This is a genomic window from Bradyrhizobium manausense, assembly GCF_018129685.1.
GTDB lineage: Bacteria > Pseudomonadota > Alphaproteobacteria > Rhizobiales > Xanthobacteraceae > Bradyrhizobium > Bradyrhizobium manausense_D.
Genome location: NZ_JAFCLG010000004.1, coordinates 169,462 through 227,132, shown reverse-complemented (window position 1 = coordinate 227,132; position 57,671 = coordinate 169,462). Strand labels below are relative to the sequence as shown.

At 63.4% G+C, this 57,671-nt stretch carries 49 protein-coding genes (1 of these 49 running past the window's edge); 20 read left to right on the top strand and 29 right to left on the bottom strand.

Annotated features, from left to right (window positions below):
• Positions 1–243: 243 nt before the first annotated feature.
• Positions 244–516 (bottom strand): hypothetical protein, encoded by a 273-nt coding sequence (locus JQ621_RS13625; protein ID WP_212235219.1) that lies wholly within the window; start codon positions 514–516, stop codon positions 244–246.
• Between the two features lie 229 nt (positions 517–745).
• Here JQ621_RS13625 and JQ621_RS13620 point away from each other — a divergent pair, with 229 nt between their 5' ends.
• The 3 genes from JQ621_RS13620 to JQ621_RS13610 all read left to right on the top strand — a co-directional run bounded on the left by JQ621_RS13620 (position 746) and on the right by JQ621_RS13610 (position 4,454).
• Positions 746–1,018, top strand: a complete 273-nt coding sequence (locus tag JQ621_RS13620) for a hypothetical protein (RefSeq protein ID WP_212235218.1) — start codon at positions 746–748, stop codon at positions 1,016–1,018.
• 143 nt (positions 1,019–1,161) lie between these two features.
• Positions 1,162–2,160: a hypothetical protein gene (locus JQ621_RS13615; protein ID WP_312015418.1), complete on the top strand. Its 999-nt coding sequence runs from the start codon at positions 1,162–1,164 to the stop codon at positions 2,158–2,160.
• Between the two features lie 287 nt (positions 2,161–2,447).
• Complete coding sequence (locus tag JQ621_RS13610; protein WP_212235217.1) at positions 2,448–4,454, top strand: putative bifunctional diguanylate cyclase/phosphodiesterase; 2,007 nt, start codon at positions 2,448–2,450, stop codon at positions 4,452–4,454.
• Positions 4,455–4,462: 8 nt separating this feature from the next.
• On the opposite strand, the gene hutU is transcribed toward JQ621_RS13610, so the two are convergent.
• The 3 genes from hutU to hutI are packed head-to-tail and all read right to left on the bottom strand — an operon-like array spanning position 4,463 to position 8,917.
• A complete protein-coding gene (gene hutU, locus JQ621_RS13605; protein ID WP_212235216.1) occupies positions 4,463–6,133 on the bottom strand; it encodes a urocanate hydratase in 1,671 nt (556 codons plus the stop codon).
• Positions 6,134–6,146: 13 nt separating this feature from the next.
• Entirely contained in the window at positions 6,147–7,706 is a 1,560-nt protein-coding gene (hutH, locus tag JQ621_RS13600; protein ID WP_212235215.1) for a histidine ammonia-lyase, read from the bottom strand.
• Positions 7,703–8,917 carry an imidazolonepropionase gene (hutI, locus tag JQ621_RS13595; RefSeq protein ID WP_212235214.1) on the bottom strand — a complete coding sequence of 405 codons (1,215 nt, stop codon included), beginning with the start codon at positions 8,915–8,917 and terminating at the stop codon, positions 7,703–7,705. Before hutI ends, hutH begins: the two co-directional genes overlap by 4 nt.
• Positions 8,918–9,031: 114 nt before the next feature.
• Between hutI and JQ621_RS13590 the strand changes: the two genes are divergently transcribed.
• The 6 genes from JQ621_RS13590 to JQ621_RS13565 all read left to right on the top strand — a co-directional run bounded on the left by JQ621_RS13590 (position 9,032) and on the right by JQ621_RS13565 (position 15,017).
• Positions 9,032–10,390 (top strand): formimidoylglutamate deiminase, encoded by a 1,359-nt coding sequence (locus JQ621_RS13590; RefSeq protein ID WP_212235213.1) that lies wholly within the window; start codon positions 9,032–9,034, stop codon positions 10,388–10,390.
• Positions 10,387–11,115 (top strand): histidine utilization repressor, encoded by a 729-nt coding sequence (gene hutC, locus JQ621_RS13585; RefSeq protein WP_212235212.1) that lies wholly within the window; start codon positions 10,387–10,389, stop codon positions 11,113–11,115. The genes JQ621_RS13590 and hutC overlap by 4 nt, the downstream gene beginning before the upstream one ends.
• A gap of 105 nt (positions 11,116–11,220) precedes the next feature.
• A complete protein-coding gene (locus tag JQ621_RS13580) occupies positions 11,221–12,165 on the top strand; it encodes an ABC transporter substrate-binding protein (RefSeq protein WP_212235211.1) in 945 nt (314 codons plus the stop codon).
• Between the two features lie 71 nt (positions 12,166–12,236).
• The gene (locus JQ621_RS13575; RefSeq protein ID WP_212235210.1) at positions 12,237–13,010 is read left to right on the top strand and encodes an ABC transporter permease; all 774 of its coding nucleotides are present in this window, start codon (positions 12,237–12,239) and stop codon (positions 13,008–13,010) included.
• The gene (locus JQ621_RS13570) at positions 13,007–13,792 is read left to right on the top strand and encodes an ABC transporter ATP-binding protein (RefSeq protein ID WP_212235209.1); all 786 of its coding nucleotides are present in this window, start codon (positions 13,007–13,009) and stop codon (positions 13,790–13,792) included. The genes JQ621_RS13575 and JQ621_RS13570 overlap by 4 nt, the downstream gene beginning before the upstream one ends.
• The gene (locus JQ621_RS13565; protein WP_212235208.1) at positions 13,785–15,017 is read left to right on the top strand and encodes a Zn-dependent hydrolase; all 1,233 of its coding nucleotides are present in this window, start codon (positions 13,785–13,787) and stop codon (positions 15,015–15,017) included. The genes JQ621_RS13570 and JQ621_RS13565 overlap by 8 nt, the downstream gene beginning before the upstream one ends.
• On the opposite strand, the gene JQ621_RS13560 is transcribed toward JQ621_RS13565, so the two are convergent.
• From JQ621_RS13560 to JQ621_RS13545, 4 genes are all read right to left on the bottom strand, one after another.
• Positions 15,014–16,351 carry an MFS transporter gene (locus JQ621_RS13560; RefSeq protein ID WP_212235207.1) on the bottom strand — a complete coding sequence of 446 codons (1,338 nt, stop codon included), beginning with the start codon at positions 16,349–16,351 and terminating at the stop codon, positions 15,014–15,016. The two genes, JQ621_RS13565 and JQ621_RS13560, sit on opposite strands and share 4 nt — an antisense overlap.
• A gap of 125 nt (positions 16,352–16,476) precedes the next feature.
• Positions 16,477–17,181: a ribonuclease activity regulator RraA gene (locus JQ621_RS13555; protein ID WP_212235206.1), complete on the bottom strand. Its 705-nt coding sequence runs from the start codon at positions 17,179–17,181 to the stop codon at positions 16,477–16,479.
• Between the two features lie 37 nt (positions 17,182–17,218).
• A complete protein-coding gene (locus tag JQ621_RS13550) occupies positions 17,219–18,025 on the bottom strand; it encodes an SDR family oxidoreductase (protein WP_212235205.1) in 807 nt (268 codons plus the stop codon).
• 21 nt (positions 18,026–18,046) lie between these two features.
• Positions 18,047–19,168, bottom strand: coding sequence for a mandelate racemase/muconate lactonizing enzyme family protein (locus JQ621_RS13545; RefSeq protein ID WP_212235204.1), 1,122 nt, complete (start codon positions 19,166–19,168; stop codon positions 18,047–18,049).
• 107 nt (positions 19,169–19,275) lie between these two features.
• Here JQ621_RS13545 and JQ621_RS13540 point away from each other — a divergent pair, with 107 nt between their 5' ends.
• Positions 19,276–20,334 carry a LacI family DNA-binding transcriptional regulator gene (locus JQ621_RS13540; RefSeq protein WP_312015417.1) on the top strand — a complete coding sequence of 353 codons (1,059 nt, stop codon included), beginning with the start codon at positions 19,276–19,278 and terminating at the stop codon, positions 20,332–20,334.
• A gap of 14 nt (positions 20,335–20,348) precedes the next feature.
• Here the strand turns inward: JQ621_RS13540 and bamA are convergent, their stop codons facing one another.
• The 6 genes from bamA to JQ621_RS13510 form a co-directional block, all read right to left on the bottom strand.
• Positions 20,349–22,808, bottom strand: a complete 2,460-nt coding sequence (gene bamA / locus JQ621_RS13535; RefSeq protein WP_409334224.1) for an outer membrane protein assembly factor BamA — start codon at positions 22,806–22,808, stop codon at positions 20,349–20,351.
• A 395-nt stretch (positions 22,809–23,203) separates the two neighbouring features.
• The gene (locus JQ621_RS13530; protein ID WP_409334227.1) at positions 23,204–25,195 is read right to left on the bottom strand and encodes an alpha-glucosidase; all 1,992 of its coding nucleotides are present in this window, start codon (positions 25,193–25,195) and stop codon (positions 23,204–23,206) included.
• 21 nt (positions 25,196–25,216) lie between these two features.
• Positions 25,217–26,071, bottom strand: coding sequence for a carbohydrate ABC transporter permease (locus JQ621_RS13525; protein WP_212235200.1), 855 nt, complete (start codon positions 26,069–26,071; stop codon positions 25,217–25,219).
• Positions 26,068–27,015 (bottom strand): carbohydrate ABC transporter permease, encoded by a 948-nt coding sequence (locus JQ621_RS13520; protein WP_212235199.1) that lies wholly within the window; start codon positions 27,013–27,015, stop codon positions 26,068–26,070. Before JQ621_RS13520 ends, JQ621_RS13525 begins: the two co-directional genes overlap by 4 nt.
• Positions 27,016–27,044: 29 nt before the next feature.
• Entirely contained in the window at positions 27,045–28,262 is a 1,218-nt protein-coding gene (locus JQ621_RS13515; protein ID WP_409334226.1) for an ABC transporter substrate-binding protein, read from the bottom strand.
• A 98-nt stretch (positions 28,263–28,360) separates the two neighbouring features.
• Positions 28,361–29,434 carry an ABC transporter ATP-binding protein gene (locus JQ621_RS13510; RefSeq protein WP_212235197.1) on the bottom strand — a complete coding sequence of 358 codons (1,074 nt, stop codon included), beginning with the start codon at positions 29,432–29,434 and terminating at the stop codon, positions 28,361–28,363.
• Positions 29,435–29,662: 228 nt separating this feature from the next.
• On the opposite strand from JQ621_RS13510, the gene JQ621_RS13505 reads away from it, so the two are divergent.
• The 10 genes from JQ621_RS13505 (at position 29,663) to glgX (ending at position 42,458) form a co-directional block, all read left to right on the top strand.
• Entirely contained in the window at positions 29,663–30,703 is a 1,041-nt protein-coding gene (locus tag JQ621_RS13505; RefSeq protein ID WP_249125258.1) for a LacI family DNA-binding transcriptional regulator, read from the top strand.
• Positions 30,704–30,849: 146 nt separating this feature from the next.
• Positions 30,850–31,836, top strand: coding sequence for an ABC transporter substrate-binding protein (locus JQ621_RS13500; RefSeq protein WP_212235196.1), 987 nt, complete (start codon positions 30,850–30,852; stop codon positions 31,834–31,836).
• Between the two features lie 51 nt (positions 31,837–31,887).
• Positions 31,888–32,673 (top strand): ABC transporter ATP-binding protein, encoded by a 786-nt coding sequence (locus tag JQ621_RS13495; RefSeq protein WP_212235195.1) that lies wholly within the window; start codon positions 31,888–31,890, stop codon positions 32,671–32,673.
• 10 nt (positions 32,674–32,683) lie between these two features.
• A complete protein-coding gene (locus JQ621_RS13490) occupies positions 32,684–33,583 on the top strand; it encodes an ABC transporter permease (RefSeq protein WP_212235194.1) in 900 nt (299 codons plus the stop codon).
• Positions 33,584–33,711: 128 nt separating this feature from the next.
• On the top strand, positions 33,712–34,500 hold the full coding sequence (locus JQ621_RS13485) for an aspartate dehydrogenase domain-containing protein (RefSeq protein ID WP_212235193.1): 789 nt from the start codon (positions 33,712–33,714) through the stop codon (positions 34,498–34,500).
• 118 nt (positions 34,501–34,618) lie between these two features.
• Positions 34,619–35,050 (top strand): MarR family winged helix-turn-helix transcriptional regulator, encoded by a 432-nt coding sequence (locus JQ621_RS13480; protein ID WP_212235192.1) that lies wholly within the window; start codon positions 34,619–34,621, stop codon positions 35,048–35,050.
• A 678-nt stretch (positions 35,051–35,728) separates the two neighbouring features.
• On the top strand, positions 35,729–36,889 hold the full coding sequence (locus tag JQ621_RS13475) for an OpgC domain-containing protein (protein ID WP_212235191.1): 1,161 nt from the start codon (positions 35,729–35,731) through the stop codon (positions 36,887–36,889).
• Between the two features lie 34 nt (positions 36,890–36,923).
• Positions 36,924–38,117 carry an OpgC domain-containing protein gene (locus JQ621_RS13470; RefSeq protein WP_212235190.1) on the top strand — a complete coding sequence of 398 codons (1,194 nt, stop codon included), beginning with the start codon at positions 36,924–36,926 and terminating at the stop codon, positions 38,115–38,117.
• 17 nt (positions 38,118–38,134) lie between these two features.
• Positions 38,135–39,880, top strand: a complete 1,746-nt coding sequence (locus tag JQ621_RS13465) for a glycosyltransferase family 39 protein (RefSeq protein ID WP_212235189.1) — start codon at positions 38,135–38,137, stop codon at positions 39,878–39,880.
• Positions 39,881–40,220: 340 nt separating this feature from the next.
• Positions 40,221–42,458 (top strand): glycogen debranching protein GlgX, encoded by a 2,238-nt coding sequence (gene glgX / locus JQ621_RS13460; RefSeq protein ID WP_212235402.1) that lies wholly within the window; start codon positions 40,221–40,223, stop codon positions 42,456–42,458.
• A gap of 155 nt (positions 42,459–42,613) precedes the next feature.
• Here the strand turns inward: glgX and JQ621_RS13455 are convergent, their stop codons facing one another.
• From JQ621_RS13455 to JQ621_RS13385, 15 genes are all read right to left on the bottom strand, one after another.
• Positions 42,614–43,057, bottom strand: a complete 444-nt coding sequence (locus tag JQ621_RS13455) for a CBS domain-containing protein (protein ID WP_212235188.1) — start codon at positions 43,055–43,057, stop codon at positions 42,614–42,616.
• A gap of 73 nt (positions 43,058–43,130) precedes the next feature.
• Positions 43,131–43,610, bottom strand: coding sequence for a hypothetical protein (locus JQ621_RS13450; protein WP_212235187.1), 480 nt, complete (start codon positions 43,608–43,610; stop codon positions 43,131–43,133).
• A gap of 85 nt (positions 43,611–43,695) precedes the next feature.
• The gene (gene hemA, locus JQ621_RS13445) at positions 43,696–44,907 is read right to left on the bottom strand and encodes a 5-aminolevulinate synthase (RefSeq protein WP_212235186.1); all 1,212 of its coding nucleotides are present in this window, start codon (positions 44,905–44,907) and stop codon (positions 43,696–43,698) included.
• Positions 44,904–45,914: a putative photosynthetic complex assembly protein PuhE gene (puhE, locus tag JQ621_RS13440; RefSeq protein ID WP_212235401.1), complete on the bottom strand. Its 1,011-nt coding sequence runs from the start codon at positions 45,912–45,914 to the stop codon at positions 44,904–44,906. Before puhE ends, hemA begins: the two co-directional genes overlap by 4 nt.
• 13 nt (positions 45,915–45,927) lie before the next feature.
• Positions 45,928–47,025 carry a magnesium-protoporphyrin IX monomethyl ester (oxidative) cyclase gene (gene acsF, locus JQ621_RS13435; protein WP_212235185.1) on the bottom strand — a complete coding sequence of 366 codons (1,098 nt, stop codon included), beginning with the start codon at positions 47,023–47,025 and terminating at the stop codon, positions 45,928–45,930.
• Entirely contained in the window at positions 47,022–47,321 is a 300-nt protein-coding gene (locus JQ621_RS13430) for a hypothetical protein (RefSeq protein WP_409334225.1), read from the bottom strand. Before JQ621_RS13430 ends, acsF begins: the two co-directional genes overlap by 4 nt.
• A 2-nt stretch (positions 47,322–47,323) precedes the next feature.
• Positions 47,324–47,782, bottom strand: coding sequence for a photosynthetic complex assembly protein PuhC (puhC, locus tag JQ621_RS13425; RefSeq protein ID WP_212235183.1), 459 nt, complete (start codon positions 47,780–47,782; stop codon positions 47,324–47,326).
• Between the two features lie 13 nt (positions 47,783–47,795).
• Complete coding sequence (gene puhB / locus JQ621_RS13420; protein WP_212235182.1) at positions 47,796–48,473, bottom strand: photosynthetic complex putative assembly protein PuhB; 678 nt, start codon at positions 48,471–48,473, stop codon at positions 47,796–47,798.
• A complete protein-coding gene (puhA, locus tag JQ621_RS13415; RefSeq protein WP_212235181.1) occupies positions 48,470–49,237 on the bottom strand; it encodes a photosynthetic reaction center subunit H in 768 nt (255 codons plus the stop codon). The genes puhB and puhA overlap by 4 nt, the downstream gene beginning before the upstream one ends.
• Before the next feature lie 21 nt (positions 49,238–49,258).
• Positions 49,259–50,692, bottom strand: coding sequence for an MFS transporter (locus JQ621_RS13410; protein ID WP_212235180.1), 1,434 nt, complete (start codon positions 50,690–50,692; stop codon positions 49,259–49,261).
• A 7-nt stretch (positions 50,693–50,699) separates the two neighbouring features.
• Positions 50,700–51,404 (bottom strand): magnesium protoporphyrin IX methyltransferase, encoded by a 705-nt coding sequence (bchM, locus tag JQ621_RS13405; protein ID WP_212235179.1) that lies wholly within the window; start codon positions 51,402–51,404, stop codon positions 50,700–50,702.
• Positions 51,404–52,315: a ferredoxin:protochlorophyllide reductase (ATP-dependent) iron-sulfur ATP-binding protein gene (gene bchL, locus JQ621_RS13400; RefSeq protein ID WP_212235178.1), complete on the bottom strand. Its 912-nt coding sequence runs from the start codon at positions 52,313–52,315 to the stop codon at positions 51,404–51,406. The genes bchM and bchL overlap by 1 nt, the downstream gene beginning before the upstream one ends.
• Positions 52,312–56,040 (bottom strand): magnesium chelatase subunit H, encoded by a 3,729-nt coding sequence (locus JQ621_RS13395; RefSeq protein ID WP_212235177.1) that lies wholly within the window; start codon positions 56,038–56,040, stop codon positions 52,312–52,314. The genes bchL and JQ621_RS13395 overlap by 4 nt, the downstream gene beginning before the upstream one ends.
• Entirely contained in the window at positions 56,015–57,589 is a 1,575-nt protein-coding gene (bchB, locus tag JQ621_RS13390; RefSeq protein WP_212235176.1) for a ferredoxin:protochlorophyllide reductase (ATP-dependent) subunit B, read from the bottom strand. The genes JQ621_RS13395 and bchB overlap by 26 nt, the downstream gene beginning before the upstream one ends.
• A gap of 2 nt (positions 57,590–57,591) precedes the next feature.
• On the bottom strand, positions 57,592–57,671 hold the final stretch of the coding sequence (locus JQ621_RS13385; RefSeq protein ID WP_212235175.1) for a ferredoxin:protochlorophyllide reductase (ATP-dependent) subunit N. The gene runs 1,207 nt beyond the window's last position; the window shows 80 of its 1,287 coding nt (coding positions 1,208–1,287); the start codon falls outside the window, past its right edge; it ends in the stop codon at positions 57,592–57,594.

Here is a 57,671-nt window from a genome sequence, read left to right as displayed (position 1 = left end):
CCTGATCGGCCCGAGTTATGCGGCTCGTTCCGCCCCCTTGAATGCCGAGGGCGCCGGGAAGGCCGGGCGGCGGTTCGCTACGACCCTTCGAATTTCGGGAAAATGGAATATTTTGACGGACCGGGCCTGCCCCTCCGGGAGCGGCGCTGATAGCCAGGCGTTTTGCCCGGCGGAGCAGCCAGGATTGCGCCGGCGCGCCGGGCGAGCCAGCTGCGGGCGCTGAAGCTGACATTGCGAACTCGATCACGATCTCAGCTTCTCGATGATGGCCGACACCTCGTCGAGCGGGGCTCTGGCCGCCGCCAGGAGATCGAGCAGATCACGCGCCGATCGCGCTGATCCATCCGTGCCCGCCCCGTTGATGACCTCAAGGCCTTCAGTGAGACGGGAGATGATGCACACGATCTCGTCACGGCGCGCTTCGAGATCTGCAAGCGCCGCGTCAAAGCGCGCGTCGAGCTTTGCGCCTTGCAACGCGCGGATCGGGACGATCCTGTCTTCAGGAAGATCGGACATGCGGATGTTCGCCTTGCTGCCTCTGCATCCTAAGCACGAGCTCGCGCAACAACGCGGCGGTGCTTTGTCGCATGCGGGTTCCCGGAACAGTTGATCGCTTGTGACGAGACCGCCCTCACGCGTGCTTCACAACCATTGAAACCCGCGTGAGCTGCCGCGCAATCGCGAGCTGTCGCGGAATTTCGCGCCGCCGGTCCGATCTCGGGGATGGAACGGTTTGGAGCATCCCATGACGAAGACACTCATCTCCTCGGCCCTGCCACTCATCCTGTCGCTTGCCATCGCCGGCCCGGCGCAGGCATGGCCAGGACAATCGGCAAGCATCGGCTGCGCATGGGGCGGCGAACCAACCGAATGCCAAGCGCTCACCATGGTGCTGGTCCACAAGCATGCGCTCGCGCATCCGCATGGTCGCAAGACGGAGCATGCGGCCATCCCGCCTGCACCGTCGCACCTGGGCGATCGCGACGAAGATCCGCTCGCATCGATGCATTTCGAATGAATGCCGTGGCGCGCGAGGCTGTGCAGATGTTCTGCAATTGGTCCCGCATCAATTGACAGAGGTGTGACGGCCGGGGCAGTTTTTCACATTGCTGGCGAATCAGCTGATGCCTACGGCCCTGAGTACCTCTTGGACAACTCCCAGTGCTTTCGAGACTGATAACGTTGCTGAGCCGCATTCCTGCGGTGAAATGGGCGTTCAACCGGCTTCGGCCTCTGCCGCACAGCGGCAGCATCGACGCGGCACTGATCGCCGCGGATGAACGGCCCGCTGCCGTCGCGGAAGCCACTCTGGTTCTCGATACCGAGATCAGCGCAGAGCCATTGCAGCGCGGCGATGAGATCGAAGTCGCCGCTCCAATGGCCGAGGACGACAGCATAGCCTCGGTGGTCGCAGAGAGCCCGTCAACAACGCCAATCGATCTCGGCGTCAACGACGATTCGGCTCGGGAGATACCGGCGGAGATCGAGACTGTCATCGTGGACGAGGTTTCGGGTTCTGCTGGCGAGGTCGAGAGCGCACCGGTTGACGCATGCGAACTCGTCGGCGGCGATGCAAAGCCCTCGACGGATGTTGAACCCGAGGTCATGGAAGCGGCTCCCGTTTCGACCGCAGAGGACGAAGCGGTCATTGCTGCAGAGCCCGTCATCATTGGCGAGGTGTCCTCGGCCGGTGTTACGGAGATGACATCCGTCGTTGCACAGCAGGCCGTCGCGGTCGACACCGAGATCGCCGTGCCTGATGTCGCCGAGCATGTCGAGCCTGCTCCTGCAAGGCCTGCTCCGAAGAGCGCGCCGAAGCTACGATCGAGGCCAGTCGAGCCCGCCGATCGCGTAGCGTTGATACGGCAACGCTGGGCCGAGACGGGCATCAGGATGTGGAATCCGCGGCTGCACGGCACCGGCGACGCGACGCTGAACATTCAGGGGCGCATCGGGCTGCTGCCGCCCGAGCCCGGCGAGACGATGCCGCGCTACGACAAGCTCGAGTTCAAATGGCTTGGTGGCCAGATCGTCTGCGAAGGAGTCATCGTCGAAGCACCGATGCGTGCCGGCCAGCGCAGCTTTACGCGGCTCGCCGGGCCGCGTGGCACCGAGCGCCTCCGCGAGCCGGTTCGGGAACGCCAGGCCGCGCTCGCCTGATCCTTTTCCTCGACGGTTCGCGCGCCGCGACATCGTGCTGCACCGTGCCCTGATGACGCCTATGGTTAGCAGAATGTAGCTGCGGCTTTTGCGGACGATATGCCGCGCGACGCTGCTCGCTTCCCCCGCACATCGTTAACGCCGTATCACCATTGCACGCGGGTGAGAAACCCTGCGGTAGCGCGCAACCAGCAATGGCGCATCTCCGTCATATTCATCTAACTCGGTCTTTACCCCCGCCGTGCAAGATCGCCTTCGTTTTAAAGGGATTTGGGGCGCGTATTGCAATGCCTGCCGTCGATTTGAAGGCCTACCTCGCCGCCGCGATGCGGCTCTTTCGCGTGCCCGAAGACCCGGATCTGTCGCGCGCGCAATTCGACGCCTTTTCCAAGCAGATCCCGCTGCTCTACTTCATCCTGATGAGCAACACGATCGCGGTTGCCTATACCTATGTGAACGTCGCTCCGGACTGGTTGACGCTGACCGTCCCGGGCGTGCTAACGCTGCTCGCGGCGCTTCGCACGTACTGGTGGCTGCGCCAGCGTCATCTCGTCCGCAGCGACGCCGACATCCTGCGCAATCTGCGCGCCACCAACTGGTTGACGTTGCCGATCGGCGCCGGCTTCACCGCCTGGTCGTTCGCGCTCTACCCCTATGGTGATCCCTTCGCCAAGAGCCAGGTCGCGTTCTACATGGCCGTGACCGTGATCGGCTGCATCTTCTCGCTGATGCATCTGCGTTCGGCGGCGCTGATCGTGACGCTGATCGTCGACGTGCCCTACGTGCTGTTCTTCTGGGCCACGGGCGAACCGACGCTGAGGGCGATCGCGGTCAACGATCTGCTGGTCTCCGGCGCAATGGTTACGGTGCTCTTCATCTACTATCGGGACTTCGCCGATCTCATCGCCAGCCGCAAGTCGCTGCTGACCCAGCAGGCTGCGACGCAGGAGCTTTCGGACGAGAACTTCCGCCTCGCCAACCTCGATTCTCTCACCGAGCTGCCAAATCGCCGCCGCTTCTTCGCCGAGCTGACCAACGCCTTCGCCGACGCCGAGCGCAGGCACGTGCGCGTCGCAGTCGGCATCATCGACCTCGACGGCTTCAAGCCGATCAACGACAATTACGGCCATTCGGTCGGCGACCGCGTCCTGATCGAAGCCGGCCGCCGCATCCGCGAGGTCTGCGAAGGCTTTGGACCGCAGCGGGTGGAGTTCGCGCGCCTCGGCGGCGACGAATTCGGTCTCGTCGTGTGCGGCGATCCCGAGGAGACGGACCTGGCGCGGCTCGGCGAGCGCATCGGCGAGCAGGTCAAGCTGCCCTACCAGCTCGACACGGCCCACACCGCCCTGTCCTGCTCGATCGGCTTCGCGCTCTATCCGGACTCCGCAACGACTTCGGAAGCGCTCTACGAGTGCGCCGACTATTCGCTCTACCACGCCAAGCGCAACAAGCGCGGCCGCACGGTGATCTTCTCGAGCGAGCACGAAGCCGAGATCCGCAGCCGCGGTGTCATCGAGAACCTTTTGCGTACCTCCGATTTCGGCGCCGAGATGCAGCTGGTGTTCCAGCCGATCGTCGATGCCACGAGCGAGTACACCGCGGGCTTCGAGACGCTCGCGCGCTGGAACAGCCCTCGTCTCGGCTGGGTCTCGCCCGCCGACTTCATTCCAGCGGCCGAGCGCATCGGCCTGATCAGGCCGCTGACTCAGGTGCTGCTGGCGCGCGCTCTCGCCACCGCCAGGACCTGGCCCGACCACATCCGCCTGTCGTTCAATCTGTCCGCCCACGACGTCTGCGCCGCCGAGGGCTTGTTGCCGCTGATCACGATCATCGAGAAGAGCGGTCTGCCGCCACACCGGATCGATTTCGAGATCACCGAGACCGCGGTCACGTTCGATTTCGTGCGTGCGCAGCAGTCGATCGCGACATTGAAGGCGATCGGCTGCGGCATTTCGCTGGACGATTTCGGCACCGGATATTCCTCGCTGAGCCACGTGCACCGCCTGCCGCTCGACAAGATCAAGGTCGACCGCAGCTTCGTTGCCGACATCAACGAGAATCCCGTCAGCCACAAGATCATCAAATCGCTCGCAGGTCTCTGCGACGACATGGAGATCGCCTGCGTGGTCGAGGGCGTCGAGACGCGCGCCCAGCTCGACACCCTGCGGCGCCTCGGATGCGACTTCATCCAGGGCTATTATTTTGCAAAGCCGATGCCGGGCGCGGCGATTGACGAGTATCTCGCCGAGGAACGTGAACGCCTCGACCGCGGCAAAGCCAAGGTCGTGGCCTGAGGCACGAACTACTTCGACAGGCTCGGCAGATCGAGACCCTTGTCACGGGCGCAGTCGATCGCAATATCGTAACCCGCATCCGCATGGCGCATGACGCCGGAGGCCGGATCGTTCCAGAGCACGCGCGCGATGCGCCTGGCTGCTTCCGGCGTGCCGTCGGCGACGATCACCATCCCGGCGTGCTGGGAATAGCCGATGCCGACGCCACCACCATGATGCAGCGACACCCAGGTCGCGCCGCTGGCGCAATTGAGCAGCGCATTGAGCAGCGGCCAGTCGGACACCGCATCCGATCCGTCCTTCATCGCTTCGGTCTCGCGGTTGGGGCTTGCCACCGAGCCGCTGTCGAGATGATCGCGGCCTATCACGATCGGCGCCTTCAGTTCGCCGCGCGCAACCATCTCGTTGAAGGCAAGGCCGAGGCGATCGCGATCGCCAAGGCCAACCCAGCAGATCCGCGCCGGCAGGCCCTGGAACTTGATGCGCTCCCTGGCCATGTCGAGCCAGACGTGCAGATGCTTGTCGTCGGGCATCAGCTCCTTGACCTTGGCGTCGGTCTTGAAGATGTCCTCGGGGTCGCCCGAGAGCGCGGCCCAGCGGAACGGCCCGACGCCGCGGCAGAACAGCGGGCGGATATAGGCGGGCACGAAGCCGGGGAAATCGAAGGCATTCTTCAGGCCCATGTCCTGCGCCATCTGGCGGATGTTGTTGCCGTAGTCGAGCGTCGGGATGCCCTGCGCATGGAAGTCCAGCATGGCCTGGACGTGCTCGACCATCGAGGTCTTCGAGGCGCGCTCGACCGCCTTCGGATCGGAGGCGCGCCTGGTCTCCCATTCGGCGAGCGTCCAGCCCTTCGGCAGATAGCCGTTGATCGGATCATGCGCGCTGGTTTGGTCAGTCACGATATCAGGCTTGACGCCACGGCGTACCAGTTCGGGGAAGATTTCCGCGGCATTCCCGAGCAGGCCGACCGAAACCGCCTTCTTCGTCTTTGCCGACTCCGCCATGATGGCGAGCGCTTCCTCGAGCGTTGCGGCCTGGCGATCGAGATAGCCGGTGCGCAGCCGCATCTCGATACGGCTCGGCTGGCATTCGACCGCGAGCATCGAGGCACCGGCCATGGTCGCCGCCAGCGGCTGCGCGCCGCCCATCCCGCCGAGGCCGGCGGTGAGGATCCATTTGCCGGCGAGGCTGCCGCCATAGTGACGACGGCCGACCTCGACGAAGGTCTCGTAGGTGCCCTGCACGATGCCCTGGCTGCCGATATAGATCCACGAGCCCGCCGTCATCTGGCCGTACATCATCAGGCCCAGACGATCGAGCTCGTTGAAATGATCGAGCGTCGCCCAATGCGGCACGATGTTGGAGTTCGCGATCAGCACGCGCGGCGCATCCGCGTGAGTACGGAACACGCCAACCGGCTTGCCTGACTGCACCAGCAGCGTCTGGTCGTTCTCGAGCTTGCGCAACGCGTCGGTGATCCGGTCAAAGCTCTCCCAGTCGCGCGCGGCGCGGCCGATGCCGCCATAGACCACGAGCTCGCTCGGGCGCTCGGCCACGTCAGGATCGAGATTGTTCATGAGCATGCGGAGTGGCGCTTCCGTCAGCCAGCTCTTGGCGCTGATGTCGCTGCCGCGGGGAGCGCGGATGGTGCGGTCGTTGTCCAGTCGGCGGTTCATGCGGCAACCTCTTTCAGTCAAGTCGCGGAAACGGATCGGATGGAAGCGCGGCGAGCGCCGCGTCGGCCAGCGCATCGGCCTCGATCAGCGCCGCCGCCCTGGCGAGATCGCCGGCCATATAGCGATCGGCGCCGAGTGCGGGCACCTGCTCGCGAAGCTTCGCGATGACGGCAACGAGCGACGGGCTGGTCGTATGCGGCGCACGCAGCGCGATGCCTTGGGCGGCCACCAGAAGCTCGATGCCGAGGATCGCCGCGAGATTGTCGGCCATGTCGGACAGGCGTCGCGCCGCATGCGCGGCCATCGAGACGTGATCTTCCTGGTTGGCGCTGGTCGGCGTCGAATCGATCGAGCAGGCGGCCGCACGCTGCTTGTTCTCGGCATAGAGCGCCGCCGCCGTCACCTCGGCGATCATGAAGCCCGAATTGATGCCGGGATCCGGCGTGAGAAACGGCGGCAGACCGAAATTGAGCGCGGGGTCGACCAACGTCGCGATACGGCGTTCGCTGATCGCACCGATCTCCGACAGCGCCAGCGCGATCGTATCGGCGGCAAAGGCGACCGGTTCAGCGTGGAAATTGCCGCCGGAGACGATCTCGCCGGTCTCGACCAGCACCAGCGGATTGTCGGTGACCGCATTGGCCTCGATGATCAAGGTGCGCGCGGCCTGCGTGATCAGGTCGAGCGCGGCGCCCGCGACCTGCGGCTGGCAGCGCAGGCAATAGGGATCCTGCACGCGCTCATCGCCTTCGAGATGCGACAGGCGGATATCGCTGCCGTCGAGCAGCGCGGTCAAGGCGGCGGCCGCAGCGATCTGGCCCGGGTGGCCACGCAGCGCCTGGATCTCGGGTCGGAACGGCGCCGTCGAGGCCATGGCTGCATCGACCGACAACGCTCCGGTCACGAGCGCGGCGCGTGCGAGACGAAAGGCGCGCAGCACGCCGGAGATTGCGTAGGCGGTCGAGAACTGCGTGCCGTTGATCAGCGCGAGCCCCTCCTTGGGGCCGAGCGTCAGCGGCGTCAGGCCGGCTCTGGACAGCGCCTCGGTGCCAGAGACGGTCTTGCCGTCGACGATCGCCTGCCCCTCGCCGATCATCACCGCGGTCATATGTGCAAGCGGCGCGAGGTCGCCGGAGGCGCCGACCGAGCCCTGCTGCGGCACCAGCGGATAGACATTTCGCGCAAGCATGGCCTGCAGCTGCTCGATCACCTCGCGGCGGACGCCGGAGGCGCCGCGCCCGAGCGAGACGACCTTGAGCGCCATCATCAACCGCACGACCGGCTCGGGCGTGGCGGGGCCAACGCCGCAGCAATGCGAGACGATGAGGTTGCGCTGGAGCAGCGCAGTCTGATCCGGCGGGATCCGCTTCGAGGCCAGCTTTCCGAAGCCGGTGTTGATGCCATAGACCGGCGCTGCAGCCTGCGCGGCCCTCGCGACGATCTCCGCGGCAGCCTCGACGCGCGGCCAGAACGAGGCATCCAGCTCGACGCAAGCGCCGGCAAGAACGCGCGCGAGATCGTCGAGGCTGACCGTTCCCGGCCTCACAACGATTGTTGCGCCCGGCCCCGTCAATGGCCCCTCCAGACACGGCGATGCAGTGGGTTGAAGCCGATCCGGTAGACCAGCTCAGCGGGGCGCTCGATATCCCAGATCGCGAGATCACACCATTTGCCTGGTTCCAGCGTGCCGGTTTCGTCGAGCACGCCGAGCGCGCGGGCCCCTTCCCGGGTGATGCCGGCGAGGCACTCGGCGACATTCATCCGGAACAGCGTTGCGCCCATATTCATCGCAAGCAGCAGAGACGTCAGCGGCGAGCTGCCGGGATTGCAATCGGTCGCGAGCGCCATGGGCACGCCGTGGCTGCGAAAGGCCTCGACCGGTGGCTTTTGCGTCTCGCGGATGAAGTAGAAGGCGCCGGGCAGCAGCACGGCGACCGTCCCGGCCTTGGCCATCGCGGCAACGCCGGCCTCGTCCGTATGTTCGAGGTGGTCGGCCGAGAGCGCGGCGAATTTAGCAGCGAGCGCCGCGCCGCCGAGACTTGAGAGCTGATCGGCGTGCAGCTTCACCGGCAGACCGAGCGCCCTGGCCATCTCGAACACGCGTGCCGTCTGCTCGGCCGAGAACGCGATACCTTCCATGAAGGCATCGACGGCATCGGCAAGGCCTGCCTTTGCGACGGCGGGGAGCATCTCGTTGCAGACGAGATCGATGTAGCGATCCTTGTCCCCATCGGCTTCGGCCGGCAACGCATGCGCGCCGAGGAAGGAGGTGCGGATCGCGACCTTCCGCCGACGACCGAGACTGCGCGCGGCGGCGAGCTGCCGCATCTCGGTCTCGGTATCGAGGCCATAGCCGGACTTGATCTCGACCGTGGTCGCGCCCTCGCCGAGCAGCGCATCGAGCCGCGGCAATGCACTTGCGACAAGCTCAGCCTCGCTCGCCTGGCGTGTCGCGGCCACCGTCGAGACGATGCCCCCCCCGGCACGCGCGATCTCCTCGTAGCTCGCGCCCTTCAGGCGCAGCTCGAATTCATGCGCGCGGTTGCCGCCGTAGACGAGATGGGTGTGACAGTCGACGAGACCGGGCGTGATCCAGCGCCCCTCGCAGTCGATCCACTGGATGGAATCCGCATCCGCCGGGAAGTCCGACGCTGCACCCGCATAAACAATGCGGCCGTCGCGCGCGGCGATCACGCCGCGCTCGATCTCACCGAGATCGGGACGGTCGGCCCGCATCGTGGCGAGCCGGGCATTGTGCCAGATCCGGTCGAAGCGCTCTGCCATGCGATTGTCCCTGCCACAGTCCCTTGCCACTGGCCCTTGGGGGTGGGATGCTTGACTTATATGTCTAGACATATAATCGTAACAACGTTCTGTCCAGCCGGCGTGTCGTCAATCATGTCCCGACTGCATTTTGCCTCCGCGCTCCTGCCTTCGGGCTGGGCCAATGACGTGCAGGTGGTGATCACCGCCGGCGCGATCGCGGAAGTGACCGCCGATGTGGCGCCTGCCGCGGGCGACGAACGCCACGCCGTCGCGCTGCCGGGCCTTGCGAGCCTGCACAGCCACGCCTTCCAGCGCGGCATGGCGGGACTTGCCGAATTGCGCGGCGATTCCATCGACACGTTCTGGACCTGGCGCGAGACGATGTATCGCTTTGCGCTGGCGATGACGCCTGATGAAGTCGCCGCCGTCGCAACGCTGCTTTATGTCGAGATGCTGGAGCAGGGTTTTACCCGCGTCGGCGAGTTTCATTATCTCCATCATGACCGCGACGGCTCGCATTATGCCGATCCCGCAGAACTGGCCGGGCGTATCGCGCAGGCTGCCGGAGAGTCCGGCATCGCGCTGACACTGCTGCCGAGTTTCTATGCGCATGGCTCCTTCGGCGGCGCGGCGCCGCATGACGGCCAACGCCGCTTCATCAACTCTGTCGATCAGTTCGCCAGGCTGCTGACCGCGTCGCGCAAGGCGATCGCCAACTTGCCGGGCGCCAATATCGGCATCGCACCGCATAGCCTGCGTGCGGTGGCGCCGGAAGAACTTGTGGCGATCATTCCCCTTGCCGAGGGCGGACCGGTGCATATTCACGCCGCCGAACAGGTGAAGGAAGTCGAGGACTGTCTCGCCTGGTCGGGGCGGCGCCCGGTCCAATGGCTGCTGGAGCACGCGCCGGTCGATCAGCGCTGGTGTCTGATCCATGCGACGCACATGAGAGACGAGGAGGTCAGCGCATTCGCAAGGACGGGTGCGGTGGCGGGCCTCTGCCCCATCACGGAAGCAAGCCTCGGCGACGGCATCTTTCCGGCGCGCGAGTTTCTCGATGCCGGTGGCATGTTCGGCATCGGCACCGATTCCAACGTGCTGGTCGGCGTGGCCGATGAGCTGCGCCAGCTCGAATACGGCCAACGGCTGAAACATCGCGCCCGCAACGTGCTCTCCGGCGGCGCCGGCCGTTCGACGGGGCGCGCGTTGTTCGATGATGCGCTTGCGGGCGGCGCGCGGGCGCTGGCGCAGCCGACAGTCGGCCTCACGCCGGGCGCACGTGCCGATATCGTCACGCTGGACACCGCGCATCCGTCGCTGGCGGGACGCGCGCGCGACGCGGTGATCGACGGTTGGATCTTCGCGGCAGGCGGCAGCGCGATCGATTGCGTCTGGGCCGGCGGGGCCAAAGTCGTCGAAGGCGGCCGGCACAGATTGCGGCGGACCGCGCGCGAACGCTTCAACACGGCGGTACGGAGGCTCGTCGCATGAGCCTTGCTGCAGATAGCGCCGACAAGCCGACGCTCTACAAGCGCATTCGCGCCGACATCGAGAAACGCATCCTGACCGGCGAATGGCCGCCCGGGCACCGCATCCCCTTCGAGCACGAGCTGGTGGCGCGCTACGGCTGCTCGCGCATGACGGTGAACAAGGCATTGTCCGAGCTTGCCCAGGCCGACCTGATCGAGCGGCGGCGCCGCGCCGGGTCTTTCGTGCGACGGCCACAGCATCAGTCGGCGGTGCTCAAGATCGCCGACATCCGCGCCGAGATCACGGCCCTCGGCCGCGGCTATGGTTACGAGCTCATCAGCCGCAAGCTTCGCGCGGCCACCGCCGTCGATCGGGAGCGTCTCGGCGTCAGGAAGGCCGGCAAGGTGATCGCGATCTCTTGCCGCCACAGCGCCGACAACGTGCCGTTCGCGGTCGAAGACAGGCTGATCGATCTTTCATCCGTGCCATCTGCGGCAACCGCGGATTTCTCGCGCGAGCCGCCCGGATCGTGGCTGCTTCATCACGTCCCATGGACGGAGGCCGAGCATACGATCAGCGCCATCGTCGCGGACGATCGCACGGCGGAAGCGCTCGATATCGCAATCGGCGCGCCATGCCTGGTGATCGACCGCTATACCTGGCGTAGCGCACGCACGATCACCGCAGTGCGCCTGCTCTATCCCGGTGACTCTCACCGCCTTGTCGCGCGATTCAAGGGAGGATGAGAGAACGATGTCGGCACAAATCGTGCAACGCTTTCCACAAACGGTCCGCATGGACCGATAGAGATCAACAGGACGTCAAACCATCTGGGCAAGAGGACGACAATCATGCGTAGTTCGACAGTTTTTGCGACAATCATTGCTCTGGCGGCCGCCGCTCCAGCGCTCGCCGACGACGTCAAGGTCGGCGTCGGCATCTCCGGATGGACCGGCTTCGCGCCGCTGACGCTGGCGAAGGAAGCCGGCATCTTCAAGAAGAACGGCCTCGACGTCACCATCAAGAAGATCCCGCAAAAGGATCGCCACCTCGCCATCGCGTCCGGTGACGTGCAGTGCGCGGCGACAACGGTCGAGACCTGGATCTCCTGGAACGCGAACGGCGTCGCCACCAAGCAGATCTTCCAACTCGACAAGAGCTATGGCGCCGACGGCATGGCCGTGCGCAACGACGTCAATTCGATCAAGGAGCTGAAGGGCAAAACCGTTGCCGCCTCCGCCCCCGGCACCTCGCCCTATTTCGCGCTGGCCTGGATGCTGAAGAAGAACGGGCTCACGGTGAAGGACGTTACCGTCGTCAACCTCGAGCCGGCCGCCGCAGCACAGGCCTTCGTTTCCGGCCAGAACGATGCTGCGATGACCTATGAGCCGTACCTGTCGACCGTGCGCGCCGCACCCGACAAGGGCAAGATCATCGCGACCACGCTCGACTATCCGATCGTGATGGACACGTTCGGTTGCACCCCGAAATTCCTGAGCGAGAACCCGAAGGCGGCGCAGGCGCTGGCAAACAGCTATTTCGAGTCGCTCGAGATGATCGCCAAGGACCAGGCCAAGTCCTATGAGATCATGGGCGCCGACGTGAAGCAGACCGGCGAGCAGTTCGGCAACTCGGCAAAGTACCTGCGCTGGCAGGACAAGGCCGCGAATCAGAAGTTCTTCGCGGGCGACTTCCTCGCCTTCAACAAGGAAGCCGCCGATCTGCTGCTCGAAATCGGCATCATCAAATCAGCGCCGAAGGTCGAGGATCTCTTCGACGCGAGCTTCATCAAGTAAGCCCCGACATGCTGCTGGTCCCGCTTGCCGGCGGGATCAGCGCATGATCGACTGCACCGGATCAACTTGCGATGCGTCCCCTGGATTCCGTGACATCGAGGCAGCGCGTGGCCTATGGCCTTGCGTTCTTCGTACTGTTCGTCGCTCTCTGGTCCTGGGCGACCTTCGGCGGCCATGTGTCGAAAACCTTCCTCGCCAACCCGCTGACCATGGTGCAAGAGGGCTATGATCTCCTGGCCAAGCAAGGCTTCGTGTTCGACATCGGCATGACGATCTGGCGCGTCGTCGGCGGCTTTGCGCTCGCCGCAATCATCGCGGTGCCGCTCGGCGTGCTGATGGGGGCCTACAAACCGATCGAAGCCTTCCTCGAACCCTTCGTCTCCTTTGCGCGCTATCTGCCTGCCTCCGCCTTCATTCCACTGCTGATCCTGTGGGCCGGGATCGGCGAGTTGCAAAAGCTGCTGGTCATCTTCATCGGCTCGGTGTTCCAGGTCATCCTGATGGTCGCCGTCACCGTCGGCACGACGCGGCGTGATCTTGTGGAGGCCGCCTATACGCTCGGGGCCAGCGACCGCGGCATCATCCGCCGCGTTCTGCTGCCCTCCTCCGCACCGGAGATCGCGGAAATCCTGCGCCTGGTGCTGGGCTGGGCTTGGACCTACGTCATCGTCGCCGAGCTGATCGGCTCGTCCTCCGGTATCGGCCACATGATCACCGACAGCCAGGCGCTGCTCAACACCGGGCAGATCATCTTCGGTATCATCGTGATCGGATTGATCGGCCTGCTCTCGGACTTCATGTTCAAGGCATTCAACGCCTGGCTGTTTCCGTGGAGGCTCGCATGACGATCCTCAAGGTCGAACAGGTCTCGCGCACCTTCCCGGCGCGTCACGGCAACGCGCCGACACGGGCGCTGGAGCCGACCGACCTCGTCATCGGCAACAACGACTTCGTCACCATCCTCGGCCCCTCCGGCTGCGGCAAGTCCACACTGCTGCGCATCGTTGCCGGCCTCGATCGGCCGACCAGCGGGCGCGTCACGCTCGACGGGCGCGAAGTCACCGGCCCCGGCGCCGATCGCGGCATGGTGTTCCAATCCTACACGCTGTTTCCCTGGCTGACCGTGCGCGAGAACATCGCCTTTGGCCTGCGCGAACGCGGCGTGGGGGAAGGCGAGCGCAACAAGGTCGCCGATGCCTTCATCCGACGGGTCGGACTTGCCGGTTTCGAGAAACATTGGCCGAAGCAGCTCTCCGGCGGCATGCAGCAGCGCACGGCGATTGCGCGGGCGCTCGCCAATGATCCAAAGATCCTGCTGCTCGACGAGCCCTTCGGCGCGCTGGACAACCAGACTCGCGCCCTGATGCAGGAAATGCTGCTCGGCATCTGGGAGCGCGACCAGAAGACCGTGCTGTTCGTCACCCACGACATCGAGGAAGCGATCTTCCTCGGCGGCCGCGTCATCGTCATGAGCGCGCGCCCCGGCCGCATCAAGGCCGAGATTGCCGTGGACCTGCCGCATCCGCGCTCCTACAAGATCAAGACCACGCCGGAATTCGTCCAGCTCAAGGAAAGGCTGGTCGAAGAGATCCGCACCGAGGCGCTGAAGGTTGCCGAACATGCCTGACACCACGCCGCGCGCCGATGGCCAGCGCGTCCTCGCCGATCTCAACGCGCTCCGTGCGCTCGGCACCTACAGGACCGGCGTGCACAGGCCGACCTTCTCCGAGCCGCACAGGCAGTCGCTGGACTGGCTGGTGCAAAAGCTGCCGGACGCCGGCCTCACCGGCGCGATCGACGGCATCGGCAATATCGTCAGCACCAGCGCCAAGCCCGGGCCAAAGCTGCTCGCCGGATCGCATCTGGAAAGCCAGAACCATGCCGGCTGGCTCGATGGCCCGCTCGGCGTCGTCTATGCGCTCGAAGCCGCGCGCGTGCTCAACACCGATCCCACCGTGAAGGGCGCGGTCGAGGTCGCCGCGTGGGTTGACGAGGAAGGTCACTTCGGCAGCTTCCTCGGCTCGCGCTCCTATGTCGGCCAGGTGACCGAAGCCGAGATCGATGCCGCGCGCGACCGCACCGACGGCCGCCCCATGCGCGATGCGCTGGCCGGCTTGGGCCTCGCCGGGCGTGCGCGTGTTCGCGCCGAGCCGGGGCGGCACATCGGCTATCTCGAGGCGCATATCGAGCAGGGCGACACGCTCGAGAGCGGCAAGCTTGCGATCGGTGTCGTCACCTCCATCGTCGGCATCTGGCAGTACCGCATCACATTCACCGGCGCGCAAAATCACGCCGGCACCACGCGCATGGCGGTGCGCAAGGATGCGGGCTTGGCGTTGGCGCGCTTCTGCGTTGCCATCGACGCGCGTTTCCCGGCAGTCTGCGGGCCACGCACGGTCTGGACCACCGGCCGCATCACGCTCGATCCGGGCGCGCCCAGCATCATCCCCGGCGGCGCCGAGATGCTGTTCCAGATCCGCGACGACGACCCCGCCGTGATCGCGCGGTTGGAAGAGCTGCTCCGAACCATGGCGGCCGAGACCTCAGCGAAGGGTCCCTGCTCCGTCGCCGTGGAGAAGATCCGCACCGGCGCGCCCGCGATGATGGACACCGGCTTTCAGGACGCGATCGAGGCCGCGAGCAAGGCACTTGCCGACGGACGATCGCTGCGCATGCCGAGCGGCGCCGGCCACGACGCGCAGATGCTCGCGACCATCATGCCATCAGGCATGCTGTTCGTGCCCTCGATCGGCGGCATCAGCCACCACTGGACCGAGAACACCGCGGATGCGGACATCGTCACGGGCGCGCAGGTGTTCGTCGACGCCTGCCGGCGGATCCTCGGCGGCTAGGCAACTTCCCGACGCTTGTTTTCCCGCACTGGCGCCAGGACGGTTGCCCCGATTCCGGTCTGGGATTCTTGTTTCCGTTTGACGATGAAAAGCGACGCGAGCGCTGTCATCGCAGTAATTGCGGCTAGCGCATAAAGGCCCATCTCGAAACTTCCAGTCGTCTCCTTGACCCATCCCAAAATCGTCGGGCCGAAAAAGCCGCCGAGGTTACCGACGGAATTAATGAATGCGATGCCGGCAGCCGCGGCGCTGCCGCTGAGGAACATCGATGGCAGTGGCCAGAACGGAGCCTTGCTCCCGTAGATTCCGACTGCCGCAAGCGAAATCAAGGCGATCGCCATATTGCTCTTGCCGAGATGAGCCGCCCCGGCGAGCCCCACTGCAGTGACGGCCAGCGCCAGAAACAGAGTCCAGCGTCGCTCATTGTAGCGGTCGGAAACATAACCCCAGACCAGAATTCCGATCGTGCCGAAGACATAGGGTATCGACGTGACGAGGCCCGTCTGCAAATCGGAAAGACCAAGGCCCTTGATGATCTGCGGCAGAAAGAAAGCCAGTCCGAGATTGGCCGTGGTGTTGGCGACATAGATCAGCGAGAGGCCAAGGATGCGCGGATCGACAAACATCTTCCAGACCGAGGTCACCTGCCGGACCTGCGCAGCCTCACGCTCCCGATCAATCGTAGCTTGGAGACAGAACTGCTCCTCGCTGGTCAGCCATTTCGCATCACGCGGCCGATCCGGCAGATTTGAGAGTACGACGAATCCGACGATCACGGTCGGAAGCCCTTCGAGCAGGAAAAGCCATTGCCAGCCGTACAGGCCCGCGACACCGTCCAGCAGCATTATAGTCGTCGATAGAGGTGCGCCGATTCCGAGCGACATCGGGATCGCAACCGAGAAGACGGCGACCATGCGCGCACGATAGGCTTCCGGAAACCAATAGGTGAGATAGAGGATGATGCCCGGAAAGAAGCCTGCCTCGGCCGCACCGAGCACAAATCGTACGATGAGAAAGCTCGTTTCCCCCGTGACGAAGACCATGCCCGCCGATCCGAGCCCCCATGTCACCATGATGCGCGAGATCCAGCGGCGCGCGCCGAGCTTGTCCATGATCAGGTTGCTCGGCACCTCGAAGAAAAAATAGCCCCAGAAGAACAGGCCGGCGCCAAGCCCGTAGGTGTACGATGACAAGCCAATCTGCTTGTTCATCGTCAGGGACGCGAAGCCGATGTTGACGCGGTCGATATAGGCGAGGAAGTAGCATAACAACAGCAGCGGCATCAGCCGGATAAAGGCCTTTCGGATTACGATCTTCTCGATGCCCTCAGTCATGTTGTCCTCCCTGACCACTCAGACATTGGTGTTAGCGTTGACGACGGCTCTTTCGGCCGTCTTCGTCGCGCCGAGTGGGCGCGAACTTCAGATCTGTCGGGACTTTGCGCACCGTGACCGTTCGGTCAGCGCGTGCTGGATCGGCTTGCCTCGAAGCGCGCCTTGTTTTCCGCGCTCGGCGGATACAGACCGGGCAACACAGCGCCGCCGTTCACCTCGTCCATGATCCAGGCTTCCAGGGCTTCCTGGTCAGGCGCTTCCTGCGCGATCACTTCCACGAAGGCCTTGGGCACGACGACCGCGCCGTCGCCATCAACCACGATGAGATCGTCGGGAAAGACAGCGACGCCGCCACAACCGATAGGCTCCTGCCACCCGACAAAGGTCAGCCCAGCGACCGAGGGCGGCGCTGCCACTCCGCTTGCGAACACCGGAAGACCGGTATCGAGCACGCCGGCAAGGTCGCGCATGACGCCGTCGGTCACCAGGGCAGCGACGCCACGCTGCGCCATTCGTGCGCAGAGAATGTCGCCGAAGATTCCGGCGTCGCGCACGCCCATCGCGTCGACCACGGCGATCGTGCCTTTCGGCATATCTTCGATCGCGGCGCGCGTCGAACGCGGCGATGCCCAGGAAGCCGGCGTTGCGAGATCCTCACGCGCAGGCACGAACCGCAGAGTAAAGGCACGGCCAACGTACCGCTGCTTCATGGGCTGGAGCGGCTGCGGCCCGCGCATCCAGACGTTCCGCAGGCCCTTCTTGAGCAATACCGTGGTGATGGTCGCGGTCGAAAGCCCGCGGAAAATCTCGAACAATTCTTTCTCGGTCATGATGCTTTCCTCGCCCTTGGCGAAAATTTCGGTGAATTCAGATATTGGCGAGCAGGCCGCCATCGACGCGAATGACCGAGCCCGTGATATAGGAGGCCCGCTCGCTGGCAAGGAATGCGACGGCATCGGCGTATTCCTCCGGACGGCCGTAGCGCTTCAGCGGAATCGCGTTCGCGCTCTCCATTGCGATATCCTCGGCCGATCGGTTCTGGCGGCGCGCCTTCTGCTCATCGAGGAACTGCGTCCTGGCGGTGGCAATCCGGCCGGGGATCACGACGTTGGCCGTGACACCATCGGCGGCGACCTCGGTTGCGAGTGTCTTGGACCAGCCGAGCAACGCCGAACGAAGGGCATTCGAGAACGCAAGATTTGGAATCGGCGCAATCACGCCCGACGAAGTCGAGGTGATGACGCGCCCGAAGCGACGTGCGCGCATGCCGGGCAGGACTTGATCCGTCACGGCGATAACCGAAATCACCATCATCTCGAACGCGCGTTGCCAGGCCGCAACGTCCTGTCCGCTGGCCGTCGCCGGCGGCGGACCTCCGGTGTTGTTGACGAGAACGTCGATCGGCGCGAGCTCCCGCTCGATCCGTGCGAGTTGCGGGCCGATCGCCGCAGTCTCGGCGAGGTCGAATACGAGCGACAATGAGCGGGGACGCTGCCCGCTCGCCCGTGGCGGTAGCGCCTCGATCGCGGCGACCGTCTCCGTCACGGCGCCCGCACTGATATCGGCCAGCGCGACGCTCGCCCCTTCCCGGGCGAGCGCTACGGCGATCGCGCGACCGAGGCCGCCGCCGGCGCCGAGCACGAGCGCCACTCGGTTTTCCAATCCCAGATTCATGACCTCGGCTTCCGTCGTCGATCACGACCAGGCTTCGGCGTCGCAACGGGCGATCGCGGCCTCATCGAACCGGTAGCCGAGGCCGGGCGAGGTCGGAAGCTTCAGGCCCGCGCCCTCGATTTCAAGCTGTCGATCGACGATGCGGCGGAAGTTCAGCACCTTGTCGTCGCTGAAGAACTCCACGAAGCGCGCGTTCGGCGACGCCGCGACGAGGTGGACATGCACGTCGTGAAACCAGTGCGGACACATGGTCGCGCCATAGGCGTCGGCCATCGCTGCAATCTTGCGGAACTCGCTGACGCCGCCGCAGACCAGCGCGTCGGTTTGCAGAATGAGTGCGGCCTTCTTGTCGAGCAGCTCCTTGAAGCGCCAGCGTCCCGCCTCAATCTCGCCAGTCGCAACCGGTACGCGCGTGCGGGCAGCCAGATCCGCATGCGCATCGATCTGGTCCGGACTGAAGGGCTCTTCGATCCAGTAGGGATCGTAGTCCTCGTAGCGCCGCATGTAACGCAAGGCAGTCGGCACGTCCGACCAGGCATTGTTGGCATCCAGCATCAGAAGAACGTCGGCACCAATCGCTTTGCGGGCTGCCGCGATCCGCGCCTCTTCTTCGACCGGCGACAACCGTCCGACCTTCATTTTCACGGCCTTGAAGCCGAGTGCGACATAAGATGCCAGCTCCTCGCCGAGCTTCTCGGGCGTCTTGCCCTCGAGGTAGTAACCGCCACTCGCATATGCCGGAACGGTACCGCTCGCGGCAGCGCCGAGATATTTGTAGAGCGGCAACTTGGCGCGGCGCGCATTGCAGTCCCATAGCGCAGTATCGACGATACTAATCGCCCGCATGACCGATCCGACCCGGCCGTGTAGCAGCGCCTCCTGGTACATCTCCTGCCAAAGGATTTCGGTGTCGCAGGCATCCCGCCCGACAAGCAACGGCCGAAGTAAAAGGCGCACCGCCTCGCTGACGAGCGACGCGGCGGCGTGGCCGCCATAGCAATGCCCGATGCCCTCAATCCCGTCCTCGGTCCGGATCCGCACCAACGCATACTCACGCTGGGTCACCTGACGCCGGGCAAAAGCGGTGGCTCGGTCCAGCGGAATACGCACGGTACGGGCCTCAACGGATACAATCCTGGTCATATGAACGCTTTTCCTCTTTATGTAAGCGCTTACATTTTTAACCGATATTGCAGGAGCTGTAGGCTGTCAATAGAAAGATTCGAGCTTAAATCCTCGGCGATATCCACGTGACCAACCCAACCCCTTCGAGAAAGCGTTTGCGCAAGGCGCCTCTTCCCGGCCATGCGAGCCTGGCCGACGTGGCGGCGCGCGCTGGTGTCTCGACCGCGACCGTCTCCCGCGTCCTCAATGGCACGGCTGCGGTTGCGCAGGATGCCCTGCAGCGCGTGCAGCGCGCCTGCCGGGAGCTCAATTACGTTCCAAACGGCGCCGCTCGCGCGCTGTCGTCACGACGCACCCGCACGATCGGCGCGGTGGTGCCGTCGATCGAGAACGCGGGTTTCGCTGTGGCAATCGGCGCCCTCCAACGCTGGCTGGTGACCTCCGGCTACACGCTGATCGTGGCGAGCTCCGACTATGATCCCGCAGTCGAACTGCGCGAGGTGTCGCTGTTGATGTCGCGAGGCATCGACGGCCTTCTTCTGGTCGGCGGCGAACATCATCCCGATCTTGTTCCGATGCTGGAGCAACAGGAGCTACCCTTCATCGAAACCTGGACGCTGAGCGATGCGCACGCTTGTGTCGGCTTCGACAACGTGGCGGCCGCACGCCAACTCACCGACTATCTGCTCGACCTCGGACATGTCGATATCGGCGTAATCGCCGGGCGCATGTTGCATAACGATCGCGCGGCTAGCCGCGTTGCTGGCGTCCGCCAGGCGCTCGAGGCGCGCGGATTGAAGCTTCCCACCGAGTGGATGATCGAACGCCCCTATCGTATCCTCGAAGGACGGCTGGCGATGAAAGCCATGCTGGCCCGACGATTGCGGCCGACGGCGGTGATCTGCGGCAACGATCAGCTCGCCTTTGGTGCCCTGATCGAAGCCCAAGCAAGCGGATTGTCAGTGCCCGATGACATGTCCATCACCGGCTTCAACGATCTCGATTTCGCCGCCTACCTGGATCCGCCGCTCACCACCGTATCGGTGCCGGCAGACCAGATCGGTGTGATTGCCGGAGAGTATCTCCTTGGCCGGGCGGACGGCAAGCCGGTGCTACGCGTCAACGAGGTCCTGACCAAGCTGATCGTTCGTGCGAGCACGGCTCCACCTTGCTCGCAGCGCTGATGCCGGCACGCTGGCTAGAACGACGTCCCGCCGCCGAACCTGAACTGCTGGACGACGTCGTATTTGCCCTTTGTCAGCGGCACCGCGTAATCGAACCGCAGCGGTCCGAACGGCGAGGCCCAGATCAGGCCGACGCCGACTGACGAGCGCACCACGCTGCTGTCGTCATATTGCAGTCCGCAGGTCGGGCAGGCCTTGGTATTGACCTCGCCCGTCGCCGCCCACGAGGTCGGCCCCTGGTAATCCCAGAGCGAGCCGGCATCGGCGTAGACGGCGCCCTTCAGGCCGACCTCCTTGGGCAGGAACCAGAACGGCATCTGCAGCTCCATGGACGCGCCCCAATATTTCGTGCCACCCAGCGCATCGCCGGTCGCGCCGTAGCCTGCATAGGTGATGTCGCGCGGACCGATGCCGTTGGAGGCGAAGCCGCGCACGAGATTCGGGCCCATCTGGAAGTGATCCAGCATGCGCAGATCGTTGTTTCCGATCTTGTTGAGAACGCCGCCCTGCAGATGGATCACACTGATGATCTCGGACACCAGCGGCGTGTAGTATTTGGTGTCCAGCGCCGTCTTCAGATAGGTCACGTCGCCGCCGACCCCGGCGAAATCCTGCTTGAAGTCGACCAGCAGGCCGTCGGTCGGGTTTTTGGTATTGTCGAGCGTGTTGTAGGTCAGCGTGTAGCCCACCGCCGATGTCAAGGTCCGGCCGTTCGCCAATTCCTTGCGGACCGGCAAGCTCGATTCGCCGTCAGCGTAGCAGCCATAGCCGTAGTAACCTGAACTTGCCGAGTTGGTCGGATCGACCCCGCCCAGAACGCTCTGGATGTAGGCCGGTGTCGGGTTGAAGGCGAGCGACGTGTTGGATGCGTTGTTGTTGCAATTGTTGTAGGCGCTCGCGAGCGTGATGCTCTGCTGATAGAGCGAGTAGCGGAGCTGGAGCGACAAGTCCTCGCGCAACGCGAAGCCCAGGCGCGGCGAGAAGCCGAGCGTGGTCACGCCATAACTCGTATAGCTGTTCGACAATTGCTGGCGATAATAGGTGTCTAGTCCGAGCGCAATCCGGTAGTCGAGCAAATAGGGCTCGACAAAGGACAGCGAGACCCCGCGGGCATATTGGCCGTAGGTGACCGATGCCTTGGCAAAGAGCCCTTTGCCAAGCAGGTTGCGCTCGGAAACCGAGACTTCGGCCAGCGCGCCGTCCGTCGTGGAGTAACCGCCCGAGACCGAGAAATCGCCGGTCGACTTCTCCTCCATGTCGACGATCAGGATCACGCGGTCGCTGGAGGAGCCCGGCTCCGCGGAGATCTTCACGGTCTTGAAGTAGTCGAGGTTCTTCAACCGCCGCTCGGCGCGGTCGACCAGGGCACGGTTATAGGCATCGCCCTCGGCGATGTCGAATTCGCGCCGGATCACATAGTCGCGCGTGCGGGTATTGCCGCGCAGGGTGATGCGTTCGATATAGGTGCGCGGACCCTCGTCGACGTTGAATATGACCGAGACGGTGTGCGCTTCGAAATTGCGGTCACCGCTCGGCCGCACCACGGCGAAGGCATGGCCGCGGCGTGAGGCCTCGATCTGCATCTCCTCGACCGACTTCTCGACCAGTTCGACATTATAGACCGAGCCGATATTGACCCGAGAGAAGCCGCGCAGCGATCTTGCGTCGAAACTGGCGATACTGGAACGGAAATCGACGGTCCCGACCCGGTATTGCTGCCCTTCCTCGATCTTGAAGCTGACGAGAAAACCCTTCTTGTCCGGATCATATTCTGTCAGCGCCGCAACGACCTGCGCATCGGCAAAGCCGTTTTTCAGGTAGAAGCGGCGGATCAGGTCGCGATCGGCCTCGACCCGGTCAGGGTCGTAGACGTCACCGCTACCGAGGAAGCTCAGCAGGTTGGTTTCGCGCGTCTTGATGACATCGCGCAGGCGCGCCGCCGAGTAGGCGCTGTTGCCGATGAACTCGATCGACTTGACGCCGGTCTTGGCGCCCTCCTCGATCGTGAAGACGAGATCGACGCGGTTGCTCGGCTGCTCGATGATCTCCGGCGCGACGCGCACGTCGTAGCGGCCAGAGCGGCGGTAGATCTCCGCGATCCGCAGCGTGTCGGACTGCACCATCGCCCGCGAGAACGTTCCGCGCGGCTTCGACTGGATTTCAGCGGAAAGCTGCTCGTCCTTGATCTTCTTGTTGCCTTCGAAGGCGATGCGGCCGATGACGGCGTTTTCCACCACCGCCACGACGATGCGTCCGCCGGCCCTGCCGACTTTCACATCCTGAAACAGGCCGGTCTCGACCAGCGCCTTGAGGCCGTCGTCGATTGCCCCCTGGTCGAAATGGCCGCTCGCGTCGGCCTTGAAGTAGGAGCGGACCGTCTCGGCCTCGACGCGCCTGTTACCCTCGACCACGATCGCGTCCGTGCTCTGCGCCGCGGCCGGCTGCGGCAACAGCAACGGAACTGAACTTGCCATCGACACGCCGCAAACCATTACCGCGACAAACCAGGCCCGCAAAAACGACATTCCACACCTCGAGAGCACCTGATCTGCTCTGAAACGGGAAAGCTGTGGCCGCGGTGTGGCCTTGAGATTGCTGTACTGTTTCGGCGGATTGAGTTTGATTGGGCCGCCAGCCGATAACGCCGCGCCAGCGGCGTTTGCGCGAGAAGCCAGCAACATTGCGTAAAACAAGGCGTGTTTGCGGGCCGTGGGAGCACGCGCGGTTGGACCGCCCGATCGCCAATGAGCGGCTCGGCTGGTTCGGAAACGTGCCGAGGAAAGCGCCAGGCAAGGCGGCGTCCCTCGACGATGGGGTTGAAGCCTCCTTGCCGAACGTGTCGCGGCAGTCGCACGCGAACCAGCCGTCCCTACAGCTCGCGCAACCCGGCAAACAGCGCCTCGAATTCGCTATCCACCCGATAGAACAACGCGGGTCGCCCCAACGGCGCCGCGACCGATATCTCCTGTCCGCCTGTGAATGACTGACCGGTCCAGACATGAATCCAGTCCGTCCCCGCCGGAAGGTAGAGGCTGCGCTGATCCTGCGATGCCTGCCAGACCGGCGCGACAAGCAGATCGCGGCCGTAGAGATAGCAATCCTGAATGCCGAAGGTCCGCCGGTCGTCTTCGTGATGAAGAAACAGCGGACGCTGGACCGGAAGGCCCCGGCGCGCAGCTTCCAGCGACAACGTCCTGAGATAAGGCGAGAGGTGAACGTAGATCGCAGTCATTCTGGCAAAATGCGCGAGCACCGCGGGATCGCCGTCGAGCTGCAGATTGTCACGCGGCCTGTTGCCTTCGTGGCTGCGCATGACAGGCGTGAAGGCCGCCATCTCGCTCCAGCGCATCAAGAGCTCGGGCGTGCGAACGTTGCCATACAGGCTGGTATAGCCGCCGATGTCGGAGTGGTGAAACGCGTTGCCGAGCAATCCCGACGACAGGGCGGCGCAGATCACCGTGACTAACCCATCGTGCCTGGAAAAATCGACCGATTGATCGCCGGCCCAGAGCCACGGGCACCACTTCTGTACGCCCGTGAAGCCGGAGCGCATGAAGAACGCGGCCTCGCCGGTGCGGCCGCGGCTGGCCACCGCCTTCGCGTTCACTTCGGCCCACAGGGTCGGCCAAAGGTTGTGCGCAAGCCTTGCATCGATGCCGCTGGCAAGACGCACGTCGACCGGCAGGTACTCGCCGAAATCTGCCATCCAGCCGGACAGGCCATAATCGAGCATCTTCTTGCCGATGATCTCCTCGGAGAACCAGGCGGCTGCGTCCGGATTGGTGAAATCGACGGTGCCGCAATGAAACTCGCCAAAGTCGATCAGGGCCGTTCGTCCTGATTCATCCTTGACGAAGTAGCCGGCATTCTCGGCCTCCTCGAACAGGACGCCATCGTTGCAGAGATACGGGTTCACGTAACCGAGAAAGCGGATGCCCTGATCGTTCAATTCGGCAATGCGCTGCCGCAGGCCCGGATAGCGCGTCTCGTTTGCCTTCCAGTCCCAGAACAGCCGCGCGCCGAATGCCGTCGGACGGATCCCGACCCAATCTTCGCACCAGAGACCGGACACCTTGACGCCGGCCGCGCGCATCGTGGCGAGACGCGCGAACGAGTTCGCGCCATCCTTCAGGCCGATGATCGCGCCGTTGTAGATCCACTCCGGAAGCGGAGGTTGGCGGCCGAAACGGGCGGACAGCAGCTCGACGAGCGCGACGAAGGTCGGTGCGGCCAACAGCTCGATGCGTTCGGGAACGGACCAGACCTCGATTTCGTGAAACGAAGGCTCGCGAAAATCGAAGACGCTGTACGCAGACGTATCGACGTGAAGCGCATAGCGTTCGGACGACACATAGGTCGGTTGCGGATAGTTCGTGTGATAATAGTCGCCGCCGGCCTCGCCCGCGACGTCGGCCTTGAAGGTGATCTCGCTGGTCTTGTCGCGCCCGACGCCGGGCTCGGAGCTCCACAACGGAAACCGCCGACCGCGCAGGTCGAAATAGGAGAATTGCTCGCCGCAGCCCCAGACATGCTCGTCACGATCGGCCGCGACGCGCAGCCAGAATCGGTTCACGGACGGATCGAGCGAGCGCAATGCCAGTGCGTCGCCTTCAAGCGTCACGGCGAGGCGCGGAGGCTGGCCCTTGGCCGCCGACAGCATGATCGTGTCGCCGTCGATCTCGGCATACGCGAGCGGACAGCGTTCGGCCAGGCGATCCTCGATCGCGAAGCGACCGCGATGCATCTTGATGCTGTCGTTGCCGCGGCCGACGAAGAAACAGGGCGCTCCGGCGCCGTGCACGAGGATCCGGCGACCCGATATGGAAATTGCGAAGCCAGACGGGGTCGCCTCGAGTTTCAGGGTCATTCGTCTTGCCTCAAATCAGCCCTTGATGCCACCTGCGGTGAGCCCCGAGACGACGCGCTCCTGGAACATCACGATCAGGGCCGCGACGGGCACGATACCGACGACGAGCGCGGCCGAAATCACCGGCCAGGGAAACGCAAACTCGCCCTGGTAGAGCTGGATCCCGACCGGCAGCGTCCGCAATGCCGGATTGGAGTTGAACGACAGCGCCAGCAGGAACTCGTCCCAGGCGTTGACGAAAGCGAGGATGCCGGCAGTGAAGACACCCGGCGCCGACAGCGGCACCACCACCCTGAACAAGGCGCCAAACCGCGTGCAGCCGTCGATCATGGCGGCATTCTCCAGATCGCGCGGGATGCCTTCGAAGAACGACGTCAGCACCAGGGTGCACACCGGCAGGCTCAGCACGGTGTAAGGCAGGACCAGCGCCGTCCAGGAGTTGAGCAAATTGAGCGCTCGCATGGTCTCGAACAAGGGCACCAGCAGCGTCACCAGCGGAAAGGTCGAGACCGCGATGATGACGGACATGATCAGTCCCCTGAACCGCAGGTTCAGCCGCGCCAGCGCATAGGCCGCGAGCACTGAAACCATCAGCGTGAGCGCGGTCGAGAGCAGCGCGACCATGAAGCTGTTGAACAGGAAGGTGAGCAGCGGCTGGTCGGAGAATGCCTGGATGTAGTTCCGCAGGGTCGCTGCATGCGGCAGCCAGGTGATCGGCTTTTGCGTGAGCTCCGCCTCAGTCTTGAACGAGGTCAGCAGGATCCACAGCGCCGGGAACAATCCGTTCACGACGAGAATGAGCGCGGCGATGGCCCGCAATGGCTTGCCTGACAAGGCCGAGCCGAGCGCAGAGGCGACGGCCGCACTCATGATGCAGCCCCGCTGCCGCGAATCATGCGCAGGTAAAGTGCCGTGACCAGCATCGACAGGCCGAACATCACCACCGCGAGCGCCGATCCGTAGCCGAGGTCGAGGAACGACACGGTATTCTGGTGGATGTACATGGCAAGCGTCGCGGTTTCGGTGCCCGGCCCGCCGCCGGTCATCATGTAGGGAATGTCGAAGGTCTGCAGCGCGGTGATGGTGCGGAAGATCAGCGCGACCACGATGGTAGGCTTCAGCAACGGCAGCGTGATCTCGAAGAACTGGCGCACGCGCCCAGCACCGTCGACGTCGGCGGCCTCGTAAAGCGAACGCGGAATGGTCTGCAAACCCGCGAGAATGATCATCGCCATGAAGGATGACGCCTTCCAGATGATGGCAAGGCAGATCGCGGCGAAGGCAAGCCGCGGCGAGTTGAACCAGATCACGCCGGGCAGGCCGATCCGGTTGAGCACATCGTTCACGACGCCGTACTCGGAATGGAAAAACCATCCGAAGATCAGACCGGCAAAAGAGAGCGGAAGCGCCCATGGGATCAGCAGCGAGAGCCTCACGGGCCACTTCATGTGGAACGGCAGATTGGCGAGCAGCGCAAGCGCGAACCCGACGAGGAGCGAGCCGGGCACGGTGATGAGCGTGATCAGCACCGTGTTCCAGGTCGCCTGCCAGAACACGGGATCATCAGGCATCTGCCTGAAGTTCGCGAGCCCGGCGAACCGCGCCGGCAAGCCCGACGTCAGCGACAGGTCGAGAAAGCTCGTGTAGATCAGCCGGCTGACCGGATAGACGATCATCACGCCGAGCAGAATCGCCGCGGGTGTCAGCAGCATCACGGCAAGCGTGGTGTCGTCAGGATCGGACCAGCGCGACAGCCAACTACGCCTTGCAGCAGGGCGATCGGCCTCGCTCTTGAACGTCGATGTGGTCGTCATAGGGTCCGATCCGGATTGCCAGAGGCCTCTTAGCGGATGATCCGCTTCAGTCGCGCCTCGATCTGGGCGGCGCCATCCGCCGGCGTGGTCGCGCCCGCAAGCACCGCGTTGACCGTGGTCCGGATCGCTTCACTGACTTCGTTGTAGCGCGGGGTCACCGGCCGTGGTTTTGCCGTCTCGACGATGCTCTGTGCATCGGCGAACCACGGCACCGCCTTGGTCACATCGGCGTCCTTGTAGAGATTGCCGTAGGTCGGCAGCAACGAACCGTTGATGGCCATGTATTTGGAGACCTCGGGGCTCGAGAGATAAGCCACCAGCTTCTTCGCTTCGTCCTGGTTCCTGGAAAAGGCGGAAACGCCCCATTCCCAACCGCCAAGGCACGTCGCCTGTTCACCGCCCTTGATCGCCGGAAGCCGCGCGACGCCGACCTTGCCTGCGACCGGGGACTCGGCGCCCTGCGACATGGCCCATGCATAGCCCCAGTTCACCGCGAACAGGACGTTGCCGGCCTGGAACTCCTTGCGCGTATCGTCGGTCGCGACCTCGGCAATGTTCTTCTTGGCAATGCCGCTGTCGGCAAAACCCTTCCAGAGCGCGAGCGATTTGGTCGCCGCCTCGCGATCGAAATCGAGCTTGCCGTCCTTGGTCACCACCTTGCCCTGGCTCCAGTACGGGACGAGGAAGGTGCAGACCGCGCCTTCGATCGCCTTGCCCTGGAATGACAGACCCTGCAGGTTCGGATTCTTCTCGCCGTCCGCGACCTTCTTCGCGGCGTCCGCGAGCTCGTCCCAGGTTTTCGGCGGCTGAAGCCCGTATTTGTCCAGCAGATCCTTGCGATAATAGAGGAACATGGAATCGGCAAAGGCGGGTAGCGCCACCACCTTGCCGTCGACCGTGTTCGCCTCGGCATAGGCACGCAGATAGGACGACATGTCGCTTGCGATCGGGCTGGTCCAACCTGCCGCCGCAAACTGCGCCGGGCGGATCACGTCGAGCATCAGCACGTCGAGCGAGGAGTCCTTCGCCGTAAGCACCGTGTTGAGATATTGCGCTTGCATGTCCGAGGTCGTACCGCCGAGCTCGATGCTGACCTTGATGCCGGGATTGCGCGCTTCGTACTGATCGAGCAGCGTCCGCCAGATGGCGGGCTGCCCCTGACTCGTGACGAAGACCTTCAAATTGGTCTCGGCGGACGCGCCGGTTGCAAATACGAATGCTGCACACCCGAGCAGCAATCCCGCCATCCTCGAAATGCGTCCTGAAATCATGCGGTCCTCCCGGAAAAAATCGCCGCTTGCTTGCGGCTTGGTTGGCTTGCCGTTGTGGTCTGCTTGCGCACTCTTTACTGCAGGGCGCGCTCCGTCTCGGCATCGAACAGGTGAATCTTCGCAGGGTCCAGCCCCAGCTTGATCACCTCGCCGGCGCGCGGGCGCAGCTCGGGCGGCAGCCGCGCGGTCAATGTCGCGCCGCCCACCGCAAAATGCACCAGCGTATCGGAACCGAGCGGCTCGACGACCTGAACCTGGCTGTTCAGGCCGACATCAGACGTCAGGGGCGTGAAATGCTCGGGCCTGATGCCGACGATGAATTCGCGCCCGTCGGCCGCCGCGAGTTTCGTGCCGGCGCGGCCCGCAAGCGGCAGGCGATTGCCGTCGGCGAAATCGAGATAGCCCTGGGCGGCCCTGGCCTTCGCAAAATTCATCGAGGGAGCACCGACGAAGCCGCCGACGAAAACGCTCGCCGGATTGTTGTAGACCTGGTCGGGTGTGCCGATCTGTTCGATGTCGCCACCGCGCAGGATGACGATGCGATCGGCCAGGGTCATCGCCTCGACCTGATCGTGGGTCACATAGACGATGGTGGTCCCGATCGTCTGGTGCAGCCGCTTGATCTCCGTGCGCACCTGCCCGCGCAATTTTGCGTCGAGATTGGACAGCGGTTCGTCGAACAGGAAGACCTGCGGCCGCCGCACGATGGCGCGGCCCATCGCGACCCGCTGACGTTGACCGCCGGAGAGCTGTCCCGGCCGCCGATCGAGCAGATGGCTGATGCCGAGCATCTCCGCCGCATCCGCGATCTTGGCGTCGGCGTCCGCCGCATTCGCGCCGCGCACCTTCAGGCTGAAGCCCATGTTCTCGCGCACCGTCTTGTGCGGATAGAGAGCGTAGTCCTGAAACACCATGGCAATGTCGCGCTCGCGCGGCGGCAGATCGTTGACGATGCGATCGCCGATCCGGATCTCGCCGCCGGTGATGCGTTCGAGGCCGGCGATCATGCGCAGCGTGGTCGACTTGCCGCAGCCGGACGGACCAACCAGCACGACGAACTCGCCGTCCGTGATCTCGAGGTCGATCGCCTTGACGACACGAAACGTGCCGTAGCTCTTCTCAAGCTTGCGCAGGCTGACCGAAGCCATGAGCCCTCCCGTCCGGCGGTTCTTGAGCCGCGGTGATGGTTCATAGTAGCGCTGCGATTTCTAGAAATCAACGCCGTCGCGACGCCAGCGCAATCGAGCGGAATAGAAGGCAGACCATCGCCATATCTTGCTGATAATGATGGCTATATCTATCGCTGGGCGGAATGCGGTTGTGCCGTTCCAGACCTTCGGCTACATAATAGCGCTATTATCTTGAGCATGATCGCAATGGCGGCACCGAAGCCCATACGCACCCGGCGCAAGATGCAACGGGTCACGATCATGGATGTGGCGGCGCGCGCAGAGCTGTCGCCCTCCACGGTGTCTCTCTACTTCCGAAAGCCCGATGCGGTCTCGGCGGCGGCGAGCGAAGCGATCGCACGCGCCATCGACGCGCTCGACTACGTGCCGAACCTGATGGCCGGCGGCCTGGCGGCGGCCTCATCGCGCGTCGTCAGCATCATCGTGCCATCCGTCCGCAACGCGTTCTTCGCCGAGACCGTCGCAACCCTTCAGGACGAACTCGGCAAGCATCGACTCCAGGTGATGCTCAGCCACACCGAGTACCGGGAACACGACGAGGAGAGTCTGGTCCGCACGGCTCTGTCCTGGACGCCCGCCGCTGTCGTTTTGACCGGCCTCTCTCACAGCACGGCAACGCGCAGGCTGCTCCGCGACAGCAAGGTGCCGATCGTCGAAATCTGGGAGCTTGGTTCCCCGACCATGGACATGGCGGTCGGCTTTCACCACGACCAGGTCGGCCAGGCGGCTGCGTCGCATCTCGTCCAGCGAGGACGCAAGCGATTGCTGTTTCTGGGCGCCCGCCTGCACGAGGATCGCCGCGCGGCACGGCGTGCCCAGGGTTTCGTGGAGACAGCGCGCGATGCCCCTGATGTGACTGCGGACATTATTCAGCATCCCGCGCCGGCAAGCGCCGAGGTCGGGGCCATGCTGCTCGGCGAGGCCCTGCATCGCTTTCCGAACGTCGACGGCATCGCCTGCTCCAACGACCATATCGCCCTCGGTGTGATCTTCGAATGCCAGCGGCGCGGCATTAGCATCCCCGGGCGCCTGTCGGTGGTGGGCTTCGGCGATTTGAGCTTCAGCGCGGCCGCAAATCCGTCGCTGACGACGATCCGCCCGCCCGGCGACCTGATCGGGAAGGAAGCCGCCCGGCTGATCATCGCAAGGATCGCGCACCCCGACACCGAGCCGGAACGGACCGTCATCGACACGCGCTTCAACCTGCTCCACAGGCAGAGCAGTTGATCATCGAGCGGTCGATCGGGTTGTGCAGCCGGTCGCGCTCGTTGACAACACGGCCGCATTTCGGTACCAATCATAATAGTACGAATACGTATTAAATCGACTGACACTATTCGGGGCGATTTGGCTCGGTCCTGGACGGGGTATCCATGATGCGCTCTTCGTTGGGATGGCTTCTCGCGGCTGCAACGAGCCTGGCCTTGCTGGCCCCAGTGCCGCGCGCTCAGGCGCAACCAGCAGGGCAACCAACCCGAATTGCCATTGCCATGTTCGGGCCGCATCCCACGCTGCAGCAGGTTGTCGAAGGCTTCAAGCAAGAGATCGCCGCTCAGGGGATCAACGCGGTTTACGACGAAGGAAATGTCAATTTCGACCGTTCGCTGGCGCCGCAACTCCTGACCCGGTTAGCTGCCGCCAATCCGGCGCTCATGCTGACGGTCACGACTCCGATGACACAAGCCGCGCGCCAAGTCCTCGCCAGCCGTACCTTCCCGATCGTATTTGCCCCGGTCACGGACCCCGTGTCCGCCAAGCTCGTCCCGTCCTGGGAGCATGGCGACGCGCTGATGACCGGTGTGTCCAACATTCCCGATCTGGATGCGACCTGCGACTTCATCAAGGTGCTGCTTCCCTCGGCGACACGGCTCGGAATCGCCTACAATCCCGGCGACGACAGTGATGTGGCCTTCGTCAACAGGTTGGAAAAGATCGTTGGCTCCCACGGGCTGCAACTCGTCAAAGTTGGCATCGACAATGCCAACGACATCGCACCGCGCCTGCAATCGCTGCAGGGGCGGGCTGATGCGCTGTTTGTGCCTGCATCGAGCTTGCTCCAGCCGGCGGCGGCGACGATCGCGTCGGTGACCAATCGCATCAAGCTTCCCGTGTTCAACAGCAACACGACGCAAGTGGTCGACCACCAGTTTCTCGCGGCGCTGTCGGTGGACTGGAGCCGCATCGGCGTCAATGCCGGCCGCATGGCCGCAGACATTATCAAGGGCAGGAAGCCGGCCGACCTGCCTGTATCGCTGCCATCGCGTGCCGATCACGAGATGAAGATCAGCGCGCGTCGCCTGAGTGATCTCGGGCTCACGCTTCCGGATTCGTTGAAGAACTGCGACTGCGTGGTCAAGTAGTTCGATTCACGGCGCGGCCTGGTAAGCCCGGCTGAAGCGAGCGCGAAGCCAATGATTCAACTGCATGATGCAAGAGTCGTGTTCGGTCCAGGTACGCCCGACGAGAAGGTCGCGCTGGACGGCCTGAACCTGTGTTTGGGCGAAGGCAGCTTCACCGTCGTCGTAGGTGCGAACGGCGCCGGAAAGAGCACACTGCTAAACGTGTTTGCCGGCTCGATCGTCCCGCTTGGCGGACGCCTGCTCATTGACGGGACCGATGTAACGTCGTGGCCGGTCCATCGGCGCGCGGCGATGGTGTCCCGCGTGTTCCAAGATCCGATGTTGGGCACCGCCCCCAGCCTCACAGTCGAGCAGAACCTCGCGCTTGCCGACATGCGTGGCAAGACCCGTACGCTGTCGATGGCCCTTGACCGTAGACGTCGGCATCGTTTTGCCGAACAGCTTGCCGCTTTCGGCCTTGGTCTTGAATCGCGCATGACGGCTCTCGCCGGCACGCTTTCCGGCGGTCAGCGTCAGGTGCTGGCTCTGATCATGGCCACCCTCAATGCGCCACGCTTGTTGTTGCTCGACGAGCACACGGCCGCGCTCGACCCTCGCACGGCCGCGCTGGTGATGGACGCCACGCGGCGCGTAGTTGGTGCCCAACGACTTACGACATTGATGATTACCCACAACATGCAGCACGCTGTCGACTATGGGGATCGGTTGCTGATGATGGACGCGGGCAGAATCAAGCTTGACGTGGCAGGAGACGAAAAGGCCGAGCTTGGCGTCCCGGAGATCGTGCAACGCTTTGGCATGGCGAGCGATCATGTGCTTTTGCAAACCGTAGTTTGAGACGCATCCGATGGAATTTTTCTCGGTTTACTTCAATCTCATTCCGGTGACCCTGGTCCAGGGACTTGCCTATGCCTTCGTGGCGACGGGCATCATGATCCCTTTCCGTTTGATCAATCTGCCCGATCTGTCGAGCGAAGGTACCTTTCCGCTTGGCGGCTGCCTGGTTGCGACCCTGATCGCAGCTGGACTGCATCCCGTTCTGGCTACCCTGTTGGCCGCTTGCTGTGGCTTTGCAGCGGGCGCCGGCACCGCGCTGATCCACCTCAAGTTCAAAGTGCACTCTCTGTTGGCTGGTATCCTCACCGTCACCATGCTGTGGAGCTTGAATCTGCGAATTATGGGCAAGCCAAACTCTGCATTGTTCGGGCTGCCAAACGTCTTCGACTGGCTGCATCCGGCCATCGCCGGCAGCCTGCTTCTGCAGTGCCTGTTCTTTCTCGTCCTGCACATTTTGCTGATCGGCTTGTTGTGGTGGGGTCTGCAAACTCACGCGGGTCTGGCCTTGCGCGGCGTCGGTGCCAACAGCCAACTTGCTCCCTCTCTCGGCATCAATGCGGTGCGCTACACCGTATTCGGATTCGGGATGGCCAACGCCATCACCGCATTTGCCGGAGCTTTGATCGCGCAAAGCCAGGGGTACGCCGACGTGAGCATGGGTCTTGGCCTGCTGGTCAACGGCCTCGCGTCCGCCATCATCGGAGAGGCTATCACCGGACGACGGCACCTGCTGGCGCAACTCTGTGCGCCGGTGGTCGGTGCGGTCGCGTACTATCAACTCGGCTCGGTTGCCCTCTCCCTGGGTTTGGCGCCGTCAGATCTCAAATTCGCGACAGGACTTTTCGTCCTCATGACGATTGGATGGCCCGTTTTGACTGGAAAACGGCCGGGCGCAGCTCTCAACGCATGATATGCCCATGATGCTTCCAATTCCGGCGAGACATCGTTTCACCGTCCTTGAGGATCCCACCTGGCCCGGCACCTCGGTGCACGATTTGGCTTGCAGTCTGCTCGACTTCGATCGCTGAAGGATCTCAAATGCGCATTGGCATCATTGGCTATGGCTACATCGGCAGGCATGTGGCACATGCAATTCTCGAACAACCCCAACATGGACTGGAACTGGCGTTCGTCCACGCGCGCAAGCCCGAAAAGCTCGCCGGATTGCCAGATGACTGCCGCGCAGAGCGGCTCGACGATATTGACCGTTTCCATGCAGAATTGGTCGTTGAATGCGCGCATCCCGACGTGACGCATCGCTATGGCGCTCGCTTCCTGCAACAGGCAGACTACCTGCCGCTGTCCGTTAACGCATTGGGCGACGCGCGCACCGAGGCTGCGCTCCTCGAGTCGGCACATCGTCATGGTCATCGATTGCTGATACCGCATGGCGCCCTGATCGGCCTCGACAATCTTGTCGAAGTGCGAGGCAACTGGGCCGAGGCGACGATCACCTTCCGGAAGCACCCCAAGAATATCGATTTCACCGACGCGGGGATCGATCCGACGGACATTCGCGACATCAGCATACTCTATGACGGGCCGGTACGGGGCATTACCCGTCTGTTTCCGCGCAACGTCAACACCATGGCGACCTTTGCCCTGGCGACGGTCGGGATGGACCGCTGTCGCGCTGTTCTGGTGGCCGACCCGTCGCTCGATGTGGCGATCGCCGAAGTCCGCGCCGTCGGGATCGATGGATCGATCCACGAGTCCCGCAAGGTCGTCCCCGTCGTGGGGGTGTCGGGGACCGAGATGCTCGCCTCACAACTGGGCTCTGTTTTGCGCGCCGCAGGCACGCGGCTTCCAGGGCTCCAATTCGTGTGAAGTGGCCTTGTCCAGAACGCCAATCTTTCCTGTTTCGCCCAACCACGCCTCCATCAATCTCCCAAAAGTCGATGAGACCCGTCAACGCGCGAGGATGCACTCAAGTTGGACTACGGCTTTGACAAAGAAATCGACATTTAAGCTTCTTCACCATTTGCCACATTTGCTGCGCCGTGCTCACTTTGCGGCGGAAGCCGCGTTCGTACAGATGCATGGCAACGCGGTCACCTCGCCCCAGCTTGCGCTGCTGTCAGCCGTTTTGAGCCAACCCGGCTCTTCGCAAAGCCAGGCAGCGCAAGCGATTGGTCTCGACCTCAATACCTGCAGCGATCTTGTGACCCGAACGATCGCCAAGGGGCTGCTGGTCCGCGAGCGTTCCAGCGTCGACGCACGCAACTTTTGTCTTCAACTGACCGAAGAAGGCATGCGGGTCGCTCGCGATGGAGTTGCAGGTGCACCAGCCTATCAGGCGGCGGTCGCGCATCGCTTGACCACCGAGGAACTGAAACAATTGATAACGCTGTTGCGTAAGCTGTTGGGTTTTACGTAAGCGTCGATCACCCCGAAGGGTCTTCAGCCTCTCGCGCCCGCCGACGACAGGCGCAGCCGCTCACGCTCGATCGGCGGCCACGCGATTTGCCGTCGTAGTCGAGCGCCTATTGAGGGCGGAAGCTAAACGTTCGGTTTGCGCAAAAAAAGCTGCCGATGTCGTGTGACGGGACCTCGAAGCCTCTGTTGGCGGTCATGATGGATCCAGCGGGTTGACAAGGCTTGACCGGTATCATTCTACGCTGGCCCGCGGCCATTCGTTACCTTCGCAAATCACGAGGCCCAAGGCCAATGCCCCCCGGCTAGCGAGTCCATAGGAACAAGGTATTGGCGCGATCGCTCCGTCTAGCCGGTAATCGGGCCCTGACGCACGGCGTATAATGTGATCTTCGAAGCCCGACTGTAGTAAGGTCGCGTCGTCTCGACTTGCAGGTAGGAAGCATTGCATTTTTGATGGCTCGGTCCGGAGCGCAAGCTAGGCTCCTGGTCGAGACACGTGGGGGAGCCAATGAGGCACTTGCCAGTTCTTGGTCATCTTGGCGCGCGAGCCGATATCGCGGCGGTAAGCCGCCCTCAATACCGCCGTCTGGTCTGGCTCGCCTCCTGGTTCGCCAAAGGCTACCCCAGATCGACGGGGCATCGCGCTGCGACCGCTTTGTCGCCGCTGGTCCCCACGCCGATGTTCGCGCTCGCGAAAGGCCAGAGAGAACTACGGCTCGACCTCTTCCGCGGCCTGGCCCTCTGGCTCATTTACATCGATCATGTTTCTCCCGACCTTCTGACCTGGGCCACGATCCGCAATTACGGGTTTAGCGATGCCGCTGAGATTTTCATCTTCATCTCTGGTTTTACGGCGGCTCTGGTCTACGGCCGCGCGACCTTCGAGGCTGGTTTCGTGATCGGGACAGCGCGCGTGTTGCGACGAGTCTGGCAGATCTACACCACGCATCTTTTGCTCTTTCTCGTCCTGATGGCCGAGATCGCCTTCGTCATTACAGTCTCAGAGAGGCCCGCGTTCTACATCCAGGAGATGGAGGTCGGCGAATTCTTCAAACAACCCGGCTCCGAAATGATCCAGGCGCTGCTCCTGCGATTCCGCCCGCTGAACATGGATGTCCTGCCGCTCTATGTCGTCCTGATGGCTTTTCTGCCGCTGGTCCTGCTGCTCGCGCGCCTCCACAAGGATCTGCCGCTCGCAGCGTCGGTCGCACTCTACATCCTGACTCTCCGATACGATCTGCATTTGTCGACCCACCCGGACGGATTTTGGTCATTCAATCCCTATGCGTGGCAATTGCTGTTTGTATTCGGCGCATGGTGCGCGCTCGGCGGCGGGAAACGATTATCGCCGATCCTCAATTCCCGGGGAGTCCTCTGGGCTGCCGTCGCCTATCTTGGCGCTGCGTTCTTCGTGACCATGACGTGGTATTTTCCGTCCCTCGAAAGCCTGATCCCCGGCTGGCTGTTGCGGCTCATCTACCCCATCAACAAGGCCGATTTCGACGTCCTGCGGTTTGCGCATTTCCTCGCATTGGCATTCGTCGCGCTACGCTTCGTGCCGGCCGGCTGGACGGGGCTGCAATCGAGCTGGGCAAAACCTCTGATCGTATGCGGGCAGTATTCGCTCCAGATCTTCGCCCTCGGGGTTGCCCTGTCCTTCGCGGGCTACGCGCTGTTGACCGAACTCGATGCCGGCGTCCTGCTGCACGCTGTGGTCGGCGTCGGCGGGATTGCCATCCTTTACGCCGTCGCGACGGTGTTCACCTGGTACAAATGGGCGATGTCCGGGCGGGAACGCGCCGAGACGCCTACGTCCAAGCTGACCACGCAAAGCGCCTGATGATGATCCAATCCAAACCACGGGACTGAATGCCATGGGAAAAGAGAGCGCGGACCTTTTTGTCGTCGAACGGGATTTGAGGCTCGACCTTTTGCGGGGGCTCGGTCTCTGGATGATTTTTCTCGATCACATCCCAGATGACGTCGTCGCCTGGCTTACGCTTCGCAATTATGGATTTAGCGACGCGGCCGAGTTCTTCGTCTTCATTTCGGGTTACCTGCTCGGGTTCATCTACGCTCCGATCGTGGCCGGAGGCCAGTTCCTTCCAGCATTGAAGCGACTGTGGCTGCGGGCCTGGCAAATGTATGTCGCTCACATCCTGCTGTTCCTCGCGTTCACTGCGCAGATCGCTCGCGCAGCCCGGAAGTGGGACAATCCGATGTACAAGGACGAGTTCAATGTTGCCAACTTCCTGGCACATCCTGACGAATTGATCGGCAAGGCTCTCACGCTGCAATACAAGCCCGTCGATCTGGATGTCCTGCCGCTCTATATTTCCCTCGTTCTGGTCGCGCCGTTCGTGCTGTGGTGCCTGGTGCGCCGCCCCAATCTGACTCTGGCCGGTTCGATCCTGCTCTACTTGCTGGCGCGTTACTTCGACTGGAACTTGCCGTCCTATCCAAAGGGAGCAACCTGGTATTTCAATCCCTTCGCCTGGCAGCTGATGTTCTTCTTCGGTGCCTGGTGCGGCTGCGGCGCCGTCGCACAGATCAAGCGATTGATTGAATCCCGCATCGTGCTTGCTATCGCGGTCACATGGATTCTTTTTGCCCTTCTCATCGTGATGACCTGGCACAGCGCGTTCCTAGAGTCGCTGATTCCGAAATGGATGATCAAGCTGATCTATCCGATCGACAAGACCGACCTGGACATGCTGCGGTTTACGCACTTCCTCGCTCTCGCCGTGATCGTATCGCGCTATCTCAACCGCGACTGGGCCGGGCTGAAGTCGATATGGCTCCGTCCACTGGTGCTGTGTGGCCAGCATTCGTTGCCGCTGTTCTGTCTGGGCGTATTCCTGTCCTTCGGAGTGCACTGGGTCCTGGTTCAGTGGAAGCATCAGGTGATCGAGCAGATCCTGCTCAGCGTCGGCGGCATGGCCATCATGACGGTTGTCGCCTGGCTTTTAGATCGCGCGCAAACGGTGCCGAACCTGTTCGTGGACGCCGGAGTGAAAAGAGAACAAGGCCAAAACACCCAATTGGCACCAGCGGCTGTGGTCGAATGAGAATCGAGAGCGCGCGAGTGAAGATTGGAGAAAGGCCCGGCAACGATCGGACATCGCGTGGCATCTCGCTGGAGCCGCTCGCCAGGAGCGCACGACGCGCCATCGCTCCCTCGAACATCGACGATGTCCTGCACTTGGCGTTTCTCGTGGCGTTGGTTTTCATCGCCTTCCACACGGTGACGGATTACGCGATTTCCAACGACGAGTCCGTGCAGCATCGCTACGGCGAACTGATCATCGCATATTACCAGAGCGGGTTCAGGCTGCGCGATGTGTTCACGTTCGAAAACCTCTATCTTTACGGCGGCCTGTTCGACGTTCTTGCAATTTCGCTGGGACACATCGTCCCCATCGATGTCTTTGAATTGCGTCATATCCTTTGCGCCATGATGGGGATCGCCGGCATTGCCGCCGCCGGCGCCACGGCGCGATTGATCGGCGGGCCGCGCGCGGGTCTTGTTGCGGTGGCGGCCCTCACATGTTGCGGTGCATGGTACGGGACCATGTTCAACCACACCAAGGACATTCCGTTTGCTGCGGCGATGGCGGGGGCAACGCTACTTCTAGTCAGGCTCGCACGCCAGCTGCCGTCGCCGCGCCCGTTCGACGTTGCGGCGTTCGGTTGCCTCGCCGGGGCGGCCCTCGGGGTGCGAAGCTACGGCTTGCTGCTCTTTGTCTATCTCGGGCTTGCGATCGCGATCAATTCGCCCTGGAGCGAAAGCTGGAGGGAGCGCCTGCGCTTTGCGGCAGCTTCCGTTTGGAGGACATGTCCAGCTCTGGCGATTGCCTATCTCCTGATGGTGCTGGCCTGGCCCTGGGCTGCGCTCTCGCCGCTCAATCCGATCCGAGGGTTGTTTGCGTTCTCCGAATTCCACTATGCGATCCGTACTTTGTTTGCCGGGCGCGTCTACGAGATGGCCGATGTGCCCCGGATTTATGTTCCTGGTTATCTCTTCTTTCGTGTGCCGCTCGTGACCCAGATCGGTGCCGGGCTGGCGCTGATGTCGCTGGGATGGCGCCCCGCCGGACCTGGCTCACAACGGCGCCGCGATCTCGCACTGCTATCGATCACCCTTCTGTTTCCGATCCTGTGCCAGGTGCTCGTTCACGGCCCAGCCTTCAGCGGCATGCGTCATTTTCTGTTTGTGCTTCCTCCGCTTGCGGCGCTCGCCGGTGTGGGCTTGAGCGATTTGCTCGACGCGATTGCTTTGCGAAGCCGCCATCTGACATCGGCAGCTGTTACGATCCTCTGTGTTTCCTTTCTGTGGGACGGCAGCATGTTGGCGAGGCTGCACCCTTACGAGAGCCTGTCCTACAATGCGCTGGTCGGGGGTCTTCCCGGAGCTTTCCGTCGGTACGATCTCGACTACTGGTTCAACAGCATGCCCGAGGCGATTCACAAGCTTGAGGCGTTGTTGCGCGAGGAGACAGCCGCTGACGCCGTGAAATCTACGAACATCTATTCTGTCGCCGTGTGTGGAGAACGTCTGCCATTCGATCGGAGTGTCACCCTTCCTCAATTGCGCTGGGATTTCAGGTCCGAATGGGACGAATCGGAATTCTTCATTGCTCCCACGCAGATGAACTGCGACCACGACCTCGATGGGAAGGTCGTCGCCAGCGTTGAACGATTCGGGGTCCCCATCGCTTATGTGAAGGATCGGCGTGCCATTGTGAAACGGCCGGTCTCCGATTCTGCGTCGCCCCTCGCCGGGCTCGAGCCCACCGGAAAGAATATCGCGCAAGCTGTTCCGTTTGATTGACGCTGATCGTGGTCTTGCCGGAAGCGTTTCTGTCGGCCGCCCGACGAGTCCGCTGGCAGCGACGTTCGCCGTGTGCACTCTTACGGCGTGGAAAAGGTAGCCTGTCTGCGGTGCGATTGGGAACCTTTGCCGCGACGCAGAATTCTCAAGACGCGGTTCACTCGGAGGCGCGTCGGACCGCGATCGTCGGTCGTATCGAAAGTTTCTGCGATTACGCCTCGGCCGGCCGAAAGGGCCTCCCGCGGTGATAATCGCCGCGACGGGCGTGGGCGAACCAACGACAATCGAGCCGAAGCACGCGCGCCCGCTTCCGAGCGGGCCTTCATTTTTTGGGGGGCCAATGGATCGACCGACACATCCAGACGACGCTCTGACGCGAGCGGCTGCGAGCCTGCGCCGCTCCCGCATAACCGAGGGCAAACCTTTTCCGCTGGGCGCGACATGGGACGGGCTTGGCGTCAACTTCGCGCTGTTCTCGGCCCACGCCACCAAAGTCGAACTATGCCTGTTCGACGACACCGGCACAACCGAACTCGAGCGGATCGAGCTCCCCGAATATACCGACGAAGTCTGGCATGGCTACCTGCCCGCGGCCCGCCCCGGCACCGTCTATGGCTATCGTGTTTACGGTCCTTATGAGCCGGACGCAGGACACCGGTTCAACCCAAACAAGCTGGTGCTCGACCCCTACGCCAAACAACTGGTTGGGCAATTGCGTTGGGGACCTGAATTGTTCGGCTATCAACTCGACCATGCCGACAAGGATCTGTCCTACGACGAGCGCGACAGCGCGCCGCTGATGCAGAAGTGCCGTGTCATCGACCCGGCCTTCACCTGGGGTCTCGCGCGCAAGCCCGAAACGACGTGGGAACGGACCATCGTCTACGAGATGCACGTCAAGGGTTTCACCCAGCAGCACCCGCTCGTTCCCGAGGCAGATCGCGGCACATTCTCCGGGCTCGCGCATTCGGAGGTGCCGTCCTATTTGCGCTCGCTCGGCGTCACCAGCGCGGAGCTGTTACCAATTCATGCGTTCGTGGACGACAGCTACCTCGTCGAGAAAGGCCTGCGAAACTACTGGGGCTACAACTCCATCGCCTTCTTTGCGCCGGAACCGCGTTACCTGAAGACGCCGTTCGCAAATGAATTCAAGGCCATGGTCAACCAGTTTCATGCTCACGGTATCGAGGTCATTCTCGACGTCGTTTACAATCACACGGCGGAAGGAAACGAGCTCGGCCCCACCTTGTCCTTCAAGGGCATTGACAATGTCAGCTATTACCGTCTGCTGCCGGACCAGAAGCGTTACTACATCAACGACACCGGGACCGGCAATACCGTCAATCTCTCGCACCCGCGCGTGCTGCAGCTGGTCGCGGATTCCCTGCGCTATTGGGCAACCGACATGCGGGTCGATGGCTTTCGCTTCGACCTTGCGACCATTTTGGCACGAGAACCATACGGTTTCGACGAAGGCGGCGGGTTTCTTGATGCATGCCGGCAGGATCCGGTGCTTTCCAGCGTCAAGCTGATCGCCGAGCCTTGGGACATCGGCCCGGGCGGTTATCAAGTCGGGCAGTTCCCCCCCGGATGGGCCGAGTGGAACGATAAGTTCAGGGACACCGCACGCGCCTTCTGGAAAGGCGATTCAGGCGCCCTTGCCGACTTCGCCAAGCGCATTTCCGGATCAGGCGATCTCTTCAACAAGCGCGGCCGCCGGCCCTGGGCGAGTGTCAATTTCGTCACCGCTCACGACGGGTTCAATCTCAACGATCTTGTCTCGTACAATGACAAGCACAACGAGGCGAATGGCGAGGGCAACCGCGACGGCCACAGCAATAACCATTCCTGGAACTGCGGCGCTGAAGGGCCGACTGATGATCCCGAGATCACCGCATTGCGGGAACGTCAGAAGCGCAATCTGATGGCCACGATGCTTCTCTCCCACGGCACTCCGATGCTGCTCGCGGGTGACGAATTCGGACACACCCAGAACGGCAACAACAACGCTTATGCGCAGGATAACGAGACCACCTGGCTCGACTGGATGGGCATCACCGCAAATGGCCGCAGCCTGCGCGAATTCACACGGAAGCTGATAGCCACGCGCAAGGCATTTCCAATTCTCTACCGCAGCCGCTTTCTGGTCGGCTCGTACAACGAGGAGCTGGACGTCAAGGACGTTACTTGGCTCTCGCCGTCGGGGGAGGAGATGACCAGCGAACAATGGCAGGACGGTAACGCCAGATGCTTTGGGATGTTGCTCGACGGCCGCGCGCAGGAGACAGGCATCAAGCGGCGCGGCTCCGATGCGACCATGCTGCTGATCTACAATGCCCATCATGACGTCGTGAACTTCACCTTGCCGCCCGTGGCTGACGGGCGGAACTGGCTAGGTCTGATCGATACCAATCAGCCCGAAACGCAGATGCCGTCCTTTGAGCTAGGGCACACCTACGCCGCGACTGGGCGGTCACTTGTGGTGTTTGGCCTTGCGACCGAGAACATTGCGACTCGTCGTCTGCGGCAAGGCCTCGGGGCACTGCTGGACGTCGCAGAGGCGCCCCTGCCCGACTAGCGACACATGATGAGCCCAGTCGACGCTGCGCCTTGACCGGTGACCCAGCCGCCGGTCGTCAGACAATGCATGAGAGAGGCCGCAGCGGTTGATCGCTGCGGTGCGCGGAAATGTCCTTTAAAGGAGCAGGCTTCAGCGACACCGCGGTTCGTCCGTCAGCCTCCGGGCCCGTCCTTCATGATGTAGCCCATCAGGTCGTCCACGTTGTGCTCCAGATCCCGGATGATGTTCTTGACGACGTCTCCGATCGAGATCACGCCGACGACCTTGCCCGCGTCCAGCACTGGCAGATGGCGAAAACCGCGCGCAGCCATCATTGCCATGCAGCTGTCCAGCCGATCGTCCGGCTTGATCGTGACCGGGTTGCCGGTCATCACCTCGCTCACCGGGGTCTGCTTCGCATCGAGCCCCGGCAGCAGCACCTTGATGGCGCAGTCACCCTGGGTCACGATGCCGACCAGCACTCCGTCGTCGATGACCAGCACCGACCTGACCCGATTGTCGCGCATTTGCCGCAAGGCTTCGACGACCATGTCTCCGGAACGGACATGGATCAGGGGGCCACTCTTCTGGGCCAGAGCGTTTTTTACCGTGCTCATCGATCTCCTATCGTGGGCCGTTTCGTGCCCGCCTTGAAGATTAGTCGAAATCTTCGTTGAGCATGCAACAAATCTAGTCCGGCAGCCGCGTGAGCCGCGGCCGCCACACGCCGAGAACAATGTTGGCCATCGCAATGGCCAAGAAAACCCAAAGCGTAGCGCTGCGGGTCCCCAATTCGCCGGCGAGCGTGGCGGGATCGCTGCCGCCGGCCAACGCTCGCGCGCTTTGCTCCGCCTCCTGTTGGAGCGGCCCAACCACGGACACGAATCCCCATTCGAAAACGAGGACGCCCATCGCGAGTTTTGCCCATGCCCAGCCGGCGTTGTGAAACGCTCTGTTCACGGCCATGGCCAGCAGACCGGCGACCAGCGTAAGACCGAGAGACGGCATGAAGATCCATGTCGCCACGGCTCCCGTGGCGATGCTGAGCGGCGCGTATTGCGTGATCGCGCTCGGCGCGGGCGCGTAGCCGGCCATGACGAGGAAGCAGGCGACCGCGCCGACAAGGCCGATCGCTCCCAGCGTATGAAGAAACTTCATCAACTTCCGCATGATTGACCGCGGTTCGCGAAAACCGGCCTATCGGGCCATCGACCAACTCCGAGCACCCATATCAGCCGCCCGGGGGATCTGCCGATCAAGCTGCCCTGGCGAGCCCGACCTCCGCCCAGATCTGTGCCAGCGCAGTTACCAGATGCTCGATATCGGCATCGGTGTGATGCGGCGACGGCGTGATGCGCAGCCGCTCGGTGCCGCGCGGCACCGTCGGGTAGTTGATCGGCTGTACATAGATGCCGTAGCGGTCGATCAGAACGTCGCTGATCTGCTTGCACAAGACGGGGTCGCAGACCATGACCGGCACGATGTGGCTGGGATTGTCCAGATGGGCGACGCCGGCTTCGTCGAGCCGCCGGCGCAGCCGCGCGACGCGATCCTGATGCCGCTCGCGCTCCGCCGCGCTCGATTTCAGATGACGAATGCTGGCCAGAGCCCCGGCCGCGACCGCGGGCGGCAGCGACGTGGTGAAGATGAAGCCGGAGGCAAAGCTGCGGATGAAATCGCAGATCGTCGCCGATGCCGCGACATAGCCGCCGATGACACCGAATGCCTTTGCCAGGGTGCCTTCGATCACGGTCAAGCGATGGCTGACGCCCTCCCGGTCGGCGATGCCGCCGCCCTTGGGTCCATAAAGGCCGACGCCGTGGACCTCGTCGAGATAGGTCATGGCATTGTGGGCGTCCGCGACGTCGCAGAGCTCGGCGATCGGGGCAATGTCGCCATCCATCGAATAGACCGACTCGAAGGCGACCAGCTTCGGTGCGTGCGGGTCGAGATCGCCGAGCTTGCGTTCGAGATCGCGCGGGTCGTTATGCGCAAAGATCCGCGTCTCGGCGCGGCTGTGCCTGATACCCTCGATCATCGAGGCGTGATTGAGCTCGTCCGACAGGATCGTGCAACCGGGCATCCGCGACGCAAGCGTGCTCAGCGACGCCATGTTGGAGACATAGCCCGACGTGAACAGGAGTGCGGCTTCCTTGCCGTGCAGATCGGCCAGCTCCTTTTCCAGCAGCACATGGTAATGGTTGGTCCCGGCGATGTTGCGCGTGCCGCCGGCCCCGGCGCCGCAACTGTCGAGCGCGTCATGCATCGCCTCCAGCACGGCGGGGTGCTGGCCCATGCCGAGGTAGTCGTTGGAGCACCAGACGGTGACTTCACCCGCGCCACTCGGATGGTGATGTTTCGCGCGGGGGAACGCGCCCGCCTTGCGTTCGAGATCAGCAAACACGCGATAGCGGCCTTCGCGATGAAGACCCTCGAGCTGCCGGCGAAAATAGGCTTCGTAGTTCATGACGTCCTCCCCTTGATCGTTGCCGCCGGCTCGGGACAGATCGTATGAGCCGCCGTCAGGCCTTCTCTTGCCTGCTGCTCGCGATAGTTCTGGCGAAACTGGTCTTCGAGACGCTGCCGCGCGGAGGCTCCCTGCGACAGCTTCGGAGGCGCCGCATCGGAGCGCACATCCGCGAGCACGACGAGGTTGGGCGGCGCCGCGGTGGCCTTGGTGTCTCGTTCCTGTTCCATGGTGGTATCCTCCGGCGGGAAACCCGAGCGCATGCCCCAGCCCCACAGCGTCATCGCCGGCAACGGAAGCAGCATGAACCAATGCTCGACGACGCCGAGCGCAAACAGCGTCGACACCAGCGTCAGTCCGACGATGTCGAAAGGAGACACCGCGACTTCGACGATACGCTGGATCATGATGACGAGGGCCGCTGTCGCGAGCGTGACCGAGAGCGGAAAGAAGCCGCTGACCGGCCCATGCGTGAAGAACGTCTTCAGGAACCGCACCGCATCCGGCATCAGCTCGTCGTTGGTGACGGGAACGCCGAGGAAGAGGTTGATCTTGGCGCTTTGCCTGAGCACCCAGAGGGCCGCAAACGTCCACAGACCGACCTGGTTGGCGCCGGTCCAGGTCAAGGCGGCGATGGCCGCGCCGCAGGAGAGCAGCGCGAACTCGTGATAGAGGATGGCCTGCAGCGCAAGGCCGAGGCGCACCCGGCCGGCGGCATGCGCCGGACAAGGCTCCGGCCGGGGCCCCGTCAACCAGCCGGCGAGAAAGGCGATCTCCTGCGCGCCCCACAGCAGGATGGTGCAGGTGAAGGCCGTATATGCTCCGCCGACGCTGGTATCACCGGCGGTGAGCGCAAGGCCGCCGAGCGCCCCGGCAAGCAACCCAAGTGCGAGGAACGCTCGCGACAGTCCGAACCGTCCCGAACGTCCCACCAGCAACAGCACGGCCCCAGTGCTGAACCACCACACAAACGCAGCGTAGATGGGGGGGACCGTGTATGCGGCTATCAACGCCCTCTCCTCACCAAGCCGGCTGCAGGCAGATTTCGCGCGGCAGCGTGTTCGGCTTCACCGGCAGCAGGAACAACCGTGCGAACGCCAGGGCAGCCTGAGCCGCAAGGCCTGCGCGCCTAACTCTCGACAGCAAGCCGCCCTGCTCGCGCGCATCCGCGATCGCTTCCGAGATCAGCCGCAGGCGCTCCATGCCGGCGAGAAAGCGCGGATTCTCGATATCGATCGTGACCGGAAACACCTGCTTGGAAATCTCCGAGGTGATGCGAAACACCCGCATGTCGTAGTCGGTCGGATCCATGCCAAGCGCCTCGTGGAAAGCGGGTCGCATGTGATCGCGCACGTACATGGTGGCGAACACGGCCAGCAGGAAGAACCTGATCCAGAGCTTGTTGAGGCCGCGCAGCAGCGAAGGATCCGCGCGCATCAACAGCGCGAACGCTTCGCCGTGGCGGAACTCGTCGTTGCACCACAACTCGAACCAGCGGAAGATCGGATGGAATTGCCGCTCGGGATGACGCTCCATCTGACGATAGATCGTGATGTAGCGGGCGTAGCCGATCTTCTCTGACAGGTAGGTCGCGTAGAAGATGAACTTGGGACGAAAGTACGTGTACTTCTTCACCTTGGTGAGGAAGCTCAGGTCGACCCCGATGCCGTGATCCTTCAGAATCTCGTTGATGAAGCCGGCATGGCGGGCCTCGTCGCGGCTCATGAAGCTGAACAGCTCCTGGATATCCCTGTTCTTGATCCGCTTCTTGATCTCCGCGTAGAGCACGCAGCCCGAGAATTCCGCGGTGAGCGACGAGACCAGGAAATCCTTGAACTCCTTGCGGAGATCCGGCGGCAGCGACTCAAGGTCGTTCTTGAACTCGTCGGTCTTGACGAAATGCGCCTTGTTGTGATCGGCGCGCAGCTCCTTGATGACTGCGTTCCATTCGGAGCGCACCAGACTGACGTCGAGGCGATCCATCGCCTCGTAGTCGGTGGTGTAGAAACGCGGGCTGAGGATGGTGTCCTCGCGCGCCTTGTCGAGGCTTTCGCTGCTTCCCCTGATCGCGGGGCGCGTTTGCAGACTGCCGTGGGTGCCGCCTTCGATGTTGATCATGATGCCCTCCCGTCCGAGAAACTGACTTCATAAAGCTCGGTCAATTCCAGATAGCCCTCGATTCGCGCCAGCAGGCGTCCGAGCGGACCGGCGCGCACCACGGTCGCGGTTCTCCGCACGACGAGGCGTTCGCCGAAGGCGACTCCGGTCGGCGCGTCATGCACCCTGACCTCGTCGCCGGGCCGGATCGCGATGTCGCCATCGAGCACGACATGGGCGTGAAGCGTCTCCGAGGTCTGCTCGATCTCGACGGTGCAGGGTACGTCGAAGGATTTACGCGAACCGCTCCAGGGCATGGTCATGACGCGCTCCCCTTCAATGTCATCAGTCGCGCAAAGGCCTCGGTGTTGGCCGATCCGAACGCCGCAAGATCAATCTGCTTGCCCGTCGAGGTGTCGGTCAGCGTGATCTGGCCGTTGACGAAACGGGTGAGGCGAAACGGCGGCTGCCGGCCGATATCGCCGAGCTTGCGTTCCCGCGCGAGCCCGCGCAGAACGACGCGGATGAAGCCGTTGCTGCCCGGCGCCAGCGTGTCCACGAGTTGATGATCGTGGGCGTCGTACACCAGCACCGCACCGTTATTGCCGTCCTCGAACTGGAAATCGCGGCTTTCGACCGCGGCCGGCAGCGTCATGTGGACGCCGCCCGTCCCCGTCAGTCGCGCCGTCGTGACGGTCGCGAGCGAAAACAGGACGAGGGCCGCGGCTGCGATGATGCCGCCTTTGGGAACGACGGGCTCCTGGATGGCCTGGCTCATGTCTGTCCTCCGTTCAGGCCGCCGCGGTCGACGGCGAATTGGCCGTGACGTCCGCGACCAGATTGCGGTTGGCGGACGCCGACAGCGCAACAGCCGTCGGGGCGGGCTGCCCGCCCAGTGCGTCCGAAAGTCTCGCGGCGACGATCGCGGCGTCCGGCAATGCGCACAGCATCGGCTCTGGCGCGCGCAGCCGCCACGGACGGATGTGCGGCCACAGCAGCAAATACGAGACGCGTTTGCTGTCGGATACGCCGAGAGGAATGTCGCCCGACCCGTCGTGATGGATCTTCAGGGCTGCGTTGGTGATCTTGCTCAGCGGAATGTTCATGGTCATCGGCAGCGCGACGCCAAACTGGAACAACACCCGCTTGCTGGTGAGCGTGTAGCAGGCGGCGCGCCGAAACAGCCAGGCGAGGCCGGCCAGCACGGCGATGGCGCTGATCGCCGGAGCGATCAGCCACAGCGCCGAAATGACGGCATCGCGTCCCGGCATGCCGTGCGACCAGTTCGACCACAGCCGCCACGCCAGCAGGACGCCGAAATAGATCGCGACATCGCGGATGTGGAACGACCGCAGCGCCAGCCCCCTGAAGCTGGGCTTGCCCTGCCAGATCACGCGCTCACCGACCGGCAGCGGCGCCGGCAGCTCCTTGAACTGCCGAGTCTCGAATTGCTGATGATCCTGTTTCACAGCAGCGGCTCCTGTCGTGCCGGCGTCGCGTAGAGCGTACCCGCGCCGTAATATCCGACGATCTTGTCTTCCTCGAGCTTGGTCACCTGATCCGGGCTCTTCGTGGCAGGCACGTTGGCGAACTGGCTGCCGAGGATGGCGTCGACCCAGACCCGGCTGCGGCGGCCGTCGATCTTGGCGAACGGCAACGGCAACAGCACGCGCTTCGGGCCGCCAGCGGTCGTGACCTCCACTTCGAGATAGCGGATCAGCGCCTCGGCACGATCGACCCAGACGTCGGTGACGATGCCGCCTTGCTCGCTGTCCGCGCCGTTCACCCGCATGCCGCGCGGATCGGGGTCGCGTGGTTCGAGATAGGTGCCTTCGGCAAGACGCAGCGGAACGATGCAGGGGATGTTCTCCATCGTCAGTTCGGGAACGTCCTCGCGATTGGCGTAGGACCCGGGCCCGACACCATCGAGCATCGGGTCGCCGGTGGGCACGGCCGGGGCGCCCGGCCACACCGCGATCGGCGCCACCGCGACGTCGGGGCGATCGTTCTTGTGGTTCGGAAGCGTCGCGACGTGCCCGTCGCGCAAGAGATAGGTCTTGGGATCGGGCATGCGCGGAAAGCCGTAAGAAACCCCGCCGTTGATCCCTGTCGATTCGAGCGGATAACCCTCGCGCTTGTCTTCGCGGCGAAGATAGAAGATCAGACCGGCGAAGAAGATCCAGAAGACGTAAAGCGTGACCTGCGCGAGGTCCATATACGAGTCGGGCTGCATGGGCGACCTCCCCTTGGTTGACTAGCCTGGAAACTCGGCCAGGCCGAACTTTGTTGATGGCTGCGAGAAGTCCGTCCGTGCCGTGCGCACGAGCGGACCGATCGCAACCAGAGTGGCGAACAACAACGCAATCTCGATGTGATAGACGACGCTGTAACCCGTCGACGGATCCGTCAGCGCGCGGCCGAGCGTGCCGCCCGACGCGAGCGTCGTCACCGCATCGCGGATGCCACCGCCGAGCGCGATGCCGCTGCCGGCCGCCGTGGCCTGCACGGCGCCCCAGGTCCCCAGCGCCAATCCGCTCTCGCCATCTGCTGCAATGGCCATTGCGGCGGTCAGCGTTCCCGCCGCAAACAGCCCGCCGCCGAAACCGATCAGTGCGGTACCGATCCGAAACAGCAGAACCGAACCCAAAGGCGCTGCAAAGATTACCGCGGCGAACGCGAACACCCCCGCAACCGCGCCGAAGCCCGCGATGCGATAGGGATCGGCGTTACGTCCCAGGGTCCTGGCGGCAAGGCCAAATCCGGCCAACGTGCCGAGCGCGAAGAACGCCGTGAGCGCCGTGGTCTGGCCCACGGTCAGCTTGAGAATTTCTGCGCCATAGGGCTCGAGCAGGATATCCTGCATCGAGAACGCCGAAGTGCCGAGTGCCACCGCGACAAGGACGCGGACCGAGCCGCCGGCATTGCGGAACCTGGCCCAGGAGTGCTGGAATTCGGGCCGTTCCCGCGCTGCCGACGTCAGCGCCGGATTGCGCGCTTCCTGCTTCCAGAGTGCAGCGATGTTGAGCAGCAATTGCGCGACGGCAACGCCCTGGATCACCTGGATCAGGCGGATCTCGTTGAAGTTGCGCAACAGCTCGCTGAAGATCAGCGCACTGCCGGCCATCCCGAACAGCAGCATCACATAGAGGAAGGCCACCACGCGCGGGCGCGCATCAGCCGGCGCCAGATCGGTGGCGAGCGCGAGACCCGCGGTCTGGGCCGTGTGCATGCCGGCGCCGACAAGCAGGAAAGCGAGCGCTGCACCGAATTGTCCGTAAACCGCAGGATACTCGCCGGTGCCTGACAGCACCAGCAACGCGAACGGCAGGATGGCGAAGCCGCCGAACTGGATCAGCGTCCCCATCCAGATATAGGGCACCCTGCGCCAGCCCAGCACCGAGCGATGATTGTCGGATTTGAAGCCGATCAGAACGCGGAACGGCGCGAACACCAGCGGGATCGACACCATCAGCGAGACCAGCAGCGTCGAGACGCCGAGCTCGACGATCATCACGCGGTTGAGCGTGCCGTTCAGCAGCACGATCGAGATGCCGGTCGACACCTGGAACAACGACAGACGCAGCAGCCGTCCGAGCGGAAGCTCCGTCGTTGCCGCGTCGGCAAACGGAAGGAATCGCGTCCCGAGCCGCATCCAGCCTTTTGCCAATGTCGACGAAATCGGGGTCATCGGGGAATCATCTCCAGGGCTTCATCTCTAAGGCCTGCGACTTGTAGAATCCGCTGGCGACGCGATGGCTGCGGCCGAGCTGCCAGCGTTCGAGCCCCTCATCCGCCATCAGCAGCCGCCGTAATTTCTGCTCGCCGACGGGCTCTATCGCCGGAGCGCGATCACCGCGCGGAAAAAACCGGCCGACGGCATGCATCACGGCAAGGGCCGGCGTCTTCGGCGCGAACGTCACCAACAGGGCCTCGGCGGTCCGCGCCGCGAGACCGGCCATGATCCGGCACGTATCCGCCGGACGATAATGGATCAGCGAATCCATCGCGACGACGAAGTCGAACCTGCCGAGCTTGGGGTCGAGCATGTCGCCCGATCGGAATTCGATGGTCGAGGAATCGAGATCCGATGGCAGGCGCTCGCGTGCCACCGACACCAGCGTCGGCGACAGATCGATCGCCACCACGCGAGCGCCGCGCCGCGCGGCTTCGATCGAGAGGGCACCGGTACCACAGCCGGCATCGAGCAATCGCGCGCCGTTCATGTTCTGAGGCAGCCAGGAGAGCAGCGTGTTGCGCATCTCGTCGCGACCCGCGCGCACGGTGGCCCTGATGCGACCGACCGGCGCATCCGACGTCAGCTTGGCCCAGGCATCGACCGCGGTCCGGTCGAAATAGGTCTCAAGCTCGCCACGTCGTTCGAGATAGGTTGCAATCGACATCAGTCGAACCCCAGCAGATCGAAAATTTCACGGTCCTTGAGCGATTTTCCCGGCAGGGGCTCGATCGTGCCGGCCCAGAGCTCGGCGGCGAGCCGCATGTATTCGCCGGTCACGGCCTTCAGCTCCGGCGTCTGGTCCATTTCGAACAGCGTCGATTTCTTCAGGCGGCTCTTGCGGATGACGTCGAGATCCGGGAAATGCGCGACGCGCTTCAAGCCGGCCTGCTCGGCGTAACGATCGATCTGGTCCGTATCCTTGCTGCGGTTGGCGATGACGCCGCCGAGCCGGACACCGTAATTCTTCGACTTGGCCTCGATCGCGGCGACGATGCGGTTCATCGCGAAGATCGAGTCGAAATCATTGGCGGCGACGATCAGCGCGCGGTCGGAGTGTTGTAAGGGTGCTGCAAAGCCGCCGCAGACGACGTCGCCGAGCACGTCGAAGATCACCACATCGGTGTCTTCGAGCAGATGGTGTTCCTTCAAAAGCTTCACGGTCTGTCCGACGACATAACCGCCGCAGCCCGTGCCGGCGGGCGGCCCACCGGCCTCCAGGCACATCACGCCATTGTAACCCTCGAACACGAAGTCCTCGGGACGAAGCTCCTCGGCGTGGAAGTTCACGGATTCCAGCACGTCGATCACGGTCGGGACCAGGCGCTTGGTCAGCGTGAAGGTCGAGTCATGCTTGGGATCGCAGCCGATCTGCAGCACGCGCTTGCCGAGCTTCGAGAAAGCGACCGACAGGTTCGACGATGTCGTGCTTTTGCCGATGCCGCCCTTGCCGTAGACCGAGAATACCTTTGCGGTACCGATCTTGAGCTTGGGATCGAGCTGCACCTGCACGCTGCCCTCGCCGTCGCCGCAACAGGACGGACTCTTGAGCGAGGATGGTTTGGTCTGGATGTTCATGCGGCAACTCCCACGCCTTCGAGGCGGTCTTCGAGCTCTTCGCCTGCCCTGCGCAGGACATCGAGCATCTCCGGATCGGGCGACCAGTATTTGCGCTCGTGCGCCTCGATAAGCCGGTTCGCGACTTTGGCGGAGGCGACGGGATTGAGTGATGCCAGGCGCTCGCGCATGTCGGGATCGAGCATGAAGGTCTCGGTGAGCTGCCGATAGACCCATGGAGCCACCTCGCCCGTCGTCGCCGACCAGCCCATCGTGTTGGTGACGTGCTCCTCGATCTGGCGAACGCCCTCATAACCGTGCTTGAGCATGCCTTCGTACCATTTCGGATTGAGCATCCGTGTGCGGGTCTCCAGCGCGACCTGCTCGGACAGCGTCCGGACCGTTCCCGCACCGCGGGTCTGGTCGCCGATATAAACCGGCGCCGATTGGCCGCCCTTCGCCATTCGCACGGCGCGGCTGATACCGCCGAGCGTGTCGAAGTAGTGATCGACCGTAGTGACGCCAAGCTCAACCGAGTCGAGGTTCTGGTAGGCGAGATCGACGGTTGAGAGCGCATTCTTCAGCAGTTCCGTCTGCTGCACCGGCTGCCCCTTGAGGCCGTAGGCAAAACTCTTGCGGCGGGTGTAAGTCTCGGCCAGTTCGTCCTCGTTGTCCCACCGCCCGTTCTCGACCAGATGGTTGACGTTCGAGCCATAGGCGCCGTCGGCATTGCCGAACACGCGCAACGAAGCGGTCTCGAGATCGCAATGATGCGCGGCCTGATAGGCGAGTGCGTGCTTGCGAACGAAGTTCTGTTCGACCGGCTCATCGGCCGATGCAGCCAGGAAGCAGGCCTCGGCCAGCAGCTTGATCTGCAATGGCAGCAGATCGCGGAAGATACCTGACATGGTGATGATGACGTCGATCCGCGGCCGGCCAAGCTGATCGAGCGGAATCAATTCCGCGCCGGTCAGCCGGCCATAACCGTCGAAGCGCGGTTTTGCCCCAAGCAAGGCCAACGCCTGCCCGATCGGTGCGCCTTCGTTCTTGAGATTGTCGGTGCCCCAGAGCACGATCGCGACCGATTCCGGAATGCCGTGTCCTTCGCCGACGTGCTTGTCGATCAGCCGCCGCGCCTGGCTCGCGCCGTCCTGCACCGCAAAGGCGCTGGGAATTCGGAACGGATCGAAGCCATGCAGATTGCGCCCGGTCGGCAGGATCGCCGGCGTGCGCAGGAGGTCGCCGCCCGGAGCAGGACGAATGAATTTGCCATCCAGCGCACGTAGGATCGCGGGCAGTTCGTGATCCTGCTGGAGGATGCGGTCGATGCCCGCCAATTCCTCGTAAAGCGCCAGTGGGGCGTCGTCCCTCGCATCCAATGCTTCGGGCGCCTGGCCCGCCACCAGCGCCTCGAGGATCGATTTGTCCGGACGCGCGCCGTGCGAGGCATCCGCCACCGACTGAAGCATCTCGACGCGCTGTTCGATCGATGGTGCTTCACCAACAACGTGCAGACCGTGCGGGATCAAGGTATATTCGAGCTCGAGCACGGCTTCCGACAGTCTGCCGACGGCCTTGGCAGGACTGATCCACGCAGGCTCGGCCTCGGTCAGCTCCAGCGCGCTCGCCTGGGCCTGGATCAGGATCGCAAGATCGCCGCGCTCGGCATCTTCCTCCGGAGTGAGGCCACGCCAACGCTCGATCGAGGCCTTCAGCTCGACCAGGCCCTTGTAGAGTCCTGCATGAGCGACAGGCGGCGTCAAATAACTGACCAGCGTCGCGGCCGAACGGCGCTTGGCGATCGTGCCTTCGGACGGGTTGTTCGAGGCATAGAGATAAATATTCGGCAGGTCGCCGATCATCCGGTCGGGCCAGCATGCGCCGGAAAGACCTGTCTGCTTACCCGGCATGAATTCGAGCGCGCCATGGGTGCCGAAATGCAGCACCGCGCCGGCGCCGAAATCCTCGCGCAGCCAGCGATAAAACGCCGAGAAGGCATGCGTCGGCGCAAAGCCCTTCTCGAACAACAACCGCATCGGGTCGCCCTCATATCCGAATGCTGGCTGGATTCCGACGAAGACGTTGCCGAAGCGCTCTCCGAGCACGAAGATCGAGCTGCCGTCGCTCTGCTGCCTGCCCGGCGCCGGCCCCCATTGCGCCTCGATCTGACGCAGCCATTTTTCGTTCCGTACGTGATCGCCGGCCGCAATTCGGGCATGCACGTTGGCATCAGCACCGAAGCGGGCGGCATTTCCGACCACGATGCGTTCCCGCAAGGCGTCGGCGCTCTCGGGCACCTCGACCTGGTAGCCCTCGCGCTTCATGGCGGAAAGCGTTCGATGCAGGGATTCGAACACCGAAAGAAACGCCGCGGTGCCGGTATTGCCGGCATTCGGCGGGAAATTGAACAGGACGATCGCGACCTTGCGATCCCGCCGTTCGGAGCGGCGCGTCGCAACCAGCCTTGCTGTTCGCGCCGCCAGCATGTCGGCGCGTTCGCTGCACACGTGCATTTCGCCGCCAGCTTCCGAACGGGAAAACGTGCAGGCACGCTCGCAACCTGTGCATGGGATTCCGGCGCCGTCCGATCGGCCTCCATAGACCATCGGGCCCGCGGCGCCGTCGAGCTCGGGGATCGCCACCATGATGGTGCTCTCCACCGGCATCAGTCCGCGATCCGAAGCCCCCCATTGTTCCAACGTCTGGAATTCGACGGGATGCGCCGACACATAGGGCACGTCGAGCTTGGCGAGAATGTCCTCGGCTGCCCGGGAGTCGTTGTAGGCGGGACCGCCGACCAGCGAGAAGCCGGTCAGTGAGACCACCGCATCGACGACGCTGCGTCCGTCCTTCATGAAGAAACGTTCAATCGCCGGGCGCTGATCGAGCCCGCTGGCGAAGGCCGGGATCACGCGCAGCCCCTTCGCCTCGAACGCGGTGATGACGCCGTCATAGTGGCCGGCATTTCCGGCCAGCAGATAGGAGCGCAGCAGCAGGAGCCCCACGGTCCCGCGCTCACCAGCCGCGACAGGCAGTCGATCCGCTGTATCGGCGATGCGTCCCTTGAGGCGCGGGTGGTAGACGCCTATGTCGGCATAGTCGACCGGCGCCTCGGCCTTGGCGAGGCCGCGCAGGCTGCGGCGCGGACCATCCGCGTAACGGTCGACCAACAGGCGGATCATGTTGGCGATGTTCTGCTCGGAGCCGGCCAGCCAATATTGCAGCGTCAGGAAATAGGCGCGCATGTCCTGAGCGGTGCCGGGGATGAAGCGCAGCAACTTCGGCAGTTGCCGCAGCATCTTCATCTCGCCCTTGCCGCCGGGGCTAGCCTTGCGGTTGCCGCGCAGCTTCTTCAGCCACGCGATGGCGCCGAGCGCTTCGCCGCTCATGTCGAACTTGCCGACGCGCGTCAGCTTGACGATTTCGGCTGCTGACATGCAGCAGATCATTGCGTCGCAATGACTACGCCGGGCGACAAGTGCCGGTAGCACCAGCCGAACATGGTCGTCGAGAAACAGCATGGTGGCGATCACGATGTCGCCGCGGGCAATATCGGCCTTGCAACGATCGAGCGCTGCATCGTCCGTGCCCCACTCATCCGCAGAATGGACCGAGAGCATTAGTCCCGGGAAATTGCTCCGCAACAAGCTCTGCGCCCGCGCAGCCGCGCCGGACAGATGACTGTCCATGGTCACGACGACGACCCTCAGAGGCGTCGCGTCAGCGGGCGTAGTGCGCTTTGGCATCGTAGAGCGTCTCAATGGTTATGGTGGCAACGCCGTTTTCATTGGCGAAACGTTCCGTGTTGCGGCGGGCCTTGCCGCGGACGAAGAACGGAATCTTGTACAACTCCTTCTCGGCATCGGGCGCCCAGATCGCACCAGCTTCCGGCACCGCGATAGGCATTTGAACGGGCTGAGCCGGCTTACCGGCGTCGCCCGCTCCATGAGCCGCACCCAGATGCGACGGCACAGCGCCATCCTTGAACTCGAAATCGTCCTTGAACATGGCCAGCAGGTGCTCTTCGAGGCCCATCATCAGCGGATGCACCCAGGTGTCGAAGATGACGTTGGCACCCTCAAATCCCATCTGCGGAGCGTATCGTGCAGGAAAATCCTGCACATGCACCGGCGCCGAGATAACGGCGCAGGGAACGCCGAGACGCTTTGCGATATGCCGCTCCATCTGCGTCCCCAGCACCAGTTCGGGCTGCAATTCCGCGACCTTCGCCTCGACTTCCAGATAGTCGTCGGTGATCAGCGGTTCGACGTCGTAGCGTTTTGCTGCGTCGCGGATCTCGCGGCCGAACTCACGGCTATAGGTGCCGAGGCCAACGACCTTGAAGCCGAGCTCGTCGGATGCAATGCGTGCGGCGGCGACGGCGTGGGTGGCATCGCCGAAAATGAAGACACGCTTGCCGGTCAGATAGGTCGAATCGACCGAACGCGAGTACCATGGCAGCCGGGTGGAGTCCGAAGCGAGCGTCGCCGAGGCATCGACACCGGCGAGCCTCGCGACCTCTTCCACGAATGCGCGGGTGGCTGATACACCGATCGGAACGTTTTTCGTGAAAGGCTGACCGAACGTCCGTTGTAGCCACGAGGCGGCCTGGCCGGCGATTTCGGGGTACAGCACGACATTGAAGTCGGCCTCGCCCAATCTCGCGATATCGGCCGGCGTCGCCCCCATCGGCGCCGTGACGTTCACGTCGATGCCAAGCTTTGCCAGCAGAGACGCGATCTCGGCCACATCGTCGCGATGGCGAAAGCCGAGAGCGGTTGGGCCGAGCAGATTGCAGCGCGCGCGGACTCCGGCAGCACGCTGCGGACGCGGTGTTCCGGGTGCCGGCGCTGACGGCCCGGCCAGCATGCGCACCAATTGATAGAACGTTTCGGCCGCGCCCCAGTTCTCCTTGCGCTGATAGGCCGGCAGATCGACGGCGACAACGGGGACCGGAAGATCGAGAGCACGCGCCAGACCGCCCGGATCGTCCTGGATCAGCGACCCCGTGCAGGACGCGCCGACGAGCATCGCCTGCGGTTTGAAACGATCATAGGCGTTTTGCGCGGCGGTCTTGAACAGTTCGGCCGTGTCACCGCCGAGATCCCGCGCGGAAAATGTCGTGTAGGTCACGGGCGGGCGCCGGTCGCGGCGTTCGATCATCGTGAACAGCAGATCCGCATAAGTATCGCCCTGCGGCGCATGCAATACGTAATGCAGGCCTTCCATCCCCGTCGCGACGCGCATCGCGCCGACGTGGGGAGGTCCTTCATATGTCCACACCGTGAGCTGCATGATCAGGCCACCAGCTTTGCGCGGCGCACCAGGGGGCGCGCAAACAGTTCGGCAAGATCGGCCGCCTGCTCGTAGCCCTGGA

Bases quoted from the DNA above. Each gene is read 5' to 3' on its own strand.
- JQ621_RS13455 (WP_212235188.1), bottom strand. From the start codon at position 43,057: ATGAGCACGGTAAAAAACGCTCTGGCCCAGAAGAGTGGCCCCCTGATC.
- JQ621_RS13410 (WP_212235180.1), bottom strand. From the start codon at position 50,692: ATGACCCCGATTTCGTCGACATTGGCAAAAGGCTGGATGCGGCTCGGG.
- bchL (WP_212235178.1), bottom strand. From the start codon at position 52,315: ATGAACATCCAGACCAAACCATCCTCGCTCAAGAGTCCGTCCTGTTGC.
- JQ621_RS13395 (WP_212235177.1), bottom strand. From the start codon at position 56,040: ATGCCAAAGCGCACTACGCCCGCTGACGCGACGCCTCTGAGGGTCGTC.
- JQ621_RS13500 (WP_212235196.1), top strand. From the start codon at position 30,850: ATGATGCGCTCTTCGTTGGGATGGCTTCTCGCGGCTGCAACGAGCCTG.
- JQ621_RS13555 (WP_212235206.1), bottom strand. From the start codon at position 17,181: ATGACCGAGAAAGAATTGTTCGAGATTTTCCGCGGGCTTTCGACCGCG.
- JQ621_RS13525 (WP_212235200.1), bottom strand. From the start codon at position 26,071: ATGAGTGCGGCCGTCGCCTCTGCGCTCGGCTCGGCCTTGTCAGGCAAG.
- bamA (WP_409334224.1), bottom strand. From the start codon at position 22,808: ATGGCAAGTTCAGTTCCGTTGCTGTTGCCGCAGCCGGCCGCGGCGCAG.
- JQ621_RS13475 (WP_212235191.1), top strand. From the start codon at position 35,729: ATGTTCGCGCTCGCGAAAGGCCAGAGAGAACTACGGCTCGACCTCTTC.
- JQ621_RS13470 (WP_212235190.1), top strand. From the start codon at position 36,924: ATGGGAAAAGAGAGCGCGGACCTTTTTGTCGTCGAACGGGATTTGAGG.
- JQ621_RS13495 (WP_212235195.1), top strand. From the start codon at position 31,888: ATGATTCAACTGCATGATGCAAGAGTCGTGTTCGGTCCAGGTACGCCC.
- JQ621_RS13550 (WP_212235205.1), bottom strand. From the start codon at position 18,025: ATGAATCTGGGATTGGAAAACCGAGTGGCGCTCGTGCTCGGCGCCGGC.
- bchB (WP_212235176.1), bottom strand. From the start codon at position 57,589: ATGCAGCTCACGGTGTGGACATATGAAGGACCTCCCCACGTCGGCGCG.
- JQ621_RS13510 (WP_212235197.1), bottom strand. From the start codon at position 29,434: ATGGCTTCGGTCAGCCTGCGCAAGCTTGAGAAGAGCTACGGCACGTTT.
- hutC (WP_212235212.1), top strand. From the start codon at position 10,387: ATGAGCCTTGCTGCAGATAGCGCCGACAAGCCGACGCTCTACAAGCGC.
- JQ621_RS13625 (WP_212235219.1), bottom strand. From the start codon at position 516: ATGTCCGATCTTCCTGAAGACAGGATCGTCCCGATCCGCGCGTTGCAA.
- JQ621_RS13430 (WP_409334225.1), bottom strand. From the start codon at position 47,321: ATGCCCTGGAGCGGTTCGCGTAAATCCTTCGACGTACCCTGCACCGTC.
- JQ621_RS13580 (WP_212235211.1), top strand. From the start codon at position 11,221: ATGCGTAGTTCGACAGTTTTTGCGACAATCATTGCTCTGGCGGCCGCC.
- hemA (WP_212235186.1), bottom strand. From the start codon at position 44,907: ATGAACTACGAAGCCTATTTTCGCCGGCAGCTCGAGGGTCTTCATCGC.
- JQ621_RS13610 (WP_212235217.1), top strand. From the start codon at position 2,448: ATGCCTGCCGTCGATTTGAAGGCCTACCTCGCCGCCGCGATGCGGCTC.
- JQ621_RS13490 (WP_212235194.1), top strand. From the start codon at position 32,684: ATGGAATTTTTCTCGGTTTACTTCAATCTCATTCCGGTGACCCTGGTC.
- hutI (WP_212235214.1), bottom strand. From the start codon at position 8,917: ATGGCAGAGCGCTTCGACCGGATCTGGCACAATGCCCGGCTCGCCACG.
- hutU (WP_212235216.1), bottom strand. From the start codon at position 6,133: ATGAACCGCCGACTGGACAACGACCGCACCATCCGCGCTCCCCGCGGC.
- acsF (WP_212235185.1), bottom strand. From the start codon at position 47,025: ATGATCAACATCGAAGGCGGCACCCACGGCAGTCTGCAAACGCGCCCC.
- JQ621_RS13560 (WP_212235207.1), bottom strand. From the start codon at position 16,351: ATGACTGAGGGCATCGAGAAGATCGTAATCCGAAAGGCCTTTATCCGG.
- bchM (WP_212235179.1), bottom strand. From the start codon at position 51,404: ATGTCGATTGCAACCTATCTCGAACGACGTGGCGAGCTTGAGACCTAT.
- puhC (WP_212235183.1), bottom strand. From the start codon at position 47,782: ATGAGCCAGGCCATCCAGGAGCCCGTCGTTCCCAAAGGCGGCATCATC.
- JQ621_RS13505 (WP_249125258.1), top strand. From the start codon at position 29,663: ATGGCGGCACCGAAGCCCATACGCACCCGGCGCAAGATGCAACGGGTC.
- JQ621_RS13570 (WP_212235209.1), top strand. From the start codon at position 13,007: ATGACGATCCTCAAGGTCGAACAGGTCTCGCGCACCTTCCCGGCGCGT.
- JQ621_RS13515 (WP_409334226.1), bottom strand. From the start codon at position 28,262: ATGGCGGGATTGCTGCTCGGGTGTGCAGCATTCGTATTTGCAACCGGC.
- JQ621_RS13575 (WP_212235210.1), top strand. From the start codon at position 12,237: ATGCGTCCCCTGGATTCCGTGACATCGAGGCAGCGCGTGGCCTATGGC.
- puhA (WP_212235181.1), bottom strand. From the start codon at position 49,237: ATGCAGCCCGACTCGTATATGGACCTCGCGCAGGTCACGCTTTACGTC.
- glgX (WP_212235402.1), top strand. From the start codon at position 40,221: ATGGATCGACCGACACATCCAGACGACGCTCTGACGCGAGCGGCTGCG.
- JQ621_RS13520 (WP_212235199.1), bottom strand. From the start codon at position 27,015: ATGACGACCACATCGACGTTCAAGAGCGAGGCCGATCGCCCTGCTGCA.
- JQ621_RS13545 (WP_212235204.1), bottom strand. From the start codon at position 19,168: ATGACCAGGATTGTATCCGTTGAGGCCCGTACCGTGCGTATTCCGCTG.
- JQ621_RS13450 (WP_212235187.1), bottom strand. From the start codon at position 43,610: ATGCGGAAGTTGATGAAGTTTCTTCATACGCTGGGAGCGATCGGCCTT.
- JQ621_RS13565 (WP_212235208.1), top strand. From the start codon at position 13,785: ATGCCTGACACCACGCCGCGCGCCGATGGCCAGCGCGTCCTCGCCGAT.
- JQ621_RS13590 (WP_212235213.1), top strand. From the start codon at position 9,032: ATGTCCCGACTGCATTTTGCCTCCGCGCTCCTGCCTTCGGGCTGGGCC.
- JQ621_RS13620 (WP_212235218.1), top strand. From the start codon at position 746: ATGACGAAGACACTCATCTCCTCGGCCCTGCCACTCATCCTGTCGCTT.
- JQ621_RS13485 (WP_212235193.1), top strand. From the start codon at position 33,712: ATGCGCATTGGCATCATTGGCTATGGCTACATCGGCAGGCATGTGGCA.